Source organism: Paenibacillus sp. 1_12 (assembly GCF_900114475.1).
Taxonomy (GTDB): domain Bacteria; phylum Bacillota; class Bacilli; order Paenibacillales; family NBRC-103111; genus Paenibacillus_S.
In genome coordinates, this window is record NZ_FOTE01000005.1 from 230,686 (window position 1) to 288,356 (window position 57,671).

The window sequence follows — 57,671 nt, forward strand, 5'->3', positions numbered from 1 at the left end:
ATATCATCGACTTCCAGACAAAGGTGGTTAAATCCAATTGGCTTTTCGACACGCTCTGGTTTATTCAGTCCCCCATAGAAAAGCTCAATGAATTGCCCCTCGCACACCTTTATGTATACAATCCAAGGCAAATCATCGTTATCATGAATTTCAAAGGCTTTCTTAAAACCGAGCACCTCACAGTAAAAATGAAGCGACTTCTCCATATCCTGCACCGTTAACGCCAAGTGACCAATTCTTTTAATCATTGTCAACACCTCCCTCATTATCATAACGAAAACGCAATCAAAATATAAGGCCTGTCGATTAACCTATTAAATTACTTAGAGGTAAGTAAGTTTAAATATGAAACTAATTATAACCATATACGTTTTCTATATTCGTACTTTCCATATCCGATGAACGAAAAAAAGGGTGCAGCGCACCCCTTATCGTTTTGTGCAATTTTCCAGCTAAGGTTACGCATCATTTCTTCGAAGTCAACCTCTTGCGAGCATTGATCTTGCGGCGCCCCAAATAAATGTGACTTCTGGATTTGGCTAATCCTGCTGTCAAAGCTTTCGCTCCACCAAACGAATTCAGCAATTTAAACATAGGCGCCATCTGTTGAAATAATTTGAACATTTGCTGTGCTTTTCCCATCATCGCGATCATGCTATCGATACCACCAAAGCTGCTGGCTAAGGAAAATCCCTGTGCAGGCGCAGCCGCCGCTGGTGCTTCCGCCGCTATCTCAACTTCATTAGCAGGTCGGTATAACCCTTTAACTTCCATTGTTTTCAAATAAGGCTTCATTGGTTCAGAAGTTTTGTTCCTCGTTTTTCGTCTTTTTACGGCAGACTTCATACAGATCCCTATCCTTCCCACTAGGATACGCGTCCTTTAGGATACTGTATGCGGATCAAGCTTACTTCGGAACGTCGATCCAGCCCAAATAAATCGAGTAATAAAACAAAAAAGTTGTCGCTAAAGCGAGTAATAAAAAGAATATACCCAGCTTCACTTTACGTTGAAAAAAGAGAACCAATGCAACACTAAAAAAAGAACCCATCCCCAGCAAAAACAACATAAAAAATAGCATGAATCTAACGTCTCCTTTATATCAAACATGATCACAAGTCGCTTGTGATCGCTACCAGATACACTTTATCATTTTTTGGCTAATAAATCGAATAACAAAAAAAGCTGACTCCCGATGAATCAGAGTCAGCATGATAATGAATAAGGACTATTCTTCGAAATAAGTAAATTCCCAGTCGCCTTCTTCAGCAGCCCATTTCGTAGCGTCCGTATATTCAGGAACGTCAGAGAAAGTGAACGTGTACTCAATAGCTTCACCTGGTTTAAGATGGACAGTTAAATCTTCAAAAACGTGATTGGCTACTTCTTTGGTATCGCCTTCATCATTCCCAAGAATGATTTTTGTTGAAACCTTGGTCACCTTTTCGATATTCTTGTCACCTGTGTTAGAAAATGTTCCTGCTGCTGTGAGCGTTCCATTCTCATAGGAAACCGCTGTCACTTCAAAGTTCATTGCCGCATCTGCAAAGGCAACTGCAGAAGTGCTAAACAGTGCTGTGCATAGCAAAGCTGCTGCCATTAATCTCTTAGCTGTTTTTCTCATAATTTGTCACTCCTTAGTAGATCTTCGTTCTAATTTAGATATTATTGGGTAGTAATACCTAAGTCAATTTTCTAAATGAAATTTTATAGTTGTGAACATTTTTAACAGGCTTACTTACCTTTTTGAAACTTAGGCAATCTAATCTCAGTACTTTCCACGAGGATGATTTTTACTTATACTAGATGAGCAAAGCAAGATCGCATTCTCTAGAAAGATGGAAACTCCAAGGAGGTTAATTATGCCTTACCAAGCGAACGAAGAACGTTACGGAACAATGAAGTATAATAGAACAGGCAAATCAGGGCTGTTGCTGCCAGCGATCTCGCTGGGGCTGTGGCACAATTTTGGCGGTGTGGATACTTATGAAAATGGTAGAGCCATGCTGAGAACGGCATTCGACTTAGGGATTAACCATTTTGATCTGGCTAACAATTATGGTCCACCCCCAGGCTCTGCAGAGGAAATGTTTGGTCAAATGATGAAATCGGATTTGGCGCCATACCGCGATGAATTAATTATTTCGTCCAAAGCGGGTTACCGCATGTGGCCAGGTCCATATGGCGAATGGGGCAGCAAAAAATATTTAATTTCAAGTCTTGATCAAAGTTTGAAGCGAATGGGATTAGATTATGTCGATATTTTCTATTCACACCGCTTTGATCCGAACACGCCGATGGAGGAAACGATGGGCGCATTGGATCAGATCGTCAGACAAGGAAAAGCGCTATATGTCGGGATTTCAAGCTATACAGCTGAACAATCCGCAGATGCGATCGCTATCCTAAATCGGTTGGGCACGCCGCTGCTTATTCATCAACCGAGTTATTCTATGTTTAACAGATGGATTGAAACCGGCCTGCAGGATGTACTTGCACAAAATGGTACAGGCAGTATTGCGTTCTGTCCGCTTGCTCAGGGACTGCTGACAAGTAAATACTTGAAGGGTATCCCTGCTGAATCCAGAGCAGCCAAGGAAACCGGAGCTCTTAACGAGAACGCCGTTACCGAAGAAAAGGTAGCCAAGATTCGACTGCTGCATAAGCTCGCCGAAGAGCGCGGCCAAAGCCTCGCCCAAATGTCATTGTCATGGGTGTTGCGCGAGGGCCGGGTAACCTCCGCACTTATTGGCGCCAGCCGTCCTAGTCAAATCGTCGAAAATGTTGCAGCATTAGCCAATCTTGATTTTAGCAATGAAGAACTCACACAGATCGATGAAATTTTAAAATAAATACGATACAAATAACCCCCGTTATCCACCACAATGCTGGCGGAAAACGGGGGGTTATTTGTCATGCAGCGACTGATTATATAAAGCAAACCCTTGTTCTTTTTATATAGGTTCAGTAACCCATAAAAGTTTGAATCAATAAATAAGTGTTCAAGACTACGATAATTGCAGCAACAAACCAAGCTAATATTTTTAACCACAGCGGATTTGCAAATTCACCCATCTTGATTTTATCACTCGTAAACATAACCAAAGGAATTACCGCAAATGATAACTGCAGAGACAGGATTACCTGACTTAAGATCAATAAATCAGTTGCTCCTTTATCACCATACAAAGCGATAACCACAATCGCAGGAATAATTGCAATTAAACGAGTAATCAAGCGACGTAGCCATGCGGCCAATCGAATGTTCAGAAAACCCTCCATCACAATTTGCCCAGCCAAGGTTCCAGTCAAAGTCGCATTTTGGCCCGATGCCAGTAAAGCGACTCCGAACAAAATACTACCCAGAGCCGTACCCAATAGCGGTGTAAGCATGTAATAAGCATCCTGGATTTCCGCGATATCGAACAGCCCTGCCTTGTGGAAAGTCGCTGCGGAGACAATCAATATAGCCGCATTTATAAACAATGCAAAAAATAAGGCGATCGTTGAATCCCAAGTTGCAAATTTGATTGCTTGACGTTTGCCAAGAGCGGTCTGCTCAAAATCTCGTGTCTGTACGATAGCGGAATGCAAATACAAATTGTGCGGCATTACCGTAGCGCCAAGTATACCGATTGCGATATAAAGCATCGCTGGATTGGTAATAATTTCAGAGCTTGGGACGAACCCTCTCATAATACCGCCAAAATCCGGCTTGGATAAGAAAATTTCAGCTACAAAACATCCGCCCACTGTTACCATAAGAACGATGACGAGAATTTCAATGTAGCGGAATCCTTTATTTTGCAGCAAAAGGACTAACAGTACATCAAGTGCGGTAATGATAACCCCATATAATAAGGGAATCCCGAACAGTAAATACAAAGCAATCGCAGACCCGATGACCTCAGCCAAATCGCAAGCAGCTATCGCAAACTCGCACAAAATCCAGAGCCCCATCGCTACCGGTTTACTGTAATGATCCTTACAGGCCTGTGCCAAATCTCTGCCAGTTACGATCCCCAGCTTGCCTGCCAATGCCTGCAATAAAATCGCCATCAGATTCGAAATCAGGATAACGGAGAGTAGCGTATAACCGAACAACGAGCCGCCTGCGATATCCGTGGCCCAGTTACCCGGATCCATATAACCCACAGCTACCAAATACCCAGGGCCTACAAAGGCAAGAAATTTGCGAAACCAGGTTCCTTTAGTTGGAACCTTCATCGTACGAAATACTTCTGGCAAGGTGGCTTGCTTACGAGGAAACCGCCAGCCAGCTTCAACTTCAACTTCAGGTATACTTTCTAATTTGTTTTTCACTCCACTCACCGCTTTCTCTATATCCAGCTTTTTATCTTAACCACAAAATCGAATAATCAACAGAAAAAGATGTACACAGCTAATTCTTTTGTCCATGTGCAACTTTTAAACCAAAAAAAATTACTGTCTTTCATTTCTCTAATTATGATATATGTGACTGGTACCCAATTGTTGCTTACAAATAGGCTCTATATATTTAAATTGTACTCGCGAAACTTTTTTTGTCAATGGAAACATTAAAATTTAATGCTCAAAAAGTCAGTCGACTCTTTGAGCATCATCTCATACATCCTCTAATACTTCCGGAACACAACAACCGCATTATGACCGCCAAATCCGAAACCGTTTGAAAGTACGGTATGTAGATCGGTTGTTCTCGCTACATTAGGTACATAATCCAAATCACATTCAGGATCAGGTGTATCATAATTTATTGTCGGCGGTACAACACCTTCCACTAAAGATTTCACGGCAATTACAGCTTCCAGCCCACCTGCAGCACCGAACAAATGCCCAGTAGCGGATTTGGTCGCACTTACTTTAAGCTTATACGCATGGGCGCCGAAAACTTGCTTGATCGCCTGTGTCTCTGAACGGTCACCCAAAGGTGTCCCTGTGGCATGAGCATTAATGTAATCAATTTCTTCCGGTGCAATCCGTGCGTCCGCCAAAGCTTCTTTCATCGCCCGTACGGCTCCCATCCCACTGGGGTCCGGTGCTGTTATATGATAAGCATCAGCAGATTGTCCATAACCGATGATTTCCGCCCATATCCGTGCACCTCTTGCAATGGCATGCTCCAGCTCCTCCAACACCAATACTCCTGCTCCTTCAGACATCACGAATCCATCACGATTGGCATCAAACGGGCGGCTCGCTTTTTGAGGCTCATCATTATAGGTGGACATAGCTTTCATATTACAGAATCCACCAAAAGAAAGCTCATTCAGCGGCGACTCCGCACCTCCTGCAAGCATCATATCTGCCAAGCCATTCCGTATCATATGAAAGGAGTCACCAATAGCATTATTACCCGAAGCACAAGCGTTAACAGGTGTTGTATTCGGACCTTTTGCACCCAATTGAATGGATAGCTGGGCAGAGCCCATGTTGGCAATCATCATGGGAATCAAAAAGGGACTGATTCGGCGCGGGCTTCTCTCAAGCATCGTTTTATGATTGTCGAGTAACGTTTGGATGCCACCAATACCTGTACCAATACTGACCCCGACCCGGTGCGCGTTGGATTCGGTAATCGTGAAATCGGCATCAGCCAATGCCATCTTACCCGCCGCTGCGGAGAATTGAACAAAACGGTCCATATGACGAAGCTCTTTACTATCAAAAAAAGTCTCGGGTTTGAAATCGGATACGGTTCCAGCTATTTGAGTGGGGAATATAGCAGGGTCAAAGCCCTCTAGCCGTGATATACCGGATTCACCAGCAACAAGTCGTTTCCAAAATGGATCCACTTGGGAACCAAGCGGTGAAATCACACTTAATCCTGTAACAACAACACGTCTGTTCATAACATATTCTCCTCTATGGTTATAATGGGATTCCCTATCTTCGGTGTACTTATTCGCTGCGGTGCCTTAAGGGTTCGGTGAAGTATGCTGCGGATCAAGCTTCCATTGAAGCAGCAGTCCAGCCTGTACGAGCCCGGCGCCAAATCCATAGATCAGAATTCGATCACCGTCCCTGAGCTTGCCCTCACGAATTCCAAGGTCTAGGGCAAGGGGAATGGATGCAGCCGAGGTGTTTCCGTAATTTTCAAGGCTGTACAGTGTCTTTTCGAGTGGAAGTCCACTGCGCTCGCAAATCGGCTCAATCAGTCTTAAATTAGCACTGTGAGGCGCGAACCAGTCTATATCTGCAGCAGCATAGCCACTTTTATTTAACAGCTCCTGAATGCCTTCAGAGACACTTCTGACAGCCCAGCGGAACACCTCTCTGCCATTTTGTACAAGCAGTCCACTCCCATTCAGAGGTGTTCCAAACATCTGATCTGCCAATCCTGTCTGGTAAACATGAGCTCCTCCTTTACCCTCAGTAGCATGATGATACGCCACAAAGCTGGAGTGCTCGGTATCCGCTTCTACCAACACTGCACCCGCTCCATCACCAAACAATACACAAGTCGTACGGTCAGTGTAGTCGGTAATTTTCGAGAGCGTATCCGCCCCAAATACTAGAATCTTGCGGTGTAGACCTGAGGCAACCATCCCTTCTGCCAGATGCAATCCATATGCGAATCCCGCACATGCTGCACTCAGATCAATAGCTCCGGTCGCTCTGGAGATGCCAAGCTTCTCTTGAAGCAGTGCTGCCGTACTTGGAAAAGGAAAATCTGGCGTACTGGTCGCCACTATGATCAAATCAACGTCTTCAAGGGACTTATGATATCTGCTCATTAAATCATTCGCGGCAGCCGCACATAAATCACTGGTATATTGATCAGGCTCGCTAATACGACGCTCCCGAATTCCTGTTCGTTGTATAATCCACTCGTCGTTAGTATCCACTAATTTTTCCAAATCGAAATTGGTCAATTTTTTTGTTGGAACATAGGTGCCTATAGCAGTAATCCGTGCTTTTGTCAGCTGCATGAGTTCAGCTCCCTTTTATTACTTAGTATTAGTACTTGGTACTAAAATTTAGTATAACACATTCCCACTCTATTGGAAATAAAATAAACAATAAGCAGTCTGAATGCCAGGATGCTGACGTTCAGACTGCATGCGTTTCTTTCTATACTGACTTCCTTAATCATACTGCTGACTTTATTTAATGGTACATAAGATGTTATGAGTTTCCGTTTTCGGTTGGCTCTTTTCCTAAATATTGCTGCATTCAGATAGAGTACAAAGAACTGGATTTTTATTGATAATTACTATAAAATGGAACTATAATATGAAACATGGTTTCATTGTATGAAACGAAAAGGAGTGAATTATATGGCTTACAATTTCTATGGTCTTGACCATGTTCAACTGGCAGCCCCAGAAGGTTGCGAAACAGAGGCTCGGAATTTTTTCAATAACTTATTAGGTTGGACGGAGATTCCAAAACCTGAAAATTTAAAAAAACGTGGTGGCGTTTGGTTCCAATGCGGCACTCATCAAGTACACATCGGAGTACAAAAAGATTTTGTGCCTGCTACAAAAGCTCACCCAGCATTTCACGTACAGAACTTAGATGAATTGCGTGAATATCTGCATCACAATAATATTCAAGTAATTGATGACGAAGCAAGGGCTGATGAAGGAGTAAAACGCTTCTATTTAAACGACCCCTTTGGAAATCGACTTGAGTTTTTAGAATGGCTTTCATCATAAGGAAACGAGCTTATTATCTTGTTTGACAGCTTTTATCGTTATAAAGTTTGGCTTTTTCCATTCCGCGACGAGATTGTAAGCGCAAACAATTCTTTCGACTTAATTCGATCTCAGGTCATCTACATGGACAGCCACCAATCAGAAACCATAAAATCATCCCGTGGATTGAAGGATGGAGAAGTTAAAAGCCATGGTTTCCAAGCCAAATTTGACAAAGACGAGGCCAGTGTTTCGCACTTGGATGATCCTCAGCCAGACCCAGACCATGCTTGCCGCTTTCGAATATATGCATTTCAAATGGAATCTTATGATCACTTAGTGCCGAAGCGAAAAGCAAATTATGTCCTGTCTGAATATTTTGATCATCAGCGGTGATCCATAAGAAAACCGGAGGCGTATCCGCATTCACATGTTTTTCATTAGATAGGAAATACCTGGTTTCATAGCTTGGATTGGGTCCCATCAGATTGGCGTTGTATGGATGTTCATAATGCAGCATCGTAATTCTTGCGTAGCAAAGAACCATCAAGCTCACTTCAGAGCTCTCTCTTTCGATTGGATCTTCATGCGCTGGTTTTCCTGAATCGGGATGTGTTCCTGCTGTAGCTGCCAAATGCCCGCCCGAGGAAAATCCGAGAATTCCGATTCTCTGTGGATCGATATTCCACTCTTTTGCCGAGTAGCGTATGTATCTGATAGCTCGCTGCGCGTCGGTCAATGGACAAGGATGGTGGTAGGGGGCCACACGATACTTCAGAACAACAGCAGAAATGCCAAGTTGGTTCAACCATCTAGCAGTTGGTTCCCCATCCTGTTCAGATAAAGCTCGGTAGCCGCCACCTGGACATATAATCATACACGGGCTCGGTTGATCACTTTGGAGCAAGTATGGAGTTATTGCGGGACAATCTTCTGGCTCGGTTCCCTTTGCAAATGGGGCACCATTGGGCCATAGTAGGATGGACATTTGATAACCTCCTTCATAAAGAATCAGTCTGCCGGAGCATCCTGATACCCATTTATATTTCCAGCTTCAGACAGTGGTATAAATAATCGCACAGCACCTCCAATCACAAGAAATGGAAAATGTTCCTCAACGCCATCGTACCCGATCAAGCATTACCGTGCAACTAAAAAAGACGATAGGAAAGGTCTGCTCAGACCTTCCCAATCGTCCTCTTCATACAGTTCTCGATCCGGCGACTTCCTCCAATCCTACTTAACGATTAAGAAAGTGCATCTCTGGTAACCATTTCCCACTCATGGATTTCGTAGCCTCGCGCGTTCTCGAATACAATAGGATCCTGCTTTACTCTAGCCAATACTTCATCAATGGATTCCCCGATATAAATAACAAGACCGCCGGACCCATCAACAAAACGTCCGTTAGCATATATCCAGCCTTCATTTCTGCCCTTTTCCAAAAATTCCAAATGCAGCGGACGATACTGTGCGCTTCTTTCCACACTAATTACCGGTAAAAAAACGGCAAAATACTTCATCATTGTCGTTCCTCTTTTTCATAATAATTCGACTTGAACGGCTTCCTTAAAACAAGCTAAGATAGGCACCATAGCCCGCTTGCTCCAGCTCATCTTTGGGAATAAACCGCAAGGCGGCGGAGTTGATGCAGTAGCGCAAACCTGTTGGCTGTGGACCATCGTTAAACACATGACCCAAATGAGAGTCAGCCTCGCGGCTGCGCACCTCAGTACGGATCATAAAATGCTTGTAATCTGGCTTATCCTTAACATTGGCAGGTATGAGCGGTTTCGTAAAGCTTGGCCAGCCGCAGCCGGAATCAAACTTGTCCAGAGAGCTGAATAAAGGCTCACCGGAAACAATATCCACATATATACCTTCACGATGATCATCCCAAAATTCATTTTGAAACGGCGGCTCTGTACCGCTATTTTGAGTTACTTCGTATTGAATAGGCGTTAATATTTGCTTCAATTTTTGCTTATCTGCTTCTGTATTCCAATGATTTTGAATAAATGCTTCACGACCTGAGCCTTTTCTGTAGCTTTTATAGCGCAAAGGATTTTTGTGATGATAGCCCTGATGGTATTCCTCCGCCTCGTAGAATGCTGATGCAGGGACAATCGGTGTTACGACAGGACGATCGAAACGTCCGCTTTGCTCGAGAGCTTGCTTGGACGCCTCAGCCTGCACTCTTTGCTCTTCATTATGATAAAAAATGGACGTTCGATAGGAGCCGCCTCTATCATGGAATTGCCCTCCTGCATCCGTCGGATCGATCTGCTGCCAGTACGTGTCCAGCAGCTTCGTATACGGAAATACAGCAGGATCAAACGTGATTTGCACAGCCTCAGCATGCCCTGTTGTTTCCGAGCAAACCTGTTCGTACGTTGGATTAACAGTGTGACCTCCCGTGTAACCGGACACCACTTTAATAATTCCTGGAAGCTCCTCAAAGGGCGAAACCATGCACCAGAAGCAGCCGCCTGCAAATGTTGCCAGCTCTTGGTTTGCTGTTTGTTCAATATTGTCGCTCATTATCGTTACCTCCTTATTGTAATATAAAAAACGGATGTTCTTCTACTATCATAACAAGAAACGGTTGACTCTCCAAATAGTGTTTACTACACTGCTGATTATCCAACCTCCTGGATCTGTTTGGCAAACGTAATTCCTTTGAATTTCTCCTTCCACGGAGAGAGCCCAGGCAACGATTCGAATAACTGGTTCGCCTGATCCGTGTGTAAAGACTGTATGATTTTGCAGTACTCAATACAGCCCGAATCCTCGATATAGTGGATACACTCCCGTTTACGTAACACGAATTCGTTGTAGGTAAGCTGACCGTTATAATACTGTTGTATGTAAGGAAAATGCTCATCTTTCTCCATAAGGAGAAACAAAACCGGCAAAGTGCGCTTTTTTTGCAGCAAATCGTTCTTCACATCAAACCGGAGTACATCCCGAATATCATTGTCCAGCTGTGAAATCATGCCAATATAATTGGCAAGCTGATCCATCGTATGTATCGTCCGCTGATCCAGATCGGGAATAAGCAAATAACCCATCGAGCATGCAAAGCGAAGCAGCGAACCCGACTTTTTCTCGATCATGGTTAAGTAGTCGCTTTCTGATGAAATTGAATCATTCAAATCAATTTGCTGCCCATTGATAGACTGCGATAATATTGCACCCAGTTTCTCCATCAACAATGGCGCTTGTCCATTACTCTCTTGTAAGACGCTCACCTCAGTCATAAAAGAAAACAAAAATGCCAAAATTCCGTTTAAAGTAAAAGCATGGGAGCATACAATCCAAGGCTTCTCCTTGTTGTCCCCATCCTGTAAATCATCAATAATATCGAAGGATAGCAAGATGATTTCTGTCATGGCTGCAGCGAGATCAATACGTGGAGAATCTCCTCCAAGCATATAATGTGTATACCGAGTAATATTAGACCACTGGGAGCCTTCAGCCGCTTTATCTTGAATAAAAGTTTTCAATAGCTCATTTAAATCTGGTTCCGTTACGTACTTGTCAACAATTCGGCGCATTTCTTCAACAATCCGAGGCTCTATCATAGCTCCTCTCTCCCATCCTTGTAATATTTACTTCGAATGAATGCTTCAATAGCCTCAACCCTCGTCTTGACTCCCAATTTACCGTAAATTTTCCTTTGGTAATTATCAACCGAACGTTTGCTGATATGAATTTGCGCCGCTATCTGTTCAAGTGTAGTGCCCTTAATAATTAACATCATAATCAGTACTTCTTCATCGGTCAGTTCTGCTATAGAAGGTACTCCGCTGCCCTTAAAGGTTTGCAAAACAGAACGCGGCATCACGATGTAATCATCCAAAATACATCCTATTACGTGCTGAATCGTAGCATGCCGTGTTCCTTTGGAAATCACTCCGCTCACTTGAAGCTCCAAGAATACATCTGTTAAAGCCGACACGTCAACACCGGTAAAAAAGACAATATGCGTTTTGGGATACGAAGCTTTAATTTGTGCTGCTATGTCTGTTCCCATATGATCTGGAAGCTGGTAATCCAGAAAAACCAAATCAGGCAGGTAGATCTCCACAAGATCCAGACACGACTGTCCATTGTGCGCGATACCTACGACTTCTACACCCTCAATCTGTTCCAACAGTTCTTTGGTAGCTTGAGCCATTAAAGGATGATCGTCCGTGACAATAGCTTTTTTTATTTGCATCATGCCGATATGCCTTCTTTCATTGGAATGGAAACAAACAATCGCATGCCTTTTCCTCTACTTGTCACAAGCTCATATTGTCCATTTAAAGATAAGATTCGGCTTTTTATCTGCTCAATACCCGTACCGGAAGATCCGATTTCTCTTACCAAGGCCAAGCTTGACTCAAATCCTACTCCATCATCTGTATAAGTCAGTTGAAGGATGCTTTTACTGTCAACAAGCTCAATTTGAACCTGATCGGCGTGTGAATGCTTCTTTGCATTATTGATAAGTTCTTGTACCATACGGAAAATGTGACGCTTCGTTTCCAAATCTCTCATTTCAATGACATTGATTTGACCTGCTTTAAACCCTATCTCGAAAGGAGCGATTGCCGCTTCCATCTCTACCAATTGCTCTATGGTACGCACAAGTCCAATTTCTTTAATCAAATAAGGATGAAGCTCGAAGCAGCTTTGTCGCAGGTTGCTGTTAATCACATCGATATAATCGATCATACTGACCATTTGAGCTTGATCCTGCTTCGTATAAGCGTATTTCTCCAGCAGCAAATGCAGCCGTTCTTTCAGAAAAAATAAATCCTGCATGGTCGTATCGTGAAGATCAGTCGCAATGCGAACACGTTCCTTTTCCTGCAGCTCGAACATCAGCTTGCGAAACCATATGAAGTCATTGCCAGCCTGTTCATTAGGAATCTGTGATGCCAGCTGCTCCATTTTCACAGTAAGCTTGCGTATTAAATGGACATTTTCCAGGCTGACAGCCAAATACGTCATGATCAATTGCAGCCATTGCTTTTCCTCAGTACCGAGAAATGCGGTTGTACGCTTCTCTGTTAGAACAAAGTAGCTTGTATATTCTTCCTGATGGTTGATTTCATAAAAGGTCAAGGAGGGATGCAAAGCCTTCTCTGTATTCAAGTGCTTCTCGATTTCTGAGACATCAATATTTCCCTCTTTGATAATTTCCAATGAATCCTTATATTTAAAAACGAGTGCCGCGCCATTTACCTGCAGCGTATTCACGATATCTATGAGGATAATATCTTTAAATTCCCGAAAGCTCGTTATGGAACTGAGATTTTTAGCGATTTTCTTCAAAGCAGATTGCAAATAATATTTGCGCGGAAATAGAATGGGCTCCAGCTTGGCGAACATATTTTCCAGCGAATATAAAATATACGTTAAGAGCACAACAAACAGGATAAACGCTATGATTAAACGTTCAGCTTCCGCTTCCTCTGCAAACAAAAATTTGATAATGCCAACAAACATCCCACTTGGAACGATAGCAATCAAGGCAGTCAACAAAACGCGCCGTAAAACCAAATCGATGTCATATAATTTAGTAGTTACAACCAAGTAAGCCAATGTTACCGGAAAGACAAATACAAAGATGCTCATGTAAAGAGAGTTAGCCCATCCATAACCAAAAATAATACTCGGGATAAACGAAAAACAAATGATCGGTGAAAAAGAAATAAATAGAGACAGCCAAACCGTCTTGATCATCGTGGATAGGTAGGATTTTTCCCTGCGATATTTCAGATATAGCTTGGATAACAAATATAAACTGAACACAAATCCGATGATGAAGCAAATCATACAGAACAAAACATTAACGCGATATATGGTATGGGTTAACGGATTTGCAGAAAAGAAAGTCAATTGTGAAATGAATGCCATTGATACTATGAAAAAGGTATATTTTTTTTTCAAAGACGCAATGGAAAGCTGGTAGTCCTGCTTTTCCTTCAAAAATACGACGAAAAAATGAAGAAAAAGTATCGGAATCATCATCACCAACAATAAAATGGTCATTTTGCCTAACGCATCTCCACGAATCGAAGCTCCAAGTGACATGTAGATCCCACCCATATCAAGCAGCACCAGCGCCAAATATTTCGCCGAGGGTGAATTGTTTTTTTTCATCAGCAGCAGTAATGCACCCATTATACTAACTGCTGCTATAGCCACGGCTAGAGCATCATTTTGCAAAAAATTTCGATCTGTATGAAAAAAAATCTCATATTCACGATTGTCACGAACGACGGTCACACGATCAGCCTGATCCAATGAGCTCCATTTAATTATCGAAGCAAACTGACTGGGCTCTGAACCGTTCACCTGCTTAATCACATCAGCTATTTCTAAACCTGCTTGCTCGGAAGTATTTCTTTGACCAATGGAACTAACTACCCAGTTTCCATTTTCGTTTTTTTCAACACCAACACCAGTAACTGGGTACTGGGTACTAATATATACGAACCAAAGTTGGATTGTGATAAACAAAAGTAGGACAAATTTTAAGTAAATATTCTTTTTCATCCCAAAACCCCCTTTTATTTTCAATTAAATGTGATATAAAGGATATAAGTACTATAAATTGGTAAAGGAGGTGATAAAAATATGCAACTAATTACCTGGTCTACTGATTTGCAAGCTGCCGTCAAAAATCTTAAGCAGTTGGACGCTTCCGCACTTCAAGCTCGTCTGAACGATCGCACTTTCATGAACTCACTGGCTTTGTCTACATCGGAAGAGAAAGCATTAACTGACTCATTTTTACATAAAAGAAGCGCTGCTCCTGAATCGGATTGGGCTTAATGCTTATTTTTCAATATTTTACCAATAATAAAAGAGAATGTATATCAAAAACGATCGTTTCTGATATATTTTCTCTCTTTTTTTGTCGAAGACTGCAACAGGTTGCAACTAAAGTCTGCCTTCCATCGCACTACAAATGTGCTGATGTCATTGTGATTTCAATATATGATAGATATATGATGTATGTACATATATTGGAAATACGAGAAAGAGGTTATGATGATGAGAACGCTAAGTGATATCGTGTTAATTGAATGCTACCTAGATTCTTTGGAATTGGATCTGGATGATGATTTTATCGAACTTCTAATGACTGAAATGAAAGATCGTAACATACAAATTCCTTCATTACATGCTGATGCATGTGTTAACAATATGTCGGAAAGTTGTCTTCAATCCGTATGAAGATCGAATGATTGGGTCACATGGAGAAACTTCCCTGCTGCCCCATACGAATTCCAGCGGCAACCTCTTCCTCTGTAAACACATCATAGTAAAAGTAATCGAACATCTGGTCAAAGCCAATTCCTTGATGACACATACATACAAGAATCACTCCGCCACTTGGCATTGTCCGTTCTACACGAATCGAATATTTCAGGCTTAAAGCCGCAAAGTATATATGATGGCTGGATCACGATTCCAGTCTTTTTTGTGTTAGGGGTTTAATGCCATTATAACACAACACAAAATGACTGGATAAGTTTCCTACTCAATTTTTCATGACTATAGGCTTGATTTTTTTGCCATATTTCTCTTAGATTTAGATTAAAGTCTTATATTTTTACGATAAACATAGTAATATAGGGATGATTTAAGCTGTAAATCTCATAGATTAGGGTGAGCATATGATATTTAATGATTTGGAATTTCACAACGTGGCCCATTTGCAACAGGCACATGGAGTTTCAGGACTTCTATTACAGCGCTTTCCGCAAAAGATCAGGTATGCACTTGGAACGGAAGATCGACCGAATGGTCGGTTCGTAGCGGAGCAGTCAACAGGCTGCGAAATACGATTCGTCACAGAAGCACGTATATTGAGAGTGGTCCTGACCGCAACGCTTGGTGAGGGAGACGTCGTGATTTACAACGGGGACTATGTGCACTCCGTACACAGATTAGTACCTGGACGCGTACATACGCTGCAGTTGGAGAAAAATGTCCGCTTTGGAGAAGTTCACAAGCAAGCACTCGATACGGGACGCTTCTCCTCCGATGTATGGAGAATCGCAATCAGTCGCAATTATGAGGCAGGAATTGGCTTTCAGGTAGCATTTCATCATCTGGAAACGTTCGGACACGCCCATAGGCCTCCACACCCACAGGAGCTTCCAGGCAAAACCTTGTTAGCCTATGGCTCATCCATTACCCATGGCTCCGGTGCAACGGTACATCACAACGCTTATATCCAACAGACCGCCAGACGACTTGGCTTTGATATTTTGAACAAAGGCATGGGCGGCTCCTGCTTATGTGAAGCCGAGATGGCTGATTTTCTAGCTGATCAACCAGCGTGGGACGTGGCTACGTTAGAGCTGGGCGTTAATATGAGGGAAATCTTTTCAACAGAGGAATTCAAATCTCGGGCTCGCTATCTTATCGAACAAATCGTGACCAAAAATATCGGAAAACCGGTATTCCTGATCACCTTATTTCCTAACTCATCGGATCATTTGGTAAGCGAGGCCCATCCTCTAACCTTAGCCAACGAGCAATTTTCTCAGGCTATTCGTGAACTTCATCATGAGTTTGCTTTACCCCATCTTCATTTGATTGAAGGTCATGATATTTTGAATGATTTCAGTGCACTTGCTGCCGATTTGATCCACCCATCCGACTATGGACATATCTTAATGGGTGAAAGATTGGCAAAACGCATGTCTGAATTGCTGTAAGTGATTGCCGTCCAATGACCAGCTTTTAGCTTTCATCTGCCTGAGGCTCCGAGTCTCGTTGGCGGCGAAAGCGACGGAATCCCCATTTCAATAAATAAGGTACAACGAACAAAATAAATAATATGCGAAACATCTGATAGGAAACCACTAGGGAAACGTTCGCTCCTACTAGTGTTGCTGTAACACCCATCTCCGTCATTCCGCCTGGCGACGTGCCCAAAAAGGCTGTCATGACGGAAATGGGCATAAATAAACTAAACACGACCGACAACCCCAGAGAAAAAGCAACGATCGCAATGCTCCCCACAATCGAATACGGAAGCAGCTTGCGCCAATTCCCCAGACTACTCAGTTTGATCCCAAGTCCCAAATAAATACCAAGACTCCATTGAGCCAGAATGATGAATAACGAAGGTAAATGCGGTGGTTCATAACCCGCGATTGTAAATAATGAGGCAGCTAATATAGGCCCAAGAAAATAGGGCGTCGGAAATCGCAGTCTGATGGCAATCCATACAGACGCTATGACGCACAGCAGTAATAGTGTGATGAATAACGGTCTTGACGCAATGTCCTGAGCTGCTGCAATGAAGGGTCCAAACATCGTAGCCACAGACCCGTTCGCTTGTCCTGCAAGTCCGGTTGCTCCTTGAACAGGCTCATTTGCTAAGCCATGCACTGCCAAAAAAGGTACAGTAAAAATAACCGTCAACAAACGAATCGTTTGCATAAATGCAACCACGGCTAAATCTGCACCCTCAATTTCTTCACTCAATACGACCATCTGCGACAGTCCTCCGGGAATACTGCCGATTGCACTGCTTGCGAAGCTTACGTTCGTTTGTCTGGCTGTCACTGCAGCAACGATCAAGCTGAATACTATCGTTGTGATAGTAGCAATCAGCATAGATGGCAGCTGCGTCGATATTTGCCGGGCGCTTTCCAGCGTAAATGAAAGTCCCATGCTGTAGCCAAGTAATGACAAGCCCAAGTTTCGAAAAGATCCTGGCCAAGCCAGATTGCGGCGCGTGAACACATTCCAGAGCAATACGGCCGTCAACGGTCCAAGCATCCAACTGAGTGGTACATGCAGCCAGGTGAACAGCAGCCCGCCTGCAAATGTGACAATTATCGTTTCAGCGATTCGTTTCAAAGCGACTCCTCTTTTCTTATTGCCGTATTAAAGCCATGCTTACCATTATAACAAATGAGCGAGGACGAACAAGGCTTTAATTTTCATATTTCCTCATGAATGACCTCTATTTTTAGCTCTACCTGCACAATGGCTTCGCCGAAAACTTAGTAAATCTGATATAATAAAAAAGCCAAGCTTTCAGGCTGATGCCTGTCCACTTGACTTGTCATTACATATCCTTAAAACTGTACCAGCTCGGAAACCTTAACCGGTAGTCCTGTCTTGATCGAACGATTACCTGCAATACCCGTCAGGATTGACATCGCACCGTCTACATGCGAAGCTGCACGGTTGAAGCGATCATAATCCGGTTTACCGAACAGATCGTTAAGCAGCACAGGGTCGCCGCCGCCATGTCCGCCCTTGCTTTCTGCCACATGAATTTCATAAGGTGCATCAAACATCGGATAAACGGTGATTTTCTTACCTTTAACCGCACCTTCCAGAGCTTGATCGCCGCCAGAATTTACATAGGAAGCTTCAACAACCTCCATCTCGATCCGGCCTTTCGTACCGTTAAAGTTAACACGGAAGCCTTCCCAAGGGGAGTAAGCAAACAGGTTATAAGTTAAAATTGCATTGCTGCGATATTTAACCATAACGCCCATAGTGTCTTCAATATTGATACCATCACCAAACACGCTTTGGTCACGGAAATATCCATCTTCTTTTTCCGCATCGAGGTACATAGCCTTCAGCTGCTCATTCTCTTGCATGTGAAGTGCAAAGGGATCATTCTTTGCATGTTCGCTGCCATGTGAACGTGAGTAGAACTCGGTAACTCCACGCTTCTCGGCATTTTCACGACCATAGAACATCAGATCGCCCAGTGCAAATACGGTAGCAGGCTGTGTGCCAAGCCAGAAGTTAACTAGATCGAAATGGTGTGTGGACTTGTGAACGAGCAAGCCACCGCTGTTACGCTTGTCACGGTGCCAACGACGGAAATAGTCAGCTCCATGCTTCGTATTCAGCATCCACTCAAAATGAACACTCGTTACGTCGCCAATAGCACCGTCCACGATCAACTCGCGAATCTTCGTGTTGTGCGGTGAGTAGCGGTAGTTAAAAGTTACACGCAGGTTTTGGCCTGTTCTCTTAACTGCATCCAAAATCTCCTGACATTTTTCTTCGTCAACTGTCATCGGTTTTTCTGAAATAACGTCACAGCCAAGCTCCATAGCGCGGATAATATAAGTATGGTGAGTACGGTCAACCGTTGTTACGATAACGATATCCGGCTTCACTTCTTTAATCATACGTTCAAAATCCTCTGATTTGTATGTTGGCAGTGGACCTACACCAAAAGGTGCAATTTTTGCATTAGCATAATCCATACGGGTTTGATTTACATCGCAAAAAGCGACGAGATCAGATGTTTCTTTAAAATCCTCAACAATGGCTGTGTAGAAAAAAGCGGCGCGCCCACCAGTACCGACAAGCGCATATCTTTTACGTGCTGTCATCTGTATTTCCTCCCTTGTCTGTGCTATTGTGAGTATAGCGCAATAAATACATGAAAACAGCACGAAAATTGCTTACATTTCATTTTTTCCACTTATATTGCTATTACACCAGTTAAGAAAGTGGGTTGCCTTCACAATGACCGTTTCTAACAATCAAAAACCATTCATTCATACAGAAAAAGACCTTTTTTATCTGGATCATAATATTCGTATCGGACCTTATACCATGCCCCAAAATCATGCCCATAATTCCTACGAAATTTATTATCTGCGCTCTGGGGAACGGTATTATTTTATTAAAGACCGCTCTTACCACGTTCGAAAGGGAGATATCGTTCTCATACAGCCCAATGTGCTGCATAAAACGATGCAGGCCGAGTTCCCTAACCATGAGCGGATTTTGATTAATTTCCGTGAAGACTTTATTAATGGGATTCATCAGGAAATTGTACCTGACCTGCTGCGACTCTTTGATGAACAGCCCGTCATCCATCCGAATCCAAGAGAGCTTTCCATCGTGGAGTCTATTATAGAAAAAATGATGCGCGAGCAAAAGCTTGCAGAGCCAGGAGCCGCAGGTTATAACAAGCTGCTGCTAAGCGAGCTGCTGCTGCTCTTGTATCGTCATGCCGAGCAAACCGGGCGTACAAGCCTGCCTGCCGAGCATCCAACCACACTTCACCGCAAGGTGTCCGATATCGTTAAATATATTAATGAGCATTTTCGTGAGCCGCTCAGCTTGAAAGCACTTGCCGAGCATTTTCACATTTCTTCTTATTACTTGTGCCGTATATATAAAGAAGTGACGGGCTTCACTGTCATAGAGTATGTCAATCAGCTGCGCGTGCAGGAAGCACAAAAGCTGCTAAAAACGACTCGTTATTCGGTCACAGGTATAACCGAGAAGGTCGGGTTTGAGAGCAGCACGCATTTTGGCCGAATATTCAAGTCGTTATGCGGTCTATCTCCGCTTCAGTATCGTAAATGGAATGGATAAATCGAATTCAGAGAGGCGCTTCCTTCTTAATCATCATGATTTGTGGTAAAATGACTGTTATATAGTCACATATAACTAATTGTTTATATAGATGAATGAACTCAAAGAGGTGGCTTTAGGATGGACGAGCGCGAATTGCTGGTTTTGGGATTGTTAATGACGCAGAGCCAGCATGGTTATAAAATCAATGAATTTATTGAAAACAATTTGGGTCGAGTATCTGACATGAAAAAGGCGACAGCCTACTCCATACTGAAACGGTTGAATCAGAACGGTTATGTCGATGTTACCATAGAGCAAGAGGGCAATCGGCCTCCACGGCAAATCTATACGATCACGCCAAACGGTAATGAACAGTTCAAGCTGCTGCTGAGGATGACCTTATCAAGCTTAGACAATGTAACCCCTTCCGGTGATATCGGGTTTATGTTTATTGATCATCTGAGTACAGCAGAAGCTGTCGAGCTGATTGAGCTTAAGCTGCAAAAAGTTGATCTTCTCATAAAAAGCCTAGCTTCTGTTCCACAGCATGGGCATCGAACTGGAATCGATTTATCGATTCAACATCGAATTACTTTACTTGAATGCGAAAAGGCATGGTTATCCAAGCTTATTTTTGAAATGAACAGCAGCATCTGAATATGCAGCACCTTATTTTATAACAAAGACTACATTTCAGCTAGATGGTTGCTGCCGATAGATGAGCATATATAAGGTAGTACAAAAAAAACCTTTCCTTTGTAAATGGCATTTACAAAAAGTAAAGGTTTCTTTGTGTACGTTTATACTTATACCAGATTTTCTGGATTCAGCTGTTCCAGCTCTGGAATGACAAATCGACCATCCTTACGAATGAGCACATCGTCAAAGTAAATTTCACCGCCACCGAATTCCGGACGCTGAATCAATACCATATCCCAGTGAACAGAGGAACGGTTCGTGTTGTCTGCATCCTCATAAGCATTACCCGGTGTAAAATGGATGCTGCCATCGATCTTCTCATCGAACAAAATATCCTTCATCGGCTGCTTAATGTACGGGTTCACCCCAATTGCAAACTCTCCAATATAACGCGCGCCCTCATCCGTATCCAAAATTTCGTTCAACCGTTTCGTATTGTTGCTAGTTGCTTCAACAATCTTGCCATTCTCAAAGCGCAGCATGACGTTTTCAAAGGACGTACCTGTATAAATCGTAGGCGCGTTATAAGTGATGACGCCATTTACCGAATTTTTGACTGGCGCTGTGAATACTTCACCATCCGGGATGTTGTGAGTACCTGCGCAGGGGATAGCAGGAATATCTTTAATGGAAAAGCTCAAATCGGTTCCTTGTGCGACCAAACGCACCTTATCCGTGCGGTTCATCAACGAAACGAGCGACTCCATGGCTATTGCCATTTTGCTATAATCCAGATTACACACCTGGAAGTAAAAGTCCTCGAAAGCTTCGGTACTCGTATTAGACAACTGAGCCATTGATGCGTTAGGGTAGCGCATTACACACCATTTGGTATGATTGACGCGCTGCTCGACGACTGGACGCTGATACTCCTGAACATACAGCTTCATTTTTTCCTCAGGTACATCCGATGTTTCTGTGATATTGTCACCGCTTCGTATCGCCAAATAAGCCTGCATGCGTTTCATTCTGGCAAGCTCCAGATCTCGCAGTGTATGATATTGCTCTTTGGTACCACCCAGCATTAAGCTCCGGGTTACCGCAGGGTCACGAAGCTCGATAAAAGGATGCCCGCCAGCCGCGTACACTTCCTCAATCAAACATTTGGTTAACTCCTGGTCTTTCACTCCGATCATTTCAATCAGTATATGTTCACCCGGCTGCAAATTCACGGAATACCGAATTAAATTGTTAGCAAAGATTTTCAGTCGCGGATCTCTCATTCCAGCATCTCTCCTCATTATGTACCTATTTCTAACTAATGTAACCAATTTTCAGCCAAACATCAACTTTCCAACAACCATATCTAAGATGCCTGCTGCTTAACGGCAAGGCATCTTGGATTATAACCGAATATATATCCGCGAGCAATTCGATTTCAAGCGGCACTTTTCTTTTTCAATTCCGTTCGTATCATTTGTAGTGCTACGACCAGCAATATAAACAATTGTGTACATGTTGTTTCCCAAGTCGGATACAGGCCAAGCCAGGTCCAGGTTGGAAGAACGGATGATGAGTGTGCCGACAACTGCCCTGCCACCTGCAACGAATGGATGCTTTGACCCAGAAATTTAAATACCAGGTAATAAATAAGCAGTGTGGCAACCAGAAAAAATGGACGAATCGGTAGTTTTACGCTTCCTTTAATGACTATTATTCCGAGTACGATCAAAACAATTAATGCGCCACCGATACCTGTGATAAGCTGTAAAGGTTCAATAGAAGGCGCGATTCCGATATAAAAGATAGTCGTTTCTGCTCCTTCTCTCAGAATAGCCAGACCCGCTACGAGAAACAACGACCATAAATTACCTTTCGCAAGCGCCATTCCCATCCTTTGATGTATATATTGGTTCCAAGCTTGCACTTTTGATTTCCCATGAAGCCAAGCTCCGACTGTCAACATCATAAGGACGGATAATAAACCCGTATACCCTTCTATCATTTCACGAGTTGTACCGGCCGATACGCTGGCAAGAGCATAGGTGAGGACTACCGCTAATACCCCACTCAAGAGAAGACCTGTTGCAGCGCCTCCCCATACCCATTTGGTTTTGTCGTGATTGCCTGAACGGTTCAGAAAAGCAATCAAGGCTGCCAATACCAGTAAAGCTTCTACACCTTCCCGCAGCAAGATCAAGGCTGCATCCCAAGCTGTGTATGCCGATGTAACCATATAGGGTTCCAGCTCTTGCACCATGGTAGCAATAACGGATGAAGCCTGATCTCCTTTCGGTGGAACTGACAACAAGTAGCCTGAAGCCTCAGCCATTTGATTTTCGATTCGGGTATAGGTTTCAGGAGAACGCGTAAGCACTGCTCCTTCCACAGAAGGCCATAATCGAATAAAAGCTTGCATCTTCTCACCAGCAGCAGGATACTGTCCTCCATGTATGGCCTCCTGTGCTTGATTAAGCAGCTGCTGAGCATCTGCAACGGAGCGCGAACTGGTCTCGGTTCTAGTTGGAGCTACTTTCCCGTTCGAATAATCCTCTATCGTCTTTGCTAATTCAGTCATACTTGCAATAGCTGCTTCCAACCGAGGCGGTTCAGCCTGTAGTGAAATTCGAGTCAGACTCGATTGGGTTTCAATATCGCTGTAAACTGCTGCTTGATCAGAACGAATGACATTCTCTACCTTGAGCCATTGGTTGTTAAACCGTTTATATTCACTTTGTGCCTTTTGCAGTTGATTGTGCTGCAGGGCATCCAAGCTTTGCTGGAGTATGGGCAGCAGTGATTTGGCTGTTGATTTGCCATCCCCCTTATTTCCACTACTCTCTTGAGAAGTCACATAGGCTTCTGTCGCTTTAGTTAGTTTTGAAAAGGCCTGATAAGCAGGGTCAGGCTTGCCCTCAGCCTCTCCAAGCGCCTGCTTGGCTACTGCCAAGGCATCATTCACATTACGAGTAAGCTCGGAATCAGGCGGGTTTAACGCTTTCCACTTTACTTGCAGCTCTTCGAGTTCTCCAGCAGCTTGTTTCCAATCCTTCTGACCGGCGTGAACTAAAGCTCCTCCTGTTAAAGGAAGAAGCTCCTTTATTGCAGAATCATCCACAGCCGCTGCGAAGCCTCGCCCACCTAACGCAAGCAACAATAAGAGTGATACTGTCATGAACAGAAAGACGACTTTCCCCGTTAATAATCCTTGAACCTTGCTCATTCCTGTCCTCCCTCTCCGAATTTATCCTTCGAGCAGTGCTTGCCCCAGATACCCATGCTCCCGGACTCCAGTAAAGCAAGCAAAAACAGCACTGCCGACGTGTGAGATATATTCGTTCAATTTATCCTGCATGGCCAATCGCTGCTGAATAGGGATAAATTGCTTAGCGAGGTCCCGCTGGTAGCTAATAAAAAAAAGTCCAGCATCCAACTGACCTGTTTGATGGTCAATACCACTGGAATAAGAATATGAGCGACGCAGGATTTTTTCTTTCCCATCCGAGTTCGCCAGTCTGACATGAGAGGTCATAGGTATGAGAGGCTGTCCATCTGATCCCTTGGCATCCAATGGTAGAGAATCAAATTCATTCTTCCTTCCAAGTGGGGCCCCAGAATCCCGATAACGACCGAAAGTAGCTTCCTGATCTCCAAGCGTAGATCGATCCCATACTTCGATGCGCATACGGATGCGTCTCACCGCCATATAACTGCCACCCGCCATCCAGTTGGGACCATCAGAAGATTGCGTCCAAATGAGATCGTTCATTAATTCACTATTCGTTACATCCGGATTGCCAGTCCCGTCTTTGAAGCCAAGTAAGTTTCTCGGAGTCTCATTCGGGCTGCCGGCTGCTCCTGTTCTTTGGAATCCCTCTTGCGTCCAACGCAGCACCGCTTTACCTCTGGCAATACGTGTAAGATTACGAATAGCATGAAAAGCGACCTGAAGGTCGTCGGAACAGACCTGCACGCCGATATCTCCACCACACCATTCTTTTCGAAGATTATCTCCTTTAAATCGCGGTAAATCTGTCAGCCCATCAGGCTTTTTAGATGATAATCCAAATCGGGCATCAAAAAAAGAAGGGCTCACTCCAAACGTAATTGTTGTTTTGGATGGACTTAAGCCAACAGCCTCCCCTGTATCGGCAGGTGGATGTTTCGGATTCGTGTTCTCTGTTCCGACAGGTTCCCCCGAACACATCAGCGCAGAGGCAGATGTCCACGCTTTGAACAGTTCTACAACTTCGCTTAGACTTGCCGTGCTTAAATCATATGAAGCAAAACAAAGGAAATTTTGAGAAGGCGTAAGTATCCCTGCCTGGTTCGTGCCATAGAAAGGGATACGGTCACTTGCTGCGTTAGGGGTCCCACTTAACGATTTGAACCCCATTTGAGTTCCAGCTAATACGCCCCCAATACCGAGCGATCCTATGAGTAGACCCATTCCCCCTGCTCCAGCCATCTTCAGCATATCCCGTCTGGAAATCGGGGTACCCTTCTTTTCTAATTCCGCGCTTCCATCTGTGGCCACTTGCTTTTTAGGTATATCGTCCATATCTTTAAGCACCCAGCTTTTTACCCATATTGGATAACGGTTCAGCTAATGAATCTACAGCTTGACTGAGTTTTTTCGTTTGCTCCGGCTTCAACTCATCATACAGCACATATCCGCCATTCTTCTTGTATGAGGAAAGTTCAGTTGTCAGAGCGGTAAAGCGGCTCTCGATCGTTTTGGCCAAATCAGCATCCTTCTTCTGAAGCTCCGGCTTTAGCAGCTCGAATATTTTCGCGGCACCTTCTACATTTGCAGCAAAATCATACAAATCCGTACGGGAATACCTTTCTTCCTCACCGGTTACTTTTGTTGAAGATACTTCATTCAGCAGTTCAACAGCTCCGGTTAGCAGAATGCTCGGATCGATCTCAACGGTCTCCACTTTGGCACGCAGCAGCTTGCTGTCGCTTAAGAGAGTGTCCGCAATGGTTTCCATTCCTTTAGTCGTCTTATCTACCCATAGGCTCTTCTCAATGCGGTGATAGCCTTTCCAATCTTTCTCATCCACGTCACCTTCACGTGCGTCAATATTCGGGTCCAAGTCGCCGAAAGATTCAGCTATTGGCTCAATGCGCTCATAAAACATCCGCGCTGGCGCATAAAGCTCTTGACTCTTCTTCAAATCCCCAGCTTTTACCGCTGTTACAAATTCAGTAGTTGCTTTTACAAAGGCATCTGACTGTTCAATAACGTATTTACGGTATTGCTCTACCTCTTTTTTTAATTCTACACTCTCACTTCCAGGTTTTCCGATTTCTGATTTGGCTGTAGATTGAGCATCGTTAGAATTGAAGCTGCAACCTGAAAATAAAAGTGATGAGCAAAGAACTGCTGCTGTAATGACATTACGAGTCTGCATAAGAAAGGACACTCCCTATAATTAATGATGAAAACTAGTTCCGTTGAGAATTGATCTCAATAGAAAATATCATAGTTGAGAATAATTATCAATAGACCTTTTCCGTAATTTCAATGCCAATTATTACAATTTAAGGAACTCTTTTAAAAATTCCATTATTGACAATGCAGGTTTTGGGGTAAAGCTATCTTAGAGGTTGAATAGCTGCACCTGTATTATGAAATGAATACAAAGGGAGGCACTTATGATGAATAGCAGCGATACCGCACAATTACAAAAAATTCGCAAGGAAGAAAAAGAATACCACGAACAGTATTTCGAAGATCATAAGCTTTACGAGGAAGGCACCTGGCTGGATGAACCGGTCACTATCATATTGGACCTTGCCGATCAGGTAAACATTGGGCAGCCTATGAGTATTTTGGATTTGGGCTGTGGCGTAGGGAGGAACAGCATTCCTTTGGCACAAAAGGTCATGGCTGGCGATGGTCGTGTTATCTGTGTGGATCTGCTGGAAACAGCGCTTCAAAAGCTGAACCACTATAGTAAGCAGTATCAGGTACAGGATGTGATTTATACCGAACAGGCCGACATCAGCGAATACCAAATACCTGAAGGAAAATATGATTATATCATTGCCGCCTCCAGCCTCGAGCATTGTAAATCCGTTCATATGCTAAAAAAAGTTTTGGATTCCATGGTTCAAGGCACCAAGAGCGGGGGAATTAACTGTATCATTATGAACACAAATATTGAAGAATTCGATGCCAAGACTCTTAAGCCGCGGGAAGCTCTCTTTGAGGTCAATCTGGACATGGAAAAAGCATTAAAGCTGTTACGCAAGCATTACGAGGGCTGGAAGGAGCTTCACATTTCTGATGAGTCATTGGAATTGGCAATTGATCGCGATGATAAGCCCGTGCTGCTCAAGGCGGATAGTCTCACTTTTGCAGTTCGTAAACCTTAAACAAACAAGGATGAGGATGTTTGTATAATCAACAATGCCCCGGTGCTTGTGAATGAATCTCCAAGCGAACCGAGGCATTGTTTAATTTTTGGGAAGGTTATATCCGCGTTCATCAAAAGGCTGCAGCTTCTCGATCCATTTGGCTAGCATCGTTTCAAGCTCATGGTCGATATCCTGATAGCCTTCCGGCCGCTCTTCCAACAGCTCCAAAGTTTCAAATACGAACTCTTCTTTTCCCATCTTTTCCCATTCTTTTTCGAAAGCTTTATTACGCTCCATACCCATGCTCAGCTCGAACTGATGGCGATTCCATCGACCGTCCAGATTGCGGCTGCTGCCAATATATATTTTATCATTTTCCGTATTCCGAATCTGATAAATACCCATCGGACGTTTCGTTTCTTTATAAGCAAGCAATAATTCTTTTCTTTTTTCCTTTGACATCGTTGAAATTCCCTCCTTTACCCAATAAGCACTGCCATCAGGTTCTCTGTCCATCAATTCATACTCAATCATATAGCGGCGCAAAGTCACATAGTCCGGATACGCCTGCTCCAATAGCATGTTCACTTCTTTTTCTGTGTACCGCCTGCCTGCCTTAAATCTTGAAATCAGATGCTGCAATATGATAAATTTCTTCTTTTCCTTGCTTGGAAAGCTGGTTATCGGTCCATCAAGACCTTCTGTAAAATACTTAAGGATAGTATCCTTATACTCTTCGTCAGCTATAGCGAAGCTATGATCACGTACGGCAATTGGACGGTGAACTGCTCCTGAATGCTGCTTGGATGTGCGCTCGCTTTTCTTGGAACTAGAGCCGCTCCTTTTTTCCAGTAAATCCATAATGGCAACAAACAATCGAGCCTGCTTCTCCTTTTCGCGCAGAGCGAAGCGGTGATTACGTATGGTTGAAGCGCTGCCCCCATCCAGCTTGCTGACAATCTCGTTATCGCTATGTCCATCGTAAAACAGCTGCAGCAAGTTTTTTTGCAGGTCACTTAAACCGGTTAGCTTCTTATTTAACCCAATCAAATAATGAAACATCGAGCCATGCTCGTTAGCAATGTGCAGGTTTGTGAATTTTTCAGCTTCATAATAAAGCTCATCAGCTTTATAGATAATCCCTTTTTCAAACTGGTCACCACAAATTAGACAAATGAATGAATCTGTACTTTCATCTAACGTATAGCCTTGCTTCAGCTCCTCCAAAGGAACCCTCCACAGTAATTCAGACTCAAACATATATAGACGACACCTCAATTTGTTTATAAATATATAGATATATTAATATATAGTTTGTTTATTGTCAATTATTTGATCATACAAAGAAGCCTTTACCTTGTACTTCATCTCCAAGTGTGGAGAATACGCGTACATGATAACGGCTATATACTGTGGCTCTGTTTTAGTTGATCAAGACGTATACCAGGAAGGCATCAGTTTGTCAAAACCGGAGTGATCCTCCATTACGATACGATTGCGCTCCTGCATGGATTCCAGGCGATCCGGTACAACCTGAAGCGTCCACGTAATGTTAGGAAACAGCGTCAGAGCCGTATATAGAGCGTACAGCTGCCAAAAGCGCTCTGGAATTTCCTCATTAAAATAACCATGAATTTGTCCGACGGAGAATGGTATGCTCACTTGACGGCTGAAATAAGCAACTTTCATAAAATCATGGTAAGGATCTCCCCAGTCATAACGGTTAAAGTCTATCACTCCGGAATATTTACTATTGTGGATAAGCAGATTGCTCGGATGAAAATCATCGTGCTGGAACTGGTTCGGGCGGTCTGCCAGGTACTTAAGATTAGCCTCCACAAACCGGATTACTCTCGCTTCATGATCAATCTTGACCCCGCAGCCCTGGTATGCAGTAAGCTGCCTGTAATGCTTGGCAGTCCGTCTTGTATCCCACGATCCCAGACTCGTTGGTGCATCCAGTTGATGCATGAGCAGCAATTGGCGACCCGCCTCAACTCCTATCTGATATTGTTGATCAGACGTTAACGCTGGCAGCAGATCGGCTGCATCCTCGCCTTCCACATATCGCAGCACCATATAGCACAAGTCTAGCTCTACAATAGTGCCGAATTCTACAGGCTCGGAGGTTGTAACCTCTTGATTATATACTCGTTGAACAACTTCAAACTCACGCATTTTCTTCTCGCTTTGTGTTATCGGAGCCGTACGCAGCACATACACGGGTACAGATTCGTCCACATAGAGAAAGTATTTACCATCAAAAGAGAACCCTTTTTCGATCATTTGCAGCTTTTTGATATGTCGAAGAGAAGCTATATGTCGGTGAACAGCAGCCAGATCCATCTCAACACTCCTAAACGTACAGTTTATCCTTGATCAAGTATATTCATCTGATAGTTACTGCCATACTTTGTTATTAGTTCTTGCTGTTCCTCAGCTCTTTTCTTCCTCTTGCTCCATTTCGTTAAGCTGCCATAAGTGCCGCAGCTCGTCGCTAGTTTGCAGCAGCTTGTCAAGCGTACCTTCAGCTTCAATCTGCCCATCCTTCATGACGATAATATGATCGGCATGGGTAAGTGCAGTTTTGCGATGGGATATTACCAGGCAGGTTGCCTGACGCTGCTCATAAATCCGCTCCCACAGCTTGCGTTCGGTTTCAACATCCAGAGCACTCGATAAATCATCAAATACGAGCAGATCCGTATTGCGGACGAACATCCGGGCAGCAGCGGTTCGCTGGACTTGACCACCTGAAAGCTTTACGCCGCGTGGACCAATGATCGTGTCCATTCCATGCTGTAAATGCTCAACATCCCGCTCCATCACCGCAGAATGAACAGCCGACTTCAGATGAACAGCACCCTCCTCCTGACCGAGCAAAATATTTTTCTTCAAGGTGTCGCTATATAATCTGGGTACCTGAGGCGTATAAGCGCTATGCGGCGGTATGAAGAAATCACCGGGATGCTCCACCCGTTCTCCGTTCCAGCGAATATCGCCTGCATCCATAGGAAGCAGACCGAGAAGCGTGCGCACAAGTGTTGTTTTGCCTGAGCCGATCCGTCCTGTTATTACGGTAAAAGAACCTTTCGGCAGCTTTAAATGAATATTGCTGATTCCACGGCCTGTCTCGGGATAATGGTAGGTAAGACCGTTTACCTCCAGTAATTCCAGACTTGTGCCATATACGGATTCATCCTGCTTCATTTGGTTATTAAGATCAGACTCAGTGATCGATTCACGTAGATACAGCGGGTGATGCTCGGTTAGGGTTTTCTCATCAGCCCCCTGAATCAAACTGACCAGTCGTTCCTTGGCAACAGTGCTTTGCTTAAAGTAAGTCAGGAATTTCCCGAAGTTTTGGATAAATTGTGTAACAAAGGTCAAATAATAAACGAATAGTGCAAAATCCCCTACCGTAAAGCTGCCATCACGCATAGCTCCTGCGGCTAATAGTAAAATAAATCCGGTCCCGATATTAACAGAATTGGAGAAAATCGAATCCAGAATCTGTGTCAGCAAATGATCTTTAACCATCGCATGACGCCTATTGTCATTAAGCTTGCGGAACCGGTCAATAACCCTCTCTTCCGCTCCTGCTACCTGAATCGATTGTACGCTGCTGAACATTTCGCTGATCGCTCCGGTTACTTGACTCGTTGCCTCCCGACTGGCCGCACGATACTTCTGCAGCATTGTGGTTGCAGCTTGGGCAATCGTCACAACGACTACCAGCGGCAGAAATACCCACATCGTCATGGTCGCATTAATCCCATATAGAATGGAAAAGGATACAAGGGCAAAGCTTGTCATCGCGAAGGCATCGACCGACCAGCTTACTGTTTCTTCAACCTGCTCCACATCATCGCGAAAATTGCTAATGGCTTCTCCCGGCGAGCAAGGAATCGCTTTGGCTCCCGGCTCCTTCAAAATACGCGATAGCATATTTCTGCGCAGCAGTGCTCCAACCCGGAAACGGAACTGTACATCGGTAATAAATCCGAAAACAATCAGAATCGCACGTCCCAATGCCGAAGCGATCAGCAGAGCGATCAAGGTCCACACATTAAATCCATATAAAGAAGAACCAGATAAGGTATCAAAAAATTGCTTGGTCACCCAGCCGGGAACAATCGGGGCCAAATAGATAAGCGTCCAAGCAAGTGCATTAATGAGATAAAGCCAAATTCGGTAACGCGTTAGTTTAAACAAGAAGGCAAATGTACTCATGCCAGCATCTCCTCCATTCCGAGCACCAGCATTTGGCTATAACGAGAGCTGCTGTCCGCTGCCAAGGCGCTTCTCTCGCCAAATTCAACAATCCGCCCTTGATCAAGTACAAGAATATAATCAGCGCGTCCAATGGTTGCCAGCCGATGGGCAATTACCACACAGGTACGATTCACCAGCAATCGGTTGATGGCTTTCTCGATATGCTGTTCTGTGGCCGGGTCTAATCTTGATGAAGCCTCGTCAAGAATAATGAGTCCAGGATCAGACAGAAACACGCGAGCAAACGATAGCAGCTGTGCTTCACCTGCGGATAAGCCGCCCCCTCCTGACTCCAGCTGACTATCCAGACCTGAAGGCAGCGAATGAAACCAATCCTGCAGGCCAAGCTCCTCCAAGACATGAATAATCGCCTGATCCTCTACTTCCTGATCAAAGAAAGTCAAGTTATCTCTGACTGTGCCTTGAAAGATTTCAATATTTTGCGTAACCAATCCTACCCTTCCGCGGAGCTCCTGAAGTGTCGCATCACGAAGATCGACTCCTTCCAAATGAATGCTCCCAGAACGGGGATCATAGAAGCGAAGTAGCAGACGCGCTAGTGTCGTTTTGCCGCTTCCAGTGCGTCCCAGTACCCCGAGCACTTTGCCTCGCTCCAGATGTAGATTCAGATTATGCAGCGTCGTTATATCATCCTCATAACCGAACTCGACATCGTTGAACGTAACCGACAAGGCACCCTGTGGCAGCGGCAGGCCGATTCCATCCTGAATCTCAGACTCGGTTTCCAGCAGCTCTCGAACCCGTATGATGCTGGCATCGGCTTTTTGCAAATCCTCCATTTGAGTTCGAATCTTCTCGATTGGCTTGGCCATGAGCTCCGTATAATAGAAGATCATATATACGGTCCCAATCGTAATTGAGCCCTGTTTAAAGAGAATTGCACTTAAACCAAAGGCAACAGCATTCCCTATCGTAAAGATGACTAGGGTTGTAATCCACATCGAGGCCCAGCCAAGAAACGCCTTTACGCGCAGCGGCAGCCATTCCTTCAGCATCATATAAAAGCGATACATCACATAATTCGAAGCCCCATTGGCTCTCGTATCCTCAGTACCTTCCAGATGCTCCCCAAGAAAGCCATAAAATCTGGAGCTCATCTGACGCATATTACCCCAGTGCGGAACAGCAAACTTACGTATGTATTGAATGATATAGATCGCAAATATAACAAAAGCAGTCATGCTCAAGCCGATCACCCAGCCCTCGCGAAACAGCAAAATGAGCATCCCCACCACCAGCAGCAAATTGCTTAATAACGATACGACGAAATTCGAGAAAAAATTAGCTAAATTGTTGATATCTCCATCAACCCGCTCAATAATCGCACCAGAAGTATGAGACTTATGGAAGGACATATCCAGCTTCATACAATGTGCAGCCACATCGCCACGAAGCTTGTTGGTTGCAATCCAACCTACCGTCTCGCCAATATAAGTAGCCGCCACGGTTAAAGCTTGATGGAGCAATGAAACGCCAATGAATAAGAGTGCCGCATAAATAAGTGGGCTGGAGCTTTCCTGAGTTTGGGCTGTATCTATAAAATAACGGATGATTTGCGGATTTATCAGCTGCATCACGATACCGCCGATGAGCAGAATCCCCAGCACGGCCATACTTTTTCGCTGTGGTCTTAAATAGCTATTCAGCAGCCCTGTGTATTCACTTATCGGTATTTTCCGGCTCATTGCTTTCACTCCTGTCAAATAAATGTAATAAACAGTATGATGTCAACATTAGAGGAAGCGGCTTGGGACGTCAATGGATTTTTTGGATTCAAGCATTTGATCCCGCGATTCAATTATGGAAGCGCTTATAAATTTTCTTAAAAAAACACTATATTTTTGCAGCTTCATGCTATAATTGCTATAAATTTGTTGATTAGGAGCGTGCTGCATGGCGTTAAGGCGATTCATTCTTATTCGTATAGCAGCTTTTGTCCTGGTTGCTATGCTTTGTGCTGTTCTCAGTACTTCCTCATCAGATTCAGAGCGCACACATCCGCTGCAGCTTGTTGATAAAAATACGGATTGGTCTGTTGAGGAATTAAAACAAGGCCCTAATATTATTATCGTATTGAGCGAGGCCTTTTGGGACCTTACCCAAATTCAAGGACTCAAATTCAGCCGGGACCCGATCCCAACCTTTCATGCCCTTCAGGAAAAATATACGTATGGTACGATGCTTTCACCGCAATACGGCGGCGGTACTGCCAATGTAGAGCTGGAGGTGTTATCCGGAAATTCAATGCGGTTTCTTCCCCCTGATGAAATCGCTTATGAGAAGATCGATCATCCGGTCGATTCCATAGCCAGTATTTTGGGACGTCAAGGCTACAAGACCACGGTGATTAGTCCTTTTAATAATTGGTATGTAAATAGTGTAAACGTGTACAAGCGGTTCGGATTCTCACATTTTATTCCTTTGGAATTTTTCAATCCGGATGAATATGTTGGACCCTACATTGGCGATCATGCTGTAGCCAAACGGATTATTGAAGAAAGCAAACGCAGCAGTGGGCCTGACCTTATTTTTGCTAATACAATGGAAAACCATTACCACTATTGGTCCAATAAATTTAAGCGCAACAGTATTAATATTAGAGGCAATATGTCAGATGATGCGATTGCGATTCTTGAAACTTATGCACAGGGAGCCAGCGGCGCCGACTCCATGCTGAAGGAACTCGTCACTTACTTTGGTCAGTTAAAAGAACCTACCATTCTCGTATTTTTTGGCGACCATCTTCCTCATTTGGAGACAGACTATTATGTTTATCAGAAAAGCGGCTACATACAAGGGGAAGATGATCCAAACTTCCTGGAAAAGATGCATAACGTCCCGCTTCTTGTCTGGAACAATTATTTACCTGAGGGCCAAGAAACTCTGCGAATCAGCCCTTCCTTCCTGAGCCCTTATGTGCTTAATCTCGCGAAGCTGAAAGGCAGCAACTATACGGATTTTTTGTACAATCTATCTCAAAAGATTCCTGTTATTCCGCCTAAAAACTATTATGAGGCGATGAAGATCGATGAGAACGATCTGGTTGAGTATCAGATGCGGCAGCAAGCTATTTTGACAAAAGCTGAGGATGCCGAGGATGCTTCACAGCCGTACGAGATTGGCTATGGCGATCCGGTCATTGAGTCAGTAACGCCAGAAAGCATTGGTATGGGTGAAGGATTCGTAGCCGACTGGATCAAGTCTATGACGCTTTTAGTCAAAGGAGGACGATTCGGACAAGGCAGTGTATTGTTCGCGGACGGCGTCCCTCTTCCAACGGTTTGGCAAACAGAAGACAGCTTAAGCGCCTCACTGCCCAAAGAGATGGTTGTAAGTCCTGGAGGCCTGCAGCTGCAGGTTCGAGTAATGGACAGCCAGGAGCATGTGCTAGTCCAATCCCAGAGTTACATGCTGCCGATTACATCCAAAAAGCCATAAACCGAATTGAGCACCGAGTTCAGCTCTCATTAGTTAATGGCTTCATCTTTATACGCCTATTCTGTGTAAGCTGCAGCTACCGTTGATCGGTTAGCTGCAGCTTATTTTGTTTGCGAAATATAGCCGGGGTTATCCCCTTGCTTTCCTTGAATATTCGGGTAAACGTGTTATAAGAGCCATAACCGGTCTCTAAAGCAATGTCCAACACCGTCATTTCCGTAGCGATCAGCAGCCCGCAGGCCTGACGGATTCTTACCTCATGAACGAATGAAACAAAGTTCTGCCCAATCGTTTTTTTGAACAGCTCACTCAAATAAGGGACGCTGAAGCCAAAACGCTGAGCCAATCCCGATAATGTCACATCCTCGCGATAATGCTCGTGAACGAACTGAATCGCCTTCCAAATATCACCGTTCGCCCTACCCCGCTCTCTTCCCTCCGTCTTCACTGCCTCGCTCACGGAATCAACGAGCTGTGAACTTCTTCTCAGACGGTCAAACCTGACAAGGATTTCGGTCAGCTTGACCTTAATCAGCGCATGTCTCCATATTTGCTCACCCTGATATTCCGCATACAGCTCTTTCAATATTGCCTGAAATTGCTCTTGCTCTTCACAAGGCACCTGTACGTATGGCAGCAATTCACGTTCCCCAAGCCGCTCAACAGAACCTGGTAGCTGCTCTGTCGAATTGTATAAATGTATGCCAAAGTTGCAGTTATACAAACGCAGCGGATGCTCCTTCTCCGAGTGTATCGAATGAAACTGGTAGGGCATAACAAGTGTAAACGTCCCTGGCTCCATAGGGTGTTGGACTCCATTAATAATTTCGAACCCACGACCTTCAATGACATAAGAGAACTCCAAAAAATCGTGACGATGTGAGCCAAAATCCCTTTTTAAATGGTTGATCTGGATATGAAAGGGCAGCTCGGTGTCCATATTCGGATAATGGGTTAAATATACCGGTACAACGGTCATATGGCTGTCCACTCCTGCTGAACATCTATATTGTTCGTTCTTAAATAGGGTACTAGTTTTATACGAGTACATCTTACTATATAATGAAATGGTATCACAACTTAATTCAATCGGAGGTTCCTTACAATGAATACAAATGAGAAAATCCGCCTTGGCATTATTGGGGCGGGCAATATCGCTAACGTGCATATTACTATGTTCAAGCAGCTACCTGCTGAAGTGGATATTGTTGCCGTAACCGATTCCTATAATCCACTAGCACAAATGCGTGCTGCCGAGTACAATATTCCCAAATGCTATATGACCTCTGAAGAGCTAATTCATGATCCCGATATTGATGCTGTCGTCATTTGCGTTCCGAATCAATGGCACGCCCCGCTGGCTGTACAAGCCTTAAGAGCAGGTAAGCATGTGCTCTTAGAGAAGCCTATGGCCATTGATGTTCCTTCTGCCCGCGAAATCGTCAAAGCTCAACGTGAAACAGGGAAAGTACTCATGATCCCTCACCAAATGCGTTGGGAATGGCTTCCTCTTCAGGTAAAGGAACAAGTAGACAAAGGTGCACTTGGTCAAATCTATAATGCCAAGGTTGGCTGGCTCCGCCGCAAAGGCATTCCTGGCTGGGGCACTTGGTTTACCAAGCAAGAGGAATCCGGGGGCGGACCCCTCATTGATATTGGTGTGCATATGCTCGATTTGGCTTTCTTTTTCATGGGAGATGTAAAGCCGGTGTCTGTATACGGTGCGACCTATGCCGAATTCGGTCCCAAAAAACGCGGAATTGGTAACTGGGGCACCCCTAACTGGAACGGCACTTTTAATGTAGAGGATCTGGCTACCGCTATGATCAAAATGGACAATGGAAGCACTTTGACCATTGATGTCAGCTGGGCAGCTCACATGGATACCGACAGCAAGCAATTCGTCCATTTGATGGGCTCTGATGGCGGCGCTTCGATACGTGGTACTGAAGGCAAGCTGCTAACTGAGACGTTCGAGCGTGCAACCGAGGTAGAACTGATTACACCAGCGAACGACGAAGGCGGGCGCATTAGGCTCAGCCGCCATTTTATCGAATGTATCCGCGAAGGCAAGGAACCAACAACCTCGGCTATGAGTGGTTTTACCAATAATCTCATACTTGATGCGATTTATAGATCTTCACAAACAGGGCATGAGGTCATTCTTGACTGGTCGCTTTAACCTAGTATAATCACTTCTTCTGAAAAAATGGGATAACCTCCGTAAAAAATGAAATGTTTTTTGCACGCTTACATTTTATGATAAATGAAGCAAGTAAAATTCTATTTCATAGTTAAGCGGAGGCTATTACCATGACCATTAATAACAAAATAAGGCTTGGCATTATCGGATCAGGCAATATTGGTAACGTTCACATGAATATCTTCAGTCAATTGATGGATGATGTTGAAATCGTTGCTTTAACTGATTTGAATTACCCTTTAGCGCAAAAGTGCGCTGCCAAACACGACATTCCAACCGTCTATAAGACCAATGACGAACTCATTCTAGACCCCAACATTGATGCCATTGTTATTGGTGTCCCTAATCAATGGCATGCCCCGCTTGCCGTACAGGCTCTGCATGCAGGTAAACATGTGTTATTGGAAAAACCGATGGCTATCAATGCTCAAGCTGCGCGGGAGATCGTCAAGGCACAGCGCGAAACCGGCAAGGTGCTGATGATTCCTCACCAAATGCGTTGGGACTGGCTGCCGCTGCAGGTGAAGCAGCAAATCGACAACGGCTCCATTGGCAGCATCTACAATGCTAAAGTCGGTTGGTTCCGGCGTAAAGGTATTCCAGGCTGGGGTACTTGGTTTACCGATCACCAGCAATCCGGCGGCGGTCCGTTGATCGACATCGGTGTGCATATGCTCGATTTGGCATTCTTTTTTCTTGGCGATGCCAAACCAGTGTCCGTATTTGGTTCAACGTATGCTGAATTTGGTCCAAAAAAACGGGGAATCGGTACTTGGGGAACTCCGGATTGGAACGGAAGCTACAATGTCGAGGATTTGGCAACAGCATTGATCAAGCTGGATAATGGCAGCACATTGTCCCTTGAAGTCAGCTGGGCAGTACATATGGATACGGACAGCAATCACTTCATTCATTTGATGGGCTCCGAAGGCGGCGCTTCAATCATTGGCAATAAAGGCAAGCTGCTTACCGAAACCTTTGAACGGGCTACCGAAGTAGATTTGGTCACTCCCGAAAAGGATGAAGGCGGACGTATACGTTTAAGTCGTCATTTTGTCGAGTGCATCCGTGAAGGCAAACAACCGGATACCTCGGTCATGACCGGCTTTACGAACAATTTGATTCTGGATGCGATCTACGAGTCTTCGCGGACAGGGCACGAAGTTATCTTGGATTGGAACATATAAAACGAAGAAGGAGGAAATCAGCATGTTAAAAGCACTTACACGAGCTGGTATCGGCGCTGTAGGGAGTATTCAGGACTTTGTGCGCGCCGCGGCAGCGCATGGATTTGAAGCGATTACAGCTGGTGGCACTGAACTGGAGGAATGGATAGCTCTAGATGGCGCCGAAGCTGTGAACAGCTTTCTTCGCGAGCAGTGCATTCAGATCGGCAGCATCGGGCTGTCCGTGCAGTGGCGCAACAGTGAAGATGAATTCCGCAGTGGACTTACCCGTCTGGCCAAGGATGCCGAGGCTGCGGCTGCGGTGGGCTGCACAACCTGCACTACCTACGTTTTGCCGTCCACAGATCACAATGCGGCACATTTCATGGCACTCGCGACCCGTCGTTTACGCACCTGCGCACAAATTCTGGCACCTTACGGAATCAGTTTCGGACTCGAATTCGTAGGTCCACACCATTTGCGCACTCGTTGGGCCAATCCTTTTATCTGGGGCTTGCAGGAAACTCTCGATTGGATTGATGCTATCGGTGAACGCAATGTAGGTCTGTTGTTCGACAGCTACCACTGGTATACGAACGGGCTGAGTGTTGACGATATCCTGCGGCTAAATGCCAGTCAAATCGTATTGGCACACATCAATGATGCACCTGATGTTCCCTTGGCCGAAGTATTGGACAACGAACGCCTCTATCCAGGAGAAGGGGTCATCGATTTGGCTGGTTTCTTAAGTGGACTCAAGCAAATCGGATACACCGGATTGGTAGCACAAGAAATATTGACGCCACAGCCTTCCACAGAACCAAGCTCCGTGCTGTTGAAGCGTTCCCAAGAAGCATTCAACAAAGTATATACAGCGGCTGGCTTACAATAGTCTGACAGATTTCCGGTAATGCAAATGAAAGATACAGATCAGAAGAGACTCACACGATGAGTCTCTTCTTTGTGTTCTTACGGATTCAGCTTGAACCATTCTTTCATTTTTCAATACTTATCAATCATAAAACCTCGAATCATTATAACTGCAAAGCCGATGCAATTACATTCTAAACACCCATTGCTTTAAATTTACCAAGTAAATCCTGCCTTAGAGATTTCTTCTCGTGGCCATCCAAAAAAGCGGAATCTACTCCGTTCATTACCAGCGCGGAAAGCTCGGACAGAGTAAAACCAAAACGCTCGTGCAGAACCCGATATTCCTTCGTAATATTCGTTCCGGATACGATCGGATTATCTGTATTGACGGTTATTTTAATCCCGCGATCAAAGTAATCACGAATCGGATAAGCTTCCCAGCTTGCGACAGCTTTCGTTTGAATATTACTAACTGGGCACATTTCCAAAGGAATCTGCTCTTGAATGATCATCTCCAGAATTGAGGCATTCTCTCTCAGCCTGACACCATGACCGATTCGGCAAGCTCCAAGATTCGTCACGGCCTCTTTAATATTATCAGCCCCTGCCGCTTCTCCAGCATGGATCGTGACGGGAATCCCAAGTTTGTGCGATAACGTGAACACCTCCCGAAACAGCTCGGGACCATATGAGGCTTCATCTCCGGCCAAATCGACAGCTGCCAAGCCTTTCCCTATATACGCAGCCGCAGCTTCGATCACTTCCATGTTATTTTTATTTGAATGATTCCTCATACAAATCACAATAACTTTCGCTTTAATGTGAAATTTCTGCTCACCACGCTTAAGTCCTTCAATAACATAATGAATCGCTGCTTCCACAGATAATCCGTTGTTCCGATGGAGTTGAGGAGCGAATCGCACCTCAATATAAGCACAATTATGAAAGGCAGCTTGCTCAACAATTTCAAAAGCTACGCGTTCCAATGCTGCCCCCGTTTGCAAAAATCGGGTTGTAAAATCAAATTTACTCAGATACTCAGCCAGACTGCTGCAGTTCTCATCAACCTGCATATAAGGAAGCAGCTTCTGTGTGTCATATACGGGCAAAGAAATCCCTTGCTCCTCAGCAAGCTCGAGAATAGTTGCAGGATTCACGCACCCATCTAGATGCAGATGAAGATCAACCTTTGGCAATTGCTGCACGGCATCGTCAATCATATCTCTTTCCAAGTTGATCACTCCTTGTTCACGAATATAAATAATTTAACTAACTATAATCAAATGTGATGTATGTGTCAATATATTTTACATCATATTCAAAAAGTAAGTTTTGATGTTACTTTATTATTAATAAAGTAAATTTTGGTCAAAATATATTCCTTTATGTTACATAAATGTTATAAATTATTGTATCTTTATGAAGAACAAGCTCCTTAAGAATTTGAACACTTTATCAAAGATAAGCTAGCTTGCACTAAAAAAGACCCCTTGCGAGGTCTCTGAAGAGCTTGTTGTTCAATTGCAAATCAACTATTTCAGTTCGATTCTCAAGAAGGCTCAGTAACGATTTGCCAGAACACACCATAAGGATCTTGAAGCCGACCAAACATGGATCCCCAAAACATCTTTTCGAATGGCATGATCACACTGCCACCTTGCGACAAACCCTCAAATACTTGGCGCGCTTCCTGTTCTGTTTTGTATTCCAATCCGAGATCGAGTCCACCCCCGCGCTTGACGGGTTCGGAAACCGAATCTGCCATAAACAACACAAGGTCTGAAGTTTGCAGTACAAGGTGCATGACCTTGTCTTTCATTTCATCACTTACATTAGGGATCTCCGCAAAAGTCTGGACACCTACAATTTTTCCACCCAATGCTTTGGCATAAAATGCTGCTTGCTCTCTTGCATTTTCACAATAAATGTACGGGTACAGCTTGGCCATTCACGAACCACTCCTTCACGTTTTTGAGAATATGACTATCTAGCTTATGTGTTGCAAATTTTGTACTTTGATACATGAATGGGATGTCCCATAGCATTGTTCCACTGTACGAAATAATACCACTGAATAGTCGCAATATCCAGTGAGCAACATTTCATAATCTTGAGAATCCAGGGTTGAAAAATGTAAGCAGTACATTCATAAATTCTCAATGGAAAGGGATTAATTGATTAGGACGTGTATGTACACCTAAGCAAGCCCAACGATAATCGAAGCAAGCGTTAATAAAGAAACGGCTTCCCTGATTTCGGAAAACCGTTCATCTTTAAGAGGCATGAAAGTTACTTCTTCGTCAGCAGATACAGAAAATAAGGTGCACCTACAGCAGCGGTAACAATACCAACAGGAATATCTATGGGTTGAGCAATGATCCGCCCAATCGTATCCGAAATCAGGACTAGAATAGATCCAATTATCGCCGCTGAAGGCAGTAGCACTTTGTAATTTCTGCCAATTGTTAATTTGGCCAAATGGGGTGCGATTAATCCCACGAAGCCAATACTTCCAGCAACAGCTACACAAGAACCCGCCAACCCTACTGCAGTCGCCATCAAGATGGCTCTTTCCTTTTGCACAGACAGTCCTACCCCTGCCGCTATTTCCTCGCCCATATACAATAGATTAATCCGGTGAGCCTTATAGATTGCAAAAGGTAGCAGTACGACCAACCAGATTAACACCGCGAGCACATATTTCCAATTCGTCCCCCAGATGCTGCCTGACAACCATATTTTCACAAAATCATAGTTGTAGGCATTCATTCGATACGTAAGAAATAACATAGCTGCACTAATTCCGGCTCCCGTAGCAATTCCCACAAGCAGTAGACGCATCGGGATAATCTTACCATCCTTGTAAGCCAAAGCAAAAACAAATAGTGCCGCCGCCGCTGCACCAATAAAGGCCATCATCGGAAGCATGTATACCGGTGCCAATTGGATTTTTCCATAAAAATAGGCAATGTACACCACTACGCCTAAACCTGCTCCTGCGTTAATACCAAGTATGCCTGGATCAGCCAACCCGTTTTGCGAAATGCCCTGCATGATGGCGCCAGATACAGCAAAACCAGCTCCTACCAGCATCGCTATCACAATCCGTGGCAGCCGAATATCGAACATAACAATAGAGGATTCCATCGTACCATAACCCGCTAATGTCCGAATAACCTCTAGCGGAGCGACTCTAATTAAACCTGAATTCAAGCTGATCAGAAACGCTGCAAACAGCAGTATGAACAACAACATAAATTTGCCAATCAGCTTCGGTGAACTCGTGCGATTTCTTAACATTGGGTTGATCATAAGCTGCCCCTCCCTCCCCTTCTTGCCAAATAAAGAAAGAAAGGAACCCCCAACAATGCTGTCAGGATTCCGACCGGCGTCTCCAAAGGAGGATTAACCCAGCGCGAAACCGTATCCGCCATCAATAAAAACCAGCCTCCAAACATACCCGAGCACGGAATCACCCAACGATAATCAACACCGATAAGAAAACGTGTCACGTGCGGAATAATCAAACCGATAAACCCAATCGGCCCCGCTACAGCCACCGCTGCTCCTGTAAGCGCAAACACCGTAAGCGCACCCAAGAACTTGACCCACTTCACTCTCTGACCCAGTCCGGTCGCGACTTCTTCCCCCAGGCTTAACATCGTGATATTTCTAGATATCATTAAGGACAAGACCAGACCGACCACTGCCCAAGGAATAATCGTCCATACATGCATCCACTTCACACCCGCTATACCGGCAGCGTACCAATACATCACCTCTTGAGCAATACCAAAGTAAATTTGGATACCTTCCGATAAAGCAGCCAGCAATGCACTAACCGCCGCCCCTGCCAGAGCAAGCTTCACATGTGAAACATGCTCAGAACCCTTGAATGCGGCCAGCATTCCCACCCCGTACACTGTCATGGCTCCAAAAGCTGCTCCAAGCATGGAGATCACGATCATCAATTGATAGGACAAATGCGGCAGGAACGCAAAACCAAGCACAAGACCAAAGCGTGCCCCAGCCGACACCCCTAATAAGCTCGGACTGGCAAGTGGGTTCCGTGTCATCCCTTGCATGATTGCTCCGGACACAGCAAAACAGCCACCGACAATAATTGCCGTGACGGCTCTTGGCAGACGCACAGATAGTACTGTATAGTGCTGTACCTGATTTTCATCATAATGCAGTATGGCCTCCCATACCGTAGACAATTGTATATTCGCTGCCCCCGTCGTTATGAACAGCAGCACGCCAATGATCATCCCGACGCTTAACAGCAAAATAAGAAAAGAAGGGCTTAGCCTTCTTTTCTTAGCTTGATTCTGTGAAGCCGATGGATCAGAGTAAGTCCGAGATGCATGGATTCGAGTGTCACGACTCATCCGCCCAATAGCTCCTTATTAATCTCATCCACAAATATGTTATACATAATCAAACCGAAGCCTGTTTTGGTACCACGAATGGGCTTCATGTACATATGCTTATTTTGCACGGCTTTAAGGTTTTTCCATAACGGTGTGGCAATCGCCTCATTCATTTTGGCCACATAGTCCGGTACATTTGTGTCTAACAAGAAAATATGATCGGGATTGATTTCCGGCAGCTTTTCAAGAGCAATTTTAATTTCGCCATCTTCTTCAGGCAATCCGGCAGGGTATTTCAGGCCAAGCTGCGTGTAGGCAATTTTGCCAAGCGGACTCTTGTTCCCCATTACACGAGTGTCTTTGTCCGTTACCTTCACAAATAGAACCGTTTCATTTCCCAATTTCGGAACCAATTTCTCTTTTAAAGCTTTTGTTTTATTATCAAACTCTTGCAGCTTGGTTTTGGCTAACGCTGTTTTGCCAACTGCCTCCCCTACGCTCAAAAAGACTTTATTCCAATCCTCTTCCATATCCTTGGTCGCGTATACGAGTGTCGGTGCAATCTTGGATAACGCCGGATAAGACTTAGAATGATTCTTTTCTTCTCCGAAAATCAGATCAGGTTTTAACTGCAGTACCTTTTCCAAATTGGGTGCGGACGATTGACCTACAGATTCCGTTCCCTTCAGTAAAGGTATGCTATAAGGCTCAAAGTCACCAGCTTCTCTCACGACTGAACCCACAGAGGTAATCCCAAGAGCTAGTAAATGATCGGCAAAATGCGGGGTTAGTGCGACAACACGTTCAACACGCTCTGGAACCTCGGTTTGACCCATAACATGAGTAATCGTTGTCTTTTTCTTCTCAGCGGGTGCTGCTGCAGGAGTTGCAGCTGGTGTTGTGGCAGCCGCTGTTTCAGCTGGCTTTGCAGATGGCTTAGCAGCTTCCTTCATCGTGTTTTCGTTCGATCCGCAAGCACTTAATAAAATCGATAATAAAAATGTAAGAACGATAGCAAAGGAAATTCTTGTTTTCATCATTTCGACTATACCCCTTATAATATGTATTGATAATGATTATCATTAGCACAAGTATAGTTTACAAATTCTTAACATGTCAATAGCCAAATTTCAATTTATTCGATAACTCATTGTTAATACGTCCTTTTTTATGCAAAAAAATATCAAGTTAAGTACAAGAAAAAAGATCGCAGACGCTGTTGCTCCTGTTGCACCTGCTGTCCCTGTCGACTCCAACTTCTCCCTCTGGTCCTGGAGGGCCTGGAGGGCCTGGAGGACCGATAAATTCCCACATAGTCTCATCTCCCTATTATTGAAATATTAAAACAGTCAAACCTTAACTCCCGTGTCCCAGACACATTTAAATATAAAGAAGTGGATATATCGGATCTATTAGTGAAATATAAACTACTATATATGAAACCTTCCTACGGATGTAAGGGGCAGTCTGTATATCGGGTTGAACTAACGAATAATGGAGATATTCATATCTCTTTGCACAGCTTGGCTCCAAGGACGATTTGCAGAAAAAACGAAAATATTCAAGGGAAATTGGATGAACTTTTCAGACGAAAGCAATACATGGTTCAGCAAGGGATTCGCATGAGTCAGCTTGATCAACAATATTTCGATATTCGGGTCCTTGTTCAAAAAGAAAGTTATGGATTATTGAATTGAACGGAAAACCCCAAAAAGGCATATACAATGACCTTAAATCTTTTAAACACAAAAAACTAATTTATAGTAAACCCTTGGAATATGCTTATTATCTCTCGCAAACTTGAGTTAAATGATTAGACCTGCCCATGATGAGTTACATTGCAGGCAGAAAAAGAATGTCCATCGAGGTCTTTAAAACCGAAGCCTCCTTTTCCTTTCATGCCAAGATTAAAGTTCAGTGGTCCGACTGCAACACCTTGATCTGTTAAATACTGATGAAATTTTTCTAAATCAGGTACAAAGAAATCAATGATTCCGTGCGTAATACCGGTATATGTGTTAAGAAAAGAGAGTTTATTTTCAACATCGTCGGTTTGAACCAAATATAATGTCGGAACACCAATCCGATTACCACCTTGCAAATGCAACATGGCGGTTTCTGTAGTTTCGTGAACAACCTTTGTTCCTAAAATTTTACTATACCACTCCATAGAGTTTCTAAGATTCGATACCGGTATTTCGATTGTGGCAATACGAGGAACGATTCTCCATAAGACATCGTCATGAAATTGTTGACCTATTTTCTTTGTTGCAAATTCTTCTCCCATAATAGCTAGCAGCTCCTTCTTTAATTTTTCCTTGGATCGGCGAATTCGGCTCTCCACTGCGCTTACAGTTACATTTAAATAGTTACTAATTTCCTTTGTGCTAAAGCCGCTAATGAAGTACAAAATCGTTACCAAACGCTTCGGTTCGTCCAACTGATTGATGGCATCCCAAACATTTACATGTATCAGACGACGGTCTACAATGACCTCTACGTTATTTACGCGATTTGTGAGGTTATGGTATAACTCAATGGGTTCAGCGGGTTTGTCTTTTTTAATCCAATCCAGACATAATCGCTTGGTAATAGTAAACAGCCAACCACCAAACTTATTCCCATCCTCAAGAACGTTTATATTGAACCATGCTTTTACAAAGGCTTCTTGGGCTAAATCTTCAGCGATATGATAATCACGAATAACACTCAAAGCAGTAGCATAAACCGCATTTGAATATTTGTTCACCAACATAGAATATGACTCCACATCACCACGAGCAGCCCTTGAAACAAGTTCTCGATCATCGTTAATATTCATTTCTTTCCCTCCTCTGTTATATAGACGATAAAAAAGGATAAAACCGGTCAAATCTTCATAAAGTCTAATTCGGACAGCAGGGAGGCGCTGCAAGATCAGACCCTTTTTCCAATCGCTGTTTGACGTTCCTCCAGAAAAGTCCGCTTTCTCCGCTCTGACTATGTATCTTTTGTTCATCTTGTCTAGTCTATGAGTTGTCTAGGCGATCACAAATATACATGCCAAAGAACTACAGATACGATCTGCAGCTCTTTGGGTTTATCATAGATTCAATCTTTGCATCCTCTGGTTCTGCAGCCTGCTTTACAAAACACGTTGTATTGCGTAATCTAATCCTAAATACACTACAACAAAGGAGCCGTCCAGCATGACAAAGGATCAAATCAAGGAAAGAATCGCTGAATTAAAACACGATTACATTCGTATTCAAGAGGATATTGAAAAGATGGAATCTACAGGCGGAAGCATCGCCAATGCTGAACGCCAGCTTCAAGCTATCGAGGATGAATTGAAGCTGCTGCATCAGATGTGATCCCAACCAGTAACCTCTATATCCCGTACTTAGTCCAAAGCACCCTCCAAATTTTTGAACTGATTGTTAAACATCCGGTTATAGGCGCCTTGTTCGTTAATCAAACGTTCATGGCTGCCTTGCTCCACGATCTCACCATGATCGATGACTGTGATCGTATCCGCATCACGAATCGTATTCAATCGGTGTGCAATGATAAAGCTGGTGCGTCCCTGCATAATAGTTAACAATGCATCTTGAATATGGAGCTCGGTTCGAGTGTCGATGCTGCTCGTAGCTTCATCTAGAATCAGGATCGACGGTTTTGCTAATATTACCCGGGCAATAGCCAGCAGCTGACGCTGTCCCTGACTTAAATTGCCGCCATTCTCCGAAAGCAGCGATTCGTACTGATTCGGCAGACGTTTAATAAAAGCATCCGCATTTGCCATTATCGCTGCAGCTTCAATTTCCTCGTCAGTCGCATCCGATTTGCCGTATTTGATATTTTCCTTTATGGTGCCTGAAAATAAATACGTATCCTGCAGTACGATTCCAAAAGCTCTTCGCAAGCTGTCCCTCGTATACTCCTTGATATCTCTGCCATCAATCAGGATTCGTCCACCTGTTACATCGTAAAACCTAGTTACTAGATTGACGATAGTCGTTTTTCCAGCTCCTGTTGGTCCTACAAATGCTGTGCTGCTGCCTTCCTTTGATTCAAAGCTGATATTTTTCAGGATAGGCACATCAGGGCGATAGCCAAAGCTCACATTTTCAAATACCACATGACCCTTGGCGTTTTCCAATGGAACTGCATTCGAAGCATCCGCCGTTTCCTCCAGCTCGTCAAGCACTTCAAATACACGTTCTGCCCCAGCTACACCAGACTGCAGCACGTTAAAAATGTTCGCTATCTCATTGAGTGGTCTGACAAACTGCCGGGAATAGCTCAGGAAGCTGGCAATCACACCGACGGTAATCAAACCTTTGACAGCAAGCACGCCGCCAACTACCGCTACTGCTGCAAAACCAATGTTATTGATAACGGCCAGCAGCGGCATCAGAAAACCTGACCATATTTGAGCCTTCAGGCCTACCTCACACAGCTTTGCGTTCACAACATCAAATTCCTCAATGGCTTTTTCTTCACGATTGAAGGCTTTGACCACCTCGATACCCGAGATCGTCTCTTCCACATGTCCATTCAGCTTGCCGAGCTGCACCTGCTGGTCTTTGAACAGCACGCTCGTTCTCTTCGTAATGGTACGGGCCAATAGATAGACTAGAGGCACTGTAATCATACTGGCCAAAGTGAGCAAAGGACTCAATATCAGCATCATCACCAAGGAACCAATAATCGCGATAGAGCCACCCATCAGTTGTGTAATGGATTGCGATAAACTGCTGCTTACATTTTCAATATCATTGGATAAACGGCTCATGATTTCACCGTGTCTGCGGGAATCGAAGTAAGCGAGCGGCAGCTTTTGCAGCTTCTCAAATAAGGCCGTGCGCATCTTCATCACAATACGCTGGGAAATACCCGCCATTAACCAGCCCTGTAAAAAGGTTAGCAGAGCATCGGCAACATAAGCAGCGATTAAAGCGATGATGACCATTTCGAGCAGCTTGAAATTAACTGTCCCGCCAGTGCCGCTCGTCATCGTGTCTACCGAAACACCAATCAGATAAGGCGCGGATAGCGTAAGCGCTGCATCAATTACGACAAACAAAAACACTATGGTTAACAGCTTCCTTTCACTGCCTACATAATGCCACAGCCGCTGCATGGTAGCTTTAAAGTTCTTTGGCTTGACAACCGCTTTTCCGCGGTTCATCATTCCCGGCCTTCCCGCACCTCCCATCATGGGAATATCCGGTTGCACGGATGCCCGCTTCTGTTCATGATTCTCCGACATTTTTGAGTGTCTCCTTTCCCATCTGGGATTGGAATATTTCCCGATAAACCTCACAGCTTTTCATTAGCTCGTCATGCTTGCCTGTACCCACAATATGACCTTGATCGAGAACAACGATGGTATCAGCATCCATCACCGATGTAATCCGCTGCGCAATAATAAGACAGGTGAGATCCTTGGCGTACATTTTCAAAGCACGTTTTATGTTCGCCTCAGTCGTAACGTCAACCGCACTTGTACAGTCATCCAATATTAAAATTTCCGGCTGCCGCACCAGTGCGCGGGCAATCGAGACACGCTGTTTTTGACCACCAGAGAAGTTTACACCATGCTGTCCCAGAACCGTCTCGTAGCCTTCAGTAAACGAACTGACGAAATCATGGGCATCGGCCATTCGAGCTGCTCGCTCTACCTCTTCCATCGTGGCATCTTCTTTGCCAAACCGGATATTTTCCAACACAGTTCCCGTAAATAGCATTGTTTTCTGAGGAACTATAGCAATCTTTTCTCTGAGCTGCTTGGGATCTATGTCTTTTACATCCTGCCCATTTACACGAACTACACCTGAGCTTACATCGTAAAAACGCGGAATGAGCGACACGAGACTGCTTTTTCCTGAGCCCGTAGATCCTATAATTCCAACCGTTTCTCCAGGCAAACAAGTCATCGACAAATCTTTGATCACAGGCGGTCCGGACGTTCCTGCGTATGAAAAGCTCACATGTTCAAAATCAATTCTTCCCTTAACCGCTGATTCGTGAACGGAGTCATAATTTCCTGCCATCCCGTTTTCCTGTATAAATACTTCATTAATACGCCCTGCCGAAGCCTTCGCCCTGACAAACATATTAAACACCATCGTAATTGTCATCAGCGCAAACAAAATCTGCGTCATGTAGTTAACAAAGGCAATAATATGCCCAACCTGCATATTGCCAGAGCTGACGCGTACTCCTCCCAACCAAATCACCGTTACAATCCCAAGATTCACTGTCAGCGTAATCGCTGGACTGAATACAGCCATCGCCCTCATCGCAATCGTGGAACGAGCCTGATATTCCTGATTCGCCTGATCAAATTTATTTACCTCATAATCGAAACGGTTGAACGCCCTGACCACTCTGACTCCGGACAAATATTCCCTCATCACACTGTTCACGCGATCCAGCGCCTTCTGCACCTTCATAAAAAAAGGAAAACCTATCTTCATATTGATAAAGATGAGTATACCGACAATGGGCACGACGACAACAAGCACCAGCGATAAATGGGGATTCAAACGATAAGCCATAATAAGGGCTCCAATACAGAGTAAAGGCGCCTTGGCAAAAATCCGCATAAGTCCGTTTGCAAAGTTTTGTACCTGTGTGACATCACTCGTCAGCCTGGTGATCAGAGCTGCACGATCAAATTTGTCGATATTTTCAAATGAAAGCGATTGAATTTTTCTAAACAAATCGGAACGCAGCTCGGCTGCAAACCTCTGGGATACATGGGTCGCCATAATGTTCCGCATGGAAGCGGATACCGCACCCACCGCCGTAATCAGCAGCATGAGACCACCCATTCGCAGCACAAATTCCAGCTGCTGTTTGGCTACGCCCACATCAATGATCTCGGCCATAATACTTGGCAGCAGCAGATCGCAAACCGCTTCAAGAGTCAGGAAAGCAAAGGCAACGCTAAATAGTTTCCAATACTTGCTTGCATAAATATGTAAAAATTGCATGGAGCCGATCTCCTCCAATCGCCACAGTGTGAAGCATTTGCTTTTATTTTCATGTTAGCTGTTCAAAGCTCCGACCGTCTGCAGCCAAGCTTTCGCAATAAGCGCATGTCCGCCGGGAGATGGGTGAACACCATCCGGTGCCCAGAAGGATGCCGCCACACGGGTAGAAGCCTGGGCAAACAAACCGTCCAAACAAACCAGCCTTGCTCCGAACTCAACAGCCAATTCACGAACAACCGTAATTTTCGGATCCAAATCTTCTCTCCAGCTCTTACGATCCTCAGGGACTGGCAGCAGAAACGGTTCGATCAGAACAAGCCTTGCACCTGTCGCAGCGACCGTTTCTGTTAGCAGCTTATGATAGCCTTCGGAGAATTGCTCCGTGGAAGTCGGATCGTTGTGGTCATATCTACGCCAAGTATCATTAATTCCAATATAAATCGATACCAGATTAGGCTTCAAATCGATACAATCCTGCTGCCAGCGCTGCTTCAAATCGACAACTCTATTGCCGCTAATGCCTCGGTTTATAAATGTCACTTGCTTTTCTGGATACATTGCCGAGAACTGAGCAGCTGCCATAAGAGCATAACCTTTTCCTAAGTCATCCGTCTTAAAGCGGTTACGTCCTGCATCGGTAATACTATCTCCCTGAAATAACACCACATCATCCTGCTGAATCCAAGGTTCCATTGCTAATTCCTCCTAAGGTTCCCTACGAATTAAGTATAAAAAAGCTTTGATTATTATACCATATTTTTGAAAGACAACGACAAATAAGTATCACGTGCATGTCGAAGCATTCGCATGGGGATCACTGACCAGTCAAGTACAGAAAAAAGGAGATCCTAAGATCCCCCTGCGATTGCGAAGATAAGTCCCCTGTACGGCCGGATTCTTATGATCGCTGTATATGAGCCTTTTTAACAAGTAGCACACTTGGTCAAGCCATATTCTCCCACATTGCTTGCGTAACTTCCAAGCTTGTTTGTTCCTGTCTAAGACCTTTCAATATATCCTCCACTACACCCTCCATCAGCGCCAAGTGACCTTGAACCGTAGCTCCGGCGACATGAGAGGAGAGCAGCACGTTATCCAGCTTCGTGAGTGGATGATCTGCGGGCAGCGGCTCTTTGGTAAACACATCAAGCGCAGCGAAAAAGCGGCCTTTTTGCAGCTCTTCAATAAGCGCTTCCTCATCCAGTACATCCGCACGGGAGGAATTGATCAGAATGGCATCGTCGGGTATTGAGGCTATCATGTCTTTGGTCACCATTTTATAAGTAGCTGGAAGCTTCGGTGCGTGAATCGATATGATTGGGCAGCGCATAACCTCCTCCAGACTTGCTTTGGTAACCTTCAGCAGAGCTGCGGCTTCATCCTTTAAATATGGGTCATATACGAGCACATTCACATGAAAGGGTGCCAGCAGCTTGAGAAATGCCCGTGCGGTCGAGCTCGCCGATACCATTCCAATTGTTTGTCCCGCAAGCTCTCTGCCCTTTAATGAACTGACCCGCCATTGCCCTGCTTTTACCTGCTTATCAAAGGTGGGCATATGACGCAGTGATGACATCAATACGGTTAGGCAATATTCGCCAACACTATGAGCGATTCTCGGTGCTGCTGAAAAGATACGTACCTGCTTTGAAAAAGCTGTCGGTGGAATTCGTCCCTTAACTGTACCTGCGGCGTGTCCGATCATCCGAAGCTTTGGCGCCCGCTCCAGCATTTCCTCGGTGATACTGGGAGATCCCCAGCTGGTGAGGATCACTTCAGCCGATTCGATTAAAGCGGCCAGCTCTTCCTGTGTATAATCAGCACCCGTTTCATTCCATACTGGATCGAATTGCTCGTTGATCAGGCTTCTGCAAGCATCCGAGCAAACCTCATCTAATCTGGACTGCGGGGGTAGTATAAGTGCCTTAGGTTTTCCCATTCTCCTATTCCTTCTTTCTATAAGTTTAAGTCATAATTGCCAGCTGCGATTCTTTCACTTCAAAGCGCAGCGGCCTGTTGTTATAAAATTGCTGCAGCTCTTCTACCATTAATGTTCCTATACGCAGGCGCGAATCCGGATTAACCCCTGCCAAATGCGGTCTTACAATAACATTGTCCAGATGGCGAAGCTCGCTGTCAGCAGACAGCGGCTCCACCGTAAATACATCCAGTCCTGCATAAAATCGCTTCTTTCTTAGCTCCTCAACTAATGCAGTCTCATCCATCAAATCCCCACGCGCCGTATTAATGAGCAGAGCTCCATCCCGGATCAGCGACAATTCCTTCTGTCCGATCATCTGATACGTTTCGGGTACCTTGGGGGCATGCAGCGACAAGATATGAGATTCTGCTATCAAGCCATGCAAAGGTTTCAGCTCGACACCCCATTCTTTCGCCTGCTCTGCAGACACGAATGGATCATAACCAAGTATCCTGACACCAAAAGGTTGCAGCAGCTTCATCACCTCGCGGGCAACCATCCCCAAGCCAATCAAGCCAACCGTTCTGCCTCTTAATTCATAGGTTTCATAAGCCGCACTCTTTGCATTTCTGCCAGTACCCATTTCCTTGTTTACGGGAATGATCTTATGTCCCAATGCAAGAATCAGTGCTAACACGGATTCACTGACTGAAACGCCAATCGCATAGTTGCTGTTCAGCACACGAATACCGCGACGATAAACCTCTAATGTAGGCAGAATTGGCTTTACGGAGCCCGCCATGTGCGCAATCAGCTTGAGCTGATCGGCGTGCTTCAGTACCTCTTCGCTAATAGGAGCACTTCTCCATGTTGTGATGACGGTATCCACTCCATGAATTTGCTCGCACAGCTCCTGCTCGGTAAATGGGCGATGATGCGGATTCCATATGACATTCCCGAGCTGATGGATAACTTGCATACTTTTGTCGGTAAAGAAAAGTTCAATCTGATCCTGTGGTATTTGCACTAAAAGGGTACGCATTGAAGCAAGCATCCTTCCAATTGCTTATTTCTTGCCATTTTTCGCATCAAGCGCTTTTTGGTAAAACTCCAAATATTTTTTAAGATTCATTTTATCCAAAGTGGCTACATAGTTGGCCCACTCCTTCTCAATATCCGTATCTCCGGTAACAAAACGCGCAATGCTACTTTTCACATAATCATTGATCGTTTTATCCAATTCAGCGAGCTGTTGAGCATCTGCAGGCATGAAAAACAATGGAGGAATGATTTCATCAATTTTCGGTTTATAAGGCTCGTAATTTTTCTTGGTAATGTCGTAATACATTTTCTCTTTATCGGGAAGCTTCAGCACCGCTTGACCTGCATAATAGTCTTTGTCGGTACGATAGTTCAGGCCATATTGAGCCCAGCTCTCATTTTGTACGCGACCGAATGGGATTAACAGTCTATAGCTTGCCGGGTTGCCGTCTCGGCCCAAATCCCCTGGTTTTGCCTTTTCCCATGAGGAGCCTTCCACACCAAAATTCGAGTACAAGGAGGCTTCGAATGTATACATCGCATCCGCCCATCGCATCGTTGCTTCTGGATTTTTATTGGCGTTCGTCATAATAAATTGGCCTTTACCGTTAGAAATTTTGTCATAGGCCAGCCAAGTCGTTTTTTGCACACCGTTTGGTCCTTTAAGCGGAGCAATAGGTTGATACTCCAGCCATCTTCCACTTTTGCCTTCCACGATTGTGATGTCCGAAGGGGAATGAGCAGGAATAGCGCCGCCGATGGCAATGTCCGGATTTTCGGCAATCTTTTTCAAGCCATCCTTATCAATGGTGAAGGACTGGCGATCCAGCAGGCCGTCTTTGTACAGCTTGTTTAGATACTTCAAGCCTTCCTTCCATTCAGGCTTATTGTAAGCCACGTCTACCTTTCCGTTATTGACGATCATCCTTTTGTTTCCATCATCATAAATAAAGGAATTCATCAAAAATACGTCAATGTCTGATTTGGAAACCCCTTTAGCCGTTCCGCCGATCAGGGCGATCTCATCCGCCTTGCCGTTGCCATTCGGATCTTTTTCTTTAAAAGCTTTCAGCATGTTATAAAATTCATCAAGGGTAGTCGGTTCCTTCAAGCCCAGCTTATCCAGCCACGGTTTATAAACATACATTTTGTAATCTAGGGAGCAGTGGAAGCAATCGTTAATGTATGGTAATGTGTAAATTTTATTGCCTGGGGCTGTTACTGCGCTTTTGGCTTCAGGCATTTCAGCAAAAATTTTCTTCGTGTTATCGCCATATTTCTCGATCAAATCCGTAAAGGAAACGAATGTACCTTGTTCCCCGTATATCATCTGCTGTTCAGGAGAAACATCGAGATTCATCAGCACATCAGGCAGATTCCCGCCGGCCAGTAATAAATTCAGCTGCTCCTGGTAGCTTTTTTCATCCAAAATCGTCCAATCCACATGAACATTGGTTTTATTTTCAAGCCATTTGGTATATCCGTTCGTTTTCATGTCTTCGACTAAGCTGCTGCCTCTAATTGCGACCTTTAACGTAATTTTGTCTTTAACCACAGGGAATTGTCCCACTGGTGTTACGTTAGAAGCGGACGCGCTCTCTTTGGGCGCATTCTTGGTTTCCATTGCTGGTGCCGCCTGGTCCTTCGAGCATGCAGATAAAGCCAATGAGGCGCAGAAGAACACAGCAAGCATCATAATCAGCATTTTTCTCATACAGTCAACCTCCCTTTTCTTTTCACATTGAATACACGGGTGAATCCGACATTCAGCCCTTGATGGAGCCAATCATCACCCCTTTGACAAAATGCCTTTGTACGAAAGGATAGACAATTAACATGGGAGCGGTGGCGACAACAATCAAGGAATATTTCAGCAAATCGGCAAGCCCTTGACGAGCAATTAAATCCTCTTCGCTTGTTACCATACTTGGATCGATCTGATTCTGAATTAATATCGTTCGCAATACGATTTGAATCGGATATAGGCTGCGCTCTTTCAAATACAGCAAGGCACTGAAGTACGTATTCCAATGACTGACTGCATAGAAAAGTGCAAGAACCGCTATAATTGGACCCGACAAAGGAATAACAATCTTCCACAAAAATTTCCAATCCGTGCAGCCGTCTACCTGTGCCGCTTCAAGCATTTCACTTGGAAGTGTGGTTTGGAAATAAGTTCTCGCGATAATCACATTGAACACGCTCAGTGCCGCCGGCAGCAGCATCGCCCAACGGGTATCAAGTATACCCAGATCCTTGACCAGCAAATAATTCGGAATAATGCCTCCGGAGAACATGATCGTAAATACGAATATGAACATGATCGCGTTACGACCGATAAAATCTTTGCGTGATAACGGATAAGCAGCAGCAATGGTTAAAGCAACGTTAATCATCGTACCTATTGCTGTATAGAACAGCGAGTTTCCAAACCCCGTCCAGATTGCTTTATATTCAAATACAGCCTTATAGCCCTTGATACCCGGTTCAACTGGCCACAGCCAGACTCTTCCCGAAATAACCGCGTCCGTCGAGCTGAAAGAAGCGCTTACAATATAAACAAGCGGATACAGCACGGCTAGAAAAAATAAGCTAAGTATCGTGTAATTGACAACATTAAACAACCTGTCAACACCGGCTTCTTTAACTGTCGTATTCAATTTGTCACCATCCTCCTTTCTACCAAAGGCTGCTTTGGCCCATTTTTTTGGCAAGGCGGTTCACGGTAAGCAGTAAAATCAGATTAATCACATTTTTAAATAAACCGATAGCAGATGAATACGAGAAGTTCACGACAGTGGAGGCAAGACCAACTTTGTATACGTAGGTGTCAATAATCTCAGAGGATTGAAGATTCAGTGGATTTTGCATTAAAAACGCTTTTTCAAAACCAATTTCCAACATGCGTCCAACTTCGAGAATAAGCAAAATCATCGCAATCGGTACAATACCCGGCAGGTCAACATGCCATACTCTTCGTAGTTTGGTCGCACCATCAACAACGGCCGCCTCATGCAGTGCCGGATCGATTCCCGCCAATGCAGCCAAATAAATAATGCAGCTAAAACCGACATTTTGCCAGACGCCCGACCATACATAAATGCTTTTGAAGTATTCAGCCTGACCCAGCAGGTTTACAGTGCCAAAGCCTAAAGCTTTAAGCAGTTCACTCACAAGGCCGATACGAGGATCCAGCACCTGAAAGATGATCCCTACCATGACTACCACAGAAATAAAATGTGGAGCATAAGTGACCATTTGAACCATTTTTTTGAATTTATCGTGCATCACATAGTTCAAACTTAAAGCCAGAATAATTGGAAAAGGAAACCCGGCAGCAAGCTGATAGAAGCTTAATCCGATAGTATTACCCATAATGGTCCAAAACTCATAAGACTCAAAAAAACGAATAAAATTATCGAAGCCAATCCAATGGCTGCCCCAAATACCTTTTGTTGCTACGAAGTTTTTGAAAGCAATCTGTGCCCCATACATCGGGACATATTTGAAAATCACAATGTAAATAAAAGGAAGGGCCATTAAAACATACAGCTGCCATACTTTCGCCATATCCCTGAACAAATTCCGGCTTTTTCTTGTGTGCTTCACTGAAGACACCTTTTCTACACTTACCGATTCCACGCCCATTAGCTCACCCCCCTCCCATTCACTGCCTGCTGCTTGGAGCTAAGTGAAACGGATCCCAACCCTTTCACCCTGTCCTCTTTACTTTTCATTTCCCGTTAAGCAGTGCTTGAGCAAGAATAACTTCTGCGATCTCCATCGTTTTCAAGGCGTCCTTAAAATTCGATGAAGGCTGTGCCCCCGTCTTCAGACAATCAATAAATTCGCGATGTTTGGCCTGAAATCCACCGTATTGGAAAAGCTCAGTCCCACCTGCTTCTTCCCTTGCATCATATTCGATTCCTGCAGTATCTCCGTCCGCATACAAGTAACCTTTAGTTTCATGCTCAGCCTCAACACAAATATTCGGAGCATGCATTTCAACGGAAAATATTCTTCGTCCGCTTGACCAACTATTAATCAAATATCCGGTAGCTCCCGTATCGAATTCAATTGTAGCTGAAATGAAGTTAATATCCGGAACACCTATTCGTTTGGTGGTACTCTCAATCTTGACCACTTCGCCTCCACACATCCAGCGAATCGTATCAATCGAATGAACGGTATCATCCATCATCCGATCACGGGCACCAAGAAACGGTTCAATCTCCGATTTATAAAATTTACATACGGCATGTGTGATCGGTCCACGCTTGAGACATTCTTCTCGCAGCTTATTGACCATTGGTGAACTGCGTCTTTGAAAGCTTACCTGTGTAATACAGTTATGCTGCTC

At 44.3% G+C, this 57,671-nt stretch carries 54 protein-coding genes (2 of these 54 only partly in view); 15 read left to right on the forward strand and 39 right to left on the reverse strand.

The window, feature by feature from the left end:
- The 4 genes from BM210_RS13695 to BM210_RS13705 form a co-directional block, all read right to left on the reverse strand.
- A protein-coding gene (locus tag BM210_RS13695; protein ID WP_091168973.1) for a VOC family protein crosses the window boundary here: on the reverse strand, window positions 1-248 show its 5' portion. Its footprint begins 160 nt before the window's first position; the window shows 248 of its 408 coding nt (coding positions 1-248); it begins with the start codon at window positions 246-248; its stop codon lies beyond the left edge, outside the window.
- A gap of 217 nt (window positions 249-465) precedes the next feature.
- Window positions 466-846, reverse strand: coding sequence for a hypothetical protein (locus tag BM210_RS13700; protein WP_091168975.1), 381 nt, complete (start codon window positions 844-846; stop codon window positions 466-468).
- A gap of 61 nt (window positions 847-907) precedes the next feature.
- Window positions 908-1,081, reverse strand: coding sequence for a hypothetical protein (locus BM210_RS34800; protein WP_177237797.1), 174 nt, complete (start codon window positions 1,079-1,081; stop codon window positions 908-910).
- A 147-nt stretch (window positions 1,082-1,228) separates the two neighbouring features.
- The gene (locus tag BM210_RS13705; RefSeq protein WP_091168978.1) at window positions 1,229-1,624 is read right to left on the reverse strand and encodes a hypothetical protein; all 396 of its coding nucleotides are present in this window, start codon (window positions 1,622-1,624) and stop codon (window positions 1,229-1,231) included.
- 238 nt (window positions 1,625-1,862) lie between these two features.
- Between BM210_RS13705 and mgrA the strand changes: the two genes are divergently transcribed.
- A complete protein-coding gene (gene mgrA / locus BM210_RS13710) occupies window positions 1,863-2,852 on the forward strand; it encodes an L-glyceraldehyde 3-phosphate reductase (protein WP_091168981.1) in 990 nt (329 codons plus the stop codon).
- A gap of 112 nt (window positions 2,853-2,964) precedes the next feature.
- Here mgrA and BM210_RS13715 read toward each other — a convergent pair whose 3' ends face one another.
- The 3 genes from BM210_RS13715 to BM210_RS13725 form a co-directional block, all read right to left on the reverse strand.
- On the reverse strand, window positions 2,965-4,323 hold the full coding sequence (locus BM210_RS13715) for an Nramp family divalent metal transporter (protein ID WP_091168983.1): 1,359 nt from the start codon (window positions 4,321-4,323) through the stop codon (window positions 2,965-2,967).
- A 293-nt stretch (window positions 4,324-4,616) separates the two neighbouring features.
- Window positions 4,617-5,852: a beta-ketoacyl-ACP synthase II gene (fabF, locus tag BM210_RS13720; RefSeq protein WP_091168985.1), complete on the reverse strand. Its 1,236-nt coding sequence runs from the start codon at window positions 5,850-5,852 to the stop codon at window positions 4,617-4,619.
- 66 nt (window positions 5,853-5,918) lie between these two features.
- Complete coding sequence (locus tag BM210_RS13725; RefSeq protein WP_091168987.1) at window positions 5,919-6,932, reverse strand: ketoacyl-ACP synthase III; 1,014 nt, start codon at window positions 6,930-6,932, stop codon at window positions 5,919-5,921.
- Between the two features lie 348 nt (window positions 6,933-7,280).
- Here BM210_RS13725 and BM210_RS13730 point away from each other — a divergent pair, with 348 nt between their 5' ends.
- The gene (locus BM210_RS13730) at window positions 7,281-7,661 is read left to right on the forward strand and encodes a VOC family protein (protein ID WP_091168989.1); all 381 of its coding nucleotides are present in this window, start codon (window positions 7,281-7,283) and stop codon (window positions 7,659-7,661) included.
- A gap of 181 nt (window positions 7,662-7,842) precedes the next feature.
- Here the strand turns inward: BM210_RS13730 and BM210_RS13735 are convergent, their stop codons facing one another.
- The 6 genes from BM210_RS13735 to BM210_RS13760 all read right to left on the reverse strand — a co-directional run bounded on the left by BM210_RS13735 (window position 7,843) and on the right by BM210_RS13760 (window position 14,192).
- Complete coding sequence (locus BM210_RS13735; RefSeq protein ID WP_091168991.1) at window positions 7,843-8,628, reverse strand: alpha/beta hydrolase; 786 nt, start codon at window positions 8,626-8,628, stop codon at window positions 7,843-7,845.
- A 259-nt stretch (window positions 8,629-8,887) separates the two neighbouring features.
- Window positions 8,888-9,166 carry a YciI family protein gene (locus BM210_RS13740; RefSeq protein WP_371263474.1) on the reverse strand — a complete coding sequence of 93 codons (279 nt, stop codon included), beginning with the start codon at window positions 9,164-9,166 and terminating at the stop codon, window positions 8,888-8,890.
- 43 nt (window positions 9,167-9,209) lie between these two features.
- Window positions 9,210-10,181, reverse strand: a complete 972-nt coding sequence (gene msrB, locus BM210_RS13745; RefSeq protein WP_091168996.1) for a peptide-methionine (R)-S-oxide reductase MsrB — start codon at window positions 10,179-10,181, stop codon at window positions 9,210-9,212.
- A gap of 98 nt (window positions 10,182-10,279) precedes the next feature.
- On the reverse strand, window positions 10,280-11,224 hold the full coding sequence (locus BM210_RS13750; protein WP_091168998.1) for a polyprenyl synthetase family protein: 945 nt from the start codon (window positions 11,222-11,224) through the stop codon (window positions 10,280-10,282).
- Window positions 11,221-11,865: a response regulator transcription factor gene (locus BM210_RS13755; RefSeq protein WP_091169001.1), complete on the reverse strand. Its 645-nt coding sequence runs from the start codon at window positions 11,863-11,865 to the stop codon at window positions 11,221-11,223. Before BM210_RS13755 ends, BM210_RS13750 begins: the two co-directional genes overlap by 4 nt.
- The gene (locus tag BM210_RS13760; protein ID WP_091169002.1) at window positions 11,862-14,192 is read right to left on the reverse strand and encodes an ATP-binding protein; all 2,331 of its coding nucleotides are present in this window, start codon (window positions 14,190-14,192) and stop codon (window positions 11,862-11,864) included. The genes BM210_RS13755 and BM210_RS13760 overlap by 4 nt, the downstream gene beginning before the upstream one ends.
- 81 nt (window positions 14,193-14,273) lie before the next feature.
- Here BM210_RS13760 and BM210_RS13765 point away from each other — a divergent pair, with 81 nt between their 5' ends.
- The 3 genes from BM210_RS13765 to BM210_RS13775 all read left to right on the forward strand — a co-directional run bounded on the left by BM210_RS13765 (window position 14,274) and on the right by BM210_RS13775 (window position 16,369).
- Window positions 14,274-14,471 (forward strand): hypothetical protein, encoded by a 198-nt coding sequence (locus BM210_RS13765; RefSeq protein ID WP_091169005.1) that lies wholly within the window; start codon window positions 14,274-14,276, stop codon window positions 14,469-14,471.
- Between the two features lie 222 nt (window positions 14,472-14,693).
- Window positions 14,694-14,876 (forward strand): sporulation histidine kinase inhibitor Sda, encoded by a 183-nt coding sequence (gene sda / locus BM210_RS13770; RefSeq protein WP_143101046.1) that lies wholly within the window; start codon window positions 14,694-14,696, stop codon window positions 14,874-14,876.
- Between the two features lie 443 nt (window positions 14,877-15,319).
- Entirely contained in the window at window positions 15,320-16,369 is a 1,050-nt protein-coding gene (locus BM210_RS13775) for an SGNH/GDSL hydrolase family protein (RefSeq protein ID WP_091169009.1), read from the forward strand.
- Between the two features lie 25 nt (window positions 16,370-16,394).
- On the opposite strand, the gene BM210_RS13780 is transcribed toward BM210_RS13775, so the two are convergent.
- Window positions 16,395-17,522: an AbrB family transcriptional regulator gene (locus tag BM210_RS13780; RefSeq protein ID WP_091169012.1), complete on the reverse strand. Its 1,128-nt coding sequence runs from the start codon at window positions 17,520-17,522 to the stop codon at window positions 16,395-16,397.
- A 221-nt stretch (window positions 17,523-17,743) separates the two neighbouring features.
- A complete protein-coding gene (locus BM210_RS13785) occupies window positions 17,744-19,030 on the reverse strand; it encodes a Gfo/Idh/MocA family oxidoreductase (RefSeq protein ID WP_091169014.1) in 1,287 nt (428 codons plus the stop codon).
- Window positions 19,031-19,166: 136 nt separating this feature from the next.
- On the opposite strand from BM210_RS13785, the gene BM210_RS13790 reads away from it, so the two are divergent.
- Both BM210_RS13790 and BM210_RS13795 read left to right on the forward strand, forming a co-directional pair.
- A complete protein-coding gene (locus BM210_RS13790) occupies window positions 19,167-20,027 on the forward strand; it encodes an AraC family transcriptional regulator (RefSeq protein WP_091169016.1) in 861 nt (286 codons plus the stop codon).
- 120 nt (window positions 20,028-20,147) lie between these two features.
- On the forward strand, window positions 20,148-20,666 hold the full coding sequence (locus tag BM210_RS13795) for a PadR family transcriptional regulator (RefSeq protein ID WP_091169018.1): 519 nt from the start codon (window positions 20,148-20,150) through the stop codon (window positions 20,664-20,666).
- A 149-nt stretch (window positions 20,667-20,815) separates the two neighbouring features.
- On the opposite strand, the gene BM210_RS13800 is transcribed toward BM210_RS13795, so the two are convergent.
- From BM210_RS13800 to efeO, 4 genes are all read right to left on the reverse strand, one after another.
- Entirely contained in the window at window positions 20,816-21,931 is a 1,116-nt protein-coding gene (locus BM210_RS13800; protein WP_091169020.1) for an aminopeptidase, read from the reverse strand.
- Window positions 21,932-22,086: 155 nt separating this feature from the next.
- Window positions 22,087-23,871, reverse strand: coding sequence for an FTR1 family iron permease (locus BM210_RS13805; protein ID WP_091169024.1), 1,785 nt, complete (start codon window positions 23,869-23,871; stop codon window positions 22,087-22,089).
- A gap of 21 nt (window positions 23,872-23,892) precedes the next feature.
- Complete coding sequence (gene efeB / locus BM210_RS13810) at window positions 23,893-25,209, reverse strand: iron uptake transporter deferrochelatase/peroxidase subunit (RefSeq protein WP_091169026.1); 1,317 nt, start codon at window positions 25,207-25,209, stop codon at window positions 23,893-23,895.
- 4 nt (window positions 25,210-25,213) lie between these two features.
- Window positions 25,214-26,068, reverse strand: coding sequence for an iron uptake system protein EfeO (efeO, locus tag BM210_RS13815; protein ID WP_091169029.1), 855 nt, complete (start codon window positions 26,066-26,068; stop codon window positions 25,214-25,216).
- A 244-nt stretch (window positions 26,069-26,312) separates the two neighbouring features.
- On the opposite strand from efeO, the gene BM210_RS13820 reads away from it, so the two are divergent.
- The gene (locus tag BM210_RS13820) at window positions 26,313-27,035 is read left to right on the forward strand and encodes a class I SAM-dependent methyltransferase (RefSeq protein WP_256223594.1); all 723 of its coding nucleotides are present in this window, start codon (window positions 26,313-26,315) and stop codon (window positions 27,033-27,035) included.
- Between the two features lie 81 nt (window positions 27,036-27,116).
- Here BM210_RS13820 and BM210_RS13825 read toward each other — a convergent pair whose 3' ends face one another.
- The 4 genes from BM210_RS13825 to BM210_RS13840 all read right to left on the reverse strand — a co-directional run bounded on the left by BM210_RS13825 (window position 27,117) and on the right by BM210_RS13840 (window position 32,998).
- Window positions 27,117-28,277, reverse strand: coding sequence for a DUF2087 domain-containing protein (locus BM210_RS13825; protein WP_091169035.1), 1,161 nt, complete (start codon window positions 28,275-28,277; stop codon window positions 27,117-27,119).
- A gap of 171 nt (window positions 28,278-28,448) precedes the next feature.
- Entirely contained in the window at window positions 28,449-29,363 is a 915-nt protein-coding gene (locus BM210_RS13830; protein ID WP_091169037.1) for an aminoglycoside phosphotransferase family protein, read from the reverse strand.
- Window positions 29,364-29,453: 90 nt separating this feature from the next.
- Window positions 29,454-31,250 carry an ABC transporter ATP-binding protein gene (locus BM210_RS13835; protein WP_091169039.1) on the reverse strand — a complete coding sequence of 599 codons (1,797 nt, stop codon included), beginning with the start codon at window positions 31,248-31,250 and terminating at the stop codon, window positions 29,454-29,456.
- Complete coding sequence (locus tag BM210_RS13840; protein WP_091169042.1) at window positions 31,247-32,998, reverse strand: ABC transporter ATP-binding protein; 1,752 nt, start codon at window positions 32,996-32,998, stop codon at window positions 31,247-31,249. The genes BM210_RS13835 and BM210_RS13840 overlap by 4 nt, the downstream gene beginning before the upstream one ends.
- 208 nt (window positions 32,999-33,206) lie before the next feature.
- On the opposite strand from BM210_RS13840, the gene BM210_RS13845 reads away from it, so the two are divergent.
- Window positions 33,207-34,751: an LTA synthase family protein gene (locus BM210_RS13845; protein WP_256223595.1), complete on the forward strand. Its 1,545-nt coding sequence runs from the start codon at window positions 33,207-33,209 to the stop codon at window positions 34,749-34,751.
- Between the two features lie 76 nt (window positions 34,752-34,827).
- Here BM210_RS13845 and BM210_RS13850 read toward each other — a convergent pair whose 3' ends face one another.
- The gene (locus BM210_RS13850; RefSeq protein ID WP_177237799.1) at window positions 34,828-35,730 is read right to left on the reverse strand and encodes an AraC family transcriptional regulator; all 903 of its coding nucleotides are present in this window, start codon (window positions 35,728-35,730) and stop codon (window positions 34,828-34,830) included.
- A 126-nt stretch (window positions 35,731-35,856) separates the two neighbouring features.
- On the opposite strand from BM210_RS13850, the gene BM210_RS13855 reads away from it, so the two are divergent.
- The 3 genes from BM210_RS13855 to BM210_RS13865 all read left to right on the forward strand — a co-directional run bounded on the left by BM210_RS13855 (window position 35,857) and on the right by BM210_RS13865 (window position 39,012).
- Window positions 35,857-36,933, forward strand: coding sequence for a Gfo/Idh/MocA family protein (locus tag BM210_RS13855; RefSeq protein WP_091169046.1), 1,077 nt, complete (start codon window positions 35,857-35,859; stop codon window positions 36,931-36,933).
- 131 nt (window positions 36,934-37,064) lie between these two features.
- Entirely contained in the window at window positions 37,065-38,141 is a 1,077-nt protein-coding gene (locus BM210_RS13860) for a Gfo/Idh/MocA family protein (protein ID WP_091169049.1), read from the forward strand.
- A gap of 22 nt (window positions 38,142-38,163) precedes the next feature.
- Window positions 38,164-39,012, forward strand: coding sequence for a sugar phosphate isomerase/epimerase family protein (locus BM210_RS13865; protein ID WP_091169050.1), 849 nt, complete (start codon window positions 38,164-38,166; stop codon window positions 39,010-39,012).
- Window positions 39,013-39,184: 172 nt separating this feature from the next.
- Here BM210_RS13865 and add read toward each other — a convergent pair whose 3' ends face one another.
- The 5 genes from add to BM210_RS13890 all read right to left on the reverse strand — a co-directional run bounded on the left by add (window position 39,185) and on the right by BM210_RS13890 (window position 44,406).
- A complete protein-coding gene (add, locus tag BM210_RS13870; RefSeq protein WP_371263475.1) occupies window positions 39,185-40,234 on the reverse strand; it encodes an adenosine deaminase in 1,050 nt (349 codons plus the stop codon).
- 308 nt (window positions 40,235-40,542) lie between these two features.
- Complete coding sequence (locus tag BM210_RS13875) at window positions 40,543-40,941, reverse strand: VOC family protein (RefSeq protein WP_091169053.1); 399 nt, start codon at window positions 40,939-40,941, stop codon at window positions 40,543-40,545.
- A gap of 341 nt (window positions 40,942-41,282) precedes the next feature.
- Complete coding sequence (locus tag BM210_RS13880; protein WP_091169055.1) at window positions 41,283-42,305, reverse strand: FecCD family ABC transporter permease; 1,023 nt, start codon at window positions 42,303-42,305, stop codon at window positions 41,283-41,285.
- On the reverse strand, window positions 42,302-43,384 hold the full coding sequence (locus BM210_RS13885) for a FecCD family ABC transporter permease (RefSeq protein ID WP_091169057.1): 1,083 nt from the start codon (window positions 43,382-43,384) through the stop codon (window positions 42,302-42,304). The genes BM210_RS13880 and BM210_RS13885 overlap by 4 nt, the downstream gene beginning before the upstream one ends.
- Complete coding sequence (locus tag BM210_RS13890; RefSeq protein WP_091169060.1) at window positions 43,381-44,406, reverse strand: ABC transporter substrate-binding protein; 1,026 nt, start codon at window positions 44,404-44,406, stop codon at window positions 43,381-43,383. Before BM210_RS13890 ends, BM210_RS13885 begins: the two co-directional genes overlap by 4 nt.
- 297 nt (window positions 44,407-44,703) lie before the next feature.
- Between BM210_RS13890 and BM210_RS36240 the strand changes: the two genes are divergently transcribed.
- Entirely contained in the window at window positions 44,704-45,063 is a 360-nt protein-coding gene (locus tag BM210_RS36240) for a YheC/YheD family protein (protein ID WP_371263482.1), read from the forward strand.
- The gene (locus BM210_RS36245) at window positions 45,060-45,170 is read left to right on the forward strand and encodes a hypothetical protein (RefSeq protein ID WP_371263476.1); all 111 of its coding nucleotides are present in this window, start codon (window positions 45,060-45,062) and stop codon (window positions 45,168-45,170) included. Before BM210_RS36240 ends, BM210_RS36245 begins: the two co-directional genes overlap by 4 nt.
- A 9-nt stretch (window positions 45,171-45,179) precedes the next feature.
- Here BM210_RS36245 and BM210_RS13900 read toward each other — a convergent pair whose 3' ends face one another.
- Window positions 45,180-46,187 carry a sigma-70 family RNA polymerase sigma factor gene (locus BM210_RS13900; RefSeq protein WP_177237801.1) on the reverse strand — a complete coding sequence of 336 codons (1,008 nt, stop codon included), beginning with the start codon at window positions 46,185-46,187 and terminating at the stop codon, window positions 45,180-45,182.
- A gap of 367 nt (window positions 46,188-46,554) precedes the next feature.
- Between BM210_RS13900 and BM210_RS34810 the strand changes: the two genes are divergently transcribed.
- The gene (locus tag BM210_RS34810; protein WP_177237802.1) at window positions 46,555-46,719 is read left to right on the forward strand and encodes an SE1832 family protein; all 165 of its coding nucleotides are present in this window, start codon (window positions 46,555-46,557) and stop codon (window positions 46,717-46,719) included.
- 29 nt (window positions 46,720-46,748) lie between these two features.
- On the opposite strand, the gene BM210_RS13905 is transcribed toward BM210_RS34810, so the two are convergent.
- The 9 genes from BM210_RS13905 to BM210_RS13945 form a co-directional block, all read right to left on the reverse strand.
- Window positions 46,749-48,569, reverse strand: a complete 1,821-nt coding sequence (locus BM210_RS13905) for an ABC transporter ATP-binding protein (protein WP_256223613.1) — start codon at window positions 48,567-48,569, stop codon at window positions 46,749-46,751.
- A gap of 34 nt (window positions 48,570-48,603) precedes the next feature.
- Window positions 48,604-50,349 carry an ABC transporter ATP-binding protein gene (locus BM210_RS13910; protein ID WP_091169067.1) on the reverse strand — a complete coding sequence of 582 codons (1,746 nt, stop codon included), beginning with the start codon at window positions 50,347-50,349 and terminating at the stop codon, window positions 48,604-48,606.
- A 54-nt stretch (window positions 50,350-50,403) separates the two neighbouring features.
- Window positions 50,404-51,042, reverse strand: a complete 639-nt coding sequence (locus tag BM210_RS13915; RefSeq protein WP_091169069.1) for an SGNH/GDSL hydrolase family protein — start codon at window positions 51,040-51,042, stop codon at window positions 50,404-50,406.
- 250 nt (window positions 51,043-51,292) lie between these two features.
- On the reverse strand, window positions 51,293-52,288 hold the full coding sequence (locus tag BM210_RS13920) for a hydroxyacid dehydrogenase (RefSeq protein ID WP_091169072.1): 996 nt from the start codon (window positions 52,286-52,288) through the stop codon (window positions 51,293-51,295).
- Window positions 52,289-52,313: 25 nt separating this feature from the next.
- A complete protein-coding gene (locus tag BM210_RS13925) occupies window positions 52,314-53,312 on the reverse strand; it encodes a hydroxyacid dehydrogenase (protein WP_177237803.1) in 999 nt (332 codons plus the stop codon).
- A 24-nt stretch (window positions 53,313-53,336) separates the two neighbouring features.
- Window positions 53,337-55,025 carry a type 2 periplasmic-binding domain-containing protein gene (locus BM210_RS13930; RefSeq protein ID WP_091169077.1) on the reverse strand — a complete coding sequence of 563 codons (1,689 nt, stop codon included), beginning with the start codon at window positions 55,023-55,025 and terminating at the stop codon, window positions 53,337-53,339.
- A 52-nt stretch (window positions 55,026-55,077) separates the two neighbouring features.
- Window positions 55,078-55,971 carry a carbohydrate ABC transporter permease gene (locus tag BM210_RS13935; RefSeq protein WP_091169079.1) on the reverse strand — a complete coding sequence of 298 codons (894 nt, stop codon included), beginning with the start codon at window positions 55,969-55,971 and terminating at the stop codon, window positions 55,078-55,080.
- A 19-nt stretch (window positions 55,972-55,990) separates the two neighbouring features.
- Window positions 55,991-56,959 (reverse strand): ABC transporter permease, encoded by a 969-nt coding sequence (locus BM210_RS13940; protein WP_177237804.1) that lies wholly within the window; start codon window positions 56,957-56,959, stop codon window positions 55,991-55,993.
- An 85-nt stretch (window positions 56,960-57,044) separates the two neighbouring features.
- Window positions 57,045-57,671: the 3' portion of a Gfo/Idh/MocA family protein gene (locus BM210_RS13945; protein ID WP_218184928.1), read on the reverse strand. Its footprint extends 345 nt past the window's final position; the window shows 627 of its 972 coding nt (coding positions 346-972); its start codon lies off the right edge, out of view; it ends in the stop codon at window positions 57,045-57,047.

Coding starts and splice junctions, on each gene's coding strand:
- BM210_RS13700 (WP_091168975.1), bottom strand. CDS start 846: ATGAAGTCTGCCGTAAAAAGACGAAAAACGAGGAACAAAACTTCTGAA.
- BM210_RS34800 (WP_177237797.1), bottom strand. CDS start 1,081: ATGCTATTTTTTATGTTGTTTTTGCTGGGGATGGGTTCTTTTTTTAGT.
- BM210_RS13705 (WP_091168978.1), bottom strand. CDS start 1,624: ATGAGAAAAACAGCTAAGAGATTAATGGCAGCAGCTTTGCTATGCACA.
- mgrA (WP_091168981.1), top strand. CDS start 1,863: ATGCCTTACCAAGCGAACGAAGAACGTTACGGAACAATGAAGTATAAT.
- fabF (WP_091168985.1), bottom strand. CDS start 5,852: ATGAACAGACGTGTTGTTGTTACAGGATTAAGTGTGATTTCACCGCTT.
- BM210_RS13725 (WP_091168987.1), bottom strand. CDS start 6,932: ATGCAGCTGACAAAAGCACGGATTACTGCTATAGGCACCTATGTTCCA.
- BM210_RS13730 (WP_091168989.1), top strand. CDS start 7,281: ATGGCTTACAATTTCTATGGTCTTGACCATGTTCAACTGGCAGCCCCA.
- BM210_RS13735 (WP_091168991.1), bottom strand. CDS start 8,628: ATGTCCATCCTACTATGGCCCAATGGTGCCCCATTTGCAAAGGGAACC.
- BM210_RS13740 (WP_371263474.1), bottom strand. CDS start 9,166: ATGATGAAGTATTTTGCCGTTTTTTTACCGGTAATTAGTGTGGAAAGA.
- msrB (WP_091168996.1), bottom strand. CDS start 10,181: ATGAGCGACAATATTGAACAAACAGCAAACCAAGAGCTGGCAACATTT.
- BM210_RS13750 (WP_091168998.1), bottom strand. CDS start 11,224: ATGATAGAGCCTCGGATTGTTGAAGAAATGCGCCGAATTGTTGACAAG.
- BM210_RS13755 (WP_091169001.1), bottom strand. CDS start 11,865: ATGATGCAAATAAAAAAAGCTATTGTCACGGACGATCATCCTTTAATG.
- BM210_RS13760 (WP_091169002.1), bottom strand. CDS start 14,192: ATGAAAAAGAATATTTACTTAAAATTTGTCCTACTTTTGTTTATCACA.
- BM210_RS13765 (WP_091169005.1), top strand. CDS start 14,274: ATGCAACTAATTACCTGGTCTACTGATTTGCAAGCTGCCGTCAAAAAT.
- sda (WP_143101046.1), top strand. CDS start 14,694: ATGAGAACGCTAAGTGATATCGTGTTAATTGAATGCTACCTAGATTCT.
- BM210_RS13775 (WP_091169009.1), top strand. CDS start 15,320: ATGATATTTAATGATTTGGAATTTCACAACGTGGCCCATTTGCAACAG.
- BM210_RS13785 (WP_091169014.1), bottom strand. CDS start 19,030: ATGACAGCACGTAAAAGATATGCGCTTGTCGGTACTGGTGGGCGCGCC.
- BM210_RS13790 (WP_091169016.1), top strand. CDS start 19,167: ATGACCGTTTCTAACAATCAAAAACCATTCATTCATACAGAAAAAGAC.
- BM210_RS13795 (WP_091169018.1), top strand. CDS start 20,148: ATGGACGAGCGCGAATTGCTGGTTTTGGGATTGTTAATGACGCAGAGC.
- BM210_RS13800 (WP_091169020.1), bottom strand. CDS start 21,931: ATGAGAGATCCGCGACTGAAAATCTTTGCTAACAATTTAATTCGGTAT.
- BM210_RS13805 (WP_091169024.1), bottom strand. CDS start 23,871: ATGAGCAAGGTTCAAGGATTATTAACGGGGAAAGTCGTCTTTCTGTTC.
- efeB (WP_091169026.1), bottom strand. CDS start 25,209: ATGGACGATATACCTAAAAAGCAAGTGGCCACAGATGGAAGCGCGGAA.
- efeO (WP_091169029.1), bottom strand. CDS start 26,068: ATGCAGACTCGTAATGTCATTACAGCAGCAGTTCTTTGCTCATCACTT.
- BM210_RS13820 (WP_256223594.1), top strand. CDS start 26,313: ATGATGAATAGCAGCGATACCGCACAATTACAAAAAATTCGCAAGGAA.
- BM210_RS13825 (WP_091169035.1), bottom strand. CDS start 28,277: ATGTTTGAGTCTGAATTACTGTGGAGGGTTCCTTTGGAGGAGCTGAAG.
- BM210_RS13830 (WP_091169037.1), bottom strand. CDS start 29,363: ATGGATCTGGCTGCTGTTCACCGACATATAGCTTCTCTTCGACATATC.
- BM210_RS13835 (WP_091169039.1), bottom strand. CDS start 31,250: ATGAGTACATTTGCCTTCTTGTTTAAACTAACGCGTTACCGAATTTGG.
- BM210_RS13840 (WP_091169042.1), bottom strand. CDS start 32,998: ATGAGCCGGAAAATACCGATAAGTGAATACACAGGGCTGCTGAATAGC.
- BM210_RS13845 (WP_256223595.1), top strand. CDS start 33,207: ATGGCGTTAAGGCGATTCATTCTTATTCGTATAGCAGCTTTTGTCCTG.
- BM210_RS13850 (WP_177237799.1), bottom strand. CDS start 35,730: ATGACCGTTGTACCGGTATATTTAACCCATTATCCGAATATGGACACC.
- BM210_RS13855 (WP_091169046.1), top strand. CDS start 35,857: ATGAATACAAATGAGAAAATCCGCCTTGGCATTATTGGGGCGGGCAAT.
- BM210_RS13860 (WP_091169049.1), top strand. CDS start 37,065: ATGACCATTAATAACAAAATAAGGCTTGGCATTATCGGATCAGGCAAT.
- BM210_RS13865 (WP_091169050.1), top strand. CDS start 38,164: ATGTTAAAAGCACTTACACGAGCTGGTATCGGCGCTGTAGGGAGTATT.
- BM210_RS13875 (WP_091169053.1), bottom strand. CDS start 40,941: ATGGCCAAGCTGTACCCGTACATTTATTGTGAAAATGCAAGAGAGCAA.
- BM210_RS13880 (WP_091169055.1), bottom strand. CDS start 42,305: ATGATCAACCCAATGTTAAGAAATCGCACGAGTTCACCGAAGCTGATT.
- BM210_RS13885 (WP_091169057.1), bottom strand. CDS start 43,384: ATGAGTCGTGACACTCGAATCCATGCATCTCGGACTTACTCTGATCCA.
- BM210_RS13890 (WP_091169060.1), bottom strand. CDS start 44,406: ATGATGAAAACAAGAATTTCCTTTGCTATCGTTCTTACATTTTTATTA.
- BM210_RS13900 (WP_177237801.1), bottom strand. CDS start 46,187: ATGAATATTAACGATGATCGAGAACTTGTTTCAAGGGCTGCTCGTGGT.
- BM210_RS34810 (WP_177237802.1), top strand. CDS start 46,555: ATGACAAAGGATCAAATCAAGGAAAGAATCGCTGAATTAAAACACGAT.
- BM210_RS13905 (WP_256223613.1), bottom strand. CDS start 48,569: ATGATGGGAGGTGCGGGAAGGCCGGGAATGATGAACCGCGGAAAAGCG.
- BM210_RS13910 (WP_091169067.1), bottom strand. CDS start 50,349: ATGCAATTTTTACATATTTATGCAAGCAAGTATTGGAAACTATTTAGC.
- BM210_RS13915 (WP_091169069.1), bottom strand. CDS start 51,042: ATGGAACCTTGGATTCAGCAGGATGATGTGGTGTTATTTCAGGGAGAT.
- BM210_RS13920 (WP_091169072.1), bottom strand. CDS start 52,288: ATGGGAAAACCTAAGGCACTTATACTACCCCCGCAGTCCAGATTAGAT.
- BM210_RS13925 (WP_177237803.1), bottom strand. CDS start 53,312: ATGCGTACCCTTTTAGTGCAAATACCACAGGATCAGATTGAACTTTTC.
- BM210_RS13930 (WP_091169077.1), bottom strand. CDS start 55,025: ATGAGAAAAATGCTGATTATGATGCTTGCTGTGTTCTTCTGCGCCTCA.
- BM210_RS13940 (WP_177237804.1), bottom strand. CDS start 56,959: ATGGGCGTGGAATCGGTAAGTGTAGAAAAGGTGTCTTCAGTGAAGCAC.